This is a genomic window from Rheinheimera sp. D18 (assembly GCF_004345025.1).
Classification (GTDB): domain Bacteria; phylum Pseudomonadota; class Gammaproteobacteria; order Enterobacterales; family Alteromonadaceae; genus Alishewanella; species Alishewanella metallidurans.
Map to the genome: position 1 here is coordinate 807,402 of NZ_CP037745.1, position 56,970 is coordinate 864,371.

Consider the following 56,970-nt stretch of genomic DNA (forward strand, 5'->3'; position numbering starts at 1 on the left):
GGCAATCGCAATTAGAATACGAGACACAGCGCGCGGCTCGTTACCAACACCCGGTATCTTTATTATTATTTGATCTTGATAAGTTTAAGCAATTGAATGATCGCTATGGCCATCAAGGTGGCGATGCCGTGCTTATTGAGCTGTCAGCAATGATTACTGAGTTATTACGTGATACTGATTTGCTGGGTCGCTATGGCGGTGAAGAGTTTGGTATTATTTTACCAGAAACTAATTTGGCGTGCGCGCAATTGGTTGCAAATCGAATTTGCGCCGCCGTTGCTGCGCAAAAAATACTGTTTAATGGCCAATCTATCGCGGTTACTATCAGTATTGGCGTTGCCAGTTATACCAACCAAACTGCCGATGAGTTAATACAGCAAGCTGATATGGCACTGTATAATGCAAAGCGATTAGGGCGTAACCAAGTTGCAGTTTGGACAGCGGATTAAAACTGGCATTCATAATTCTTAAAATATAGTCGCTATTAATTATTGACAGAAGTGTTTTAGTCTGTGCATATTAATGACGATGAAAATAACAACGATAGCACTCACCACTATTACCACCACCAACCCTTCGGGGTAGGAGGTCAGCGGTGTGTCGTCTTTAAAAAAGACCCGTGACCTCAAATGTCACGGGTCTTTTTTTGCTTAACTATTAGCGGCTATTGCTAAGTAATCCAACAATCACGCTAACTGATAATAACTGTAAGTTATGCACAAGGAGTTAAAACATGAAGGTGCTTAAATTTGGCGGGTCGTCGCTAGCGTCGATACAACGTTTTGCGGAGGTGGTAAAAATTGTGCAACAGCAGGCTAGCGTTGAACGTCTATGTTTGGTGTTATCCGCCCCACAAGGTGTTACCAATACTTTGGTTGAGTTAACCGATTTAGCTTATTTGGGGGCAGACTTTAAACCATTATTGCAGCAACTGCAGCAGCGTTATCAGCAACTGGCCACCGATGCGGTAACTTTGCATCCGCATATAAATTTAGAGCAAGTGCAACAAGTAATAACGTTGCAGCTGGCACAATTAGAGCGACAGCTTAGCGGTATGCAACTGTTGCTGCATTGCCCTGATCATATTAAAGCGCAGATTTTAGGGTTAGGTGAGCAGTTTAGTGTCGCATTAACCACCGCCTTGCTAAGTGCAAATCACATTTCAGCGTTGGCGTTAAATGCTATAGAGTTACTAAAAAGTAGTGGCGACTATTTGAATGCGACGGCTGATATTGCTGCGTCTGAGCTTACGCTTTCGTCAGTAATTACCCAAGAAAATGTGCAAGTGTTAGTTATTGCTGGCTTCGTTTCCAGTAATGCACAGGGTGAAATTTGCTTACTTGGTCGCAATGGTTCTGACTATTCTGGTGCCGTTGTTGCCGCTAGTATTCGCGCCTCAGCCTATGAAATATGGACTGACGTTGACGGGGTTTATAGTGCCGATCCACGTCAGGTGAAAAACGCCAAGTTAATTGACCGATTATCCTATGATGAAGCTATGGAGCTATCGTATTTTGGCGCAAAAGTTTTGCACCCTAAAACTATTGGTCCACTAGCTCGTTACAACATTCCTTGTTATATAAAAAATACCACTAATCCTTCAGCTCCCGGCACCTGTATTGATAATAGCGGTGAGGGCAATGCGTTGGTTAAAGGTATTTCTAGCCTTGAGCATTTAGCCTTAATTACGGTGTCAGGCCCCGGTTTAAAAGGCGTAGTAGGTATGGCAAGCCGAGTGTTTGCTTCTATGGCTCGCGCGCAAATATCGGTTAGCTTAATTACACAGTCATCGTCTGAGTTTAGTATCAGTTTTTGTGTGCCGCAGCTGCATTTGTCTGCTGCGAAAAAGGCCCTACAACAAGAATTTGAGCTTGAGTTACAAGCAGGTTTGTTACGACCATTGTGTATTTTGTCAGACATGGCCATTGTCAGCTTAGTTGGTGATGGCATGCGCCAGCATCGTGGTGTTGCAGCGAAGTTTTTTGCCTCTTTAGCCCAAGCGAGAGTTAACGTAGTGGCAATAGCACAAGACAGCAATGAGCGCTCTATTTCAGCTGTTATTGAACAAGCTGCCTGCAAAAACGCGGTTAAGGTATGCCACGAAAACTTCTTTAGTCACATTCCTAGTATCGATGTGTTTTTAGTCGGTTGCGGCGTAGTGGGCACAGAGTTGCTAGCGCAAATACAGCGTCAACAGGCGTTTTTACACAGCCGGCAGGTTAAAGTCACGGTATATGGTATCGCCAACAGTAAAAAATTACTGCTCAATGGCGAGGGTATAGCTTTACCACAATGGCAGCAGCGACTCGCTGCTAGCTCTTTAGAATTTTCATTAGCAACGCTTAGCCAGTTTGCGCAGCAGCAAAATTTAACTAATCCGGTATTAGTTGATTGCACTAGCTCTGAACAGGTTGCTGCACAGTATGTTGATTTTATGGCTGCGGGCTTTCATGTCGTAACGCCGAACAAAAAAGCTAATACGGCATCGTATGCTTATTATCAGCAACTACGCCAATTAGCGCAGCGGCATCGGCGCCGATTTTTATACGAGACTACCGTTGGTGCTGGCTTACCGGTTATTGATACCTTGCAAGGTTTGCTGAATGCGGGTGATGAACTACTGGCGTTTGAAGGCATTTTATCCGGCTCGTTATCATATATATTTGGTGAATTAGAAGCGGGTGTTGCTTTATCAACCGTAACACAAAAAGCCAAAGCTATAGGTTTTACTGAACCCGATCCGCGAGATGATTTATCCGGCATGGACGTGGCACGTAAGCTACTTATTTTAGCGCGTGAAGCGGGTTTGGAGTTAGAGCTAAGTGATGTAGAGGTAGAGTCGGTATTGCCACAAGGGTTTGCTGCTGGTGCTAGCACCGAGGAATTTTTAGCCAAATTACCAGAATTAGATGCCAAATTTGCTCAGCGTATTGCCGATGCAAATGCACAAGGTAAGGTGCTGCGTTACATTGGCGAAATAGTCGATGGTAAATGTAAAGTAGCAATTAAGGCTTTGGCGCTAGATCACCCGTTAGCAAAAGTAAAAGACGGTGAAAATGCATTGGCAATACATAGCCGTTATTATCAGCCTATTCCTTTTGTGCTTCGAGGCTATGGCGCAGGCGCGGCAGTCACTTCAGCTGGGGTGTTTAGCGATATTATGCGCACCCTTGGCTGGCAGCAGCAGGTGTAATAATGCAAACCTTAAATATGGCCTATATAAAGCGTTATTATGCGCCGGCTTCAACCGGTAATTTGTCTGTAGGTTTTGACCTGCTAGGTGCCGCATTTGAGCCAGTAAGTGGCGAATTGTTTGGTGACGTACTGGATATTTGCGCCGAGCAAGCTGAAATGACGCTAGCTATAGTAGGGCGCTATGTACACCAATTACCGGCTGATCACAGTGATAATTTGGTGTTAAGCTGCTTCTATGCCTTTGAACGCAAAGTCGGTCAAGCTTTACCTAGATTAGCGCTGCGGCTGCATAAAAATCTGCCAGTAGGCAGTGGGCTTGGCTCTAGTGCTTGCTCTATTGTAGTTGCCTGTTACGCGTTTAACGATTACTTTAATAAACCACTGTCTAATGTTGAATTGCTGCAGCTAATGGCTGAAGCTGAAGGCGGTGTAAGTGGCAGTGTGCATTATGATAATGTTGCGCCCTCATACTTGGGTGGGCTGCAACTGATGCTGCCACAAAGTGAACATATTTGTCGCAGGTTGCCGTGGTTTGAGCATTGGCGAGTGGTACTTAGTTATCCCGGCACAGTACTCTCAACTAAAGCCGCCCGCGCGGTTTTGCCAACAGAGTTAAGTTTAAGTCACAGTATTGAGTTTGCGGGCATGTTAAGCCGCTTTGTTAGTGCACTTTATATTAAAGACGAAACCGATGCCGCAGCCGCACTACAAGATTTAGTTGCAGAGCAGGCACGTATTGCCTTATTGCCTGAGTTGCCGCAATTGCGAGCTGCTTTATGCGCGCAGGGTATATTGCATCTGGGTATTTCTGGTGCAGGGCCTACTTTGTTCGCGCTATGTCAAAACGACAGCCAAGCCGAATTTGCGGCTCATTATTTATCGCGGCATTATGAAAAGAATCAGGACGCGACAACGCAAATTTGTCGCTTGTCATTATCCGGCGCTAGAGCGCTGTAGGAACGAGACATGCAGTTAACCAATCTTAAAGTATCGAATGAACAGGTAAATTTTTTACAAGCAGTGCGTCAGGGGTTAGGCCAACAGCAAGGGCTGTTTTTTCCTACCCATTGGCCTAAGTTAGATATTAATGGCCTGTTGGCCATGCCTCTGGTAGAACGCAGCAGTGCAATATTACACGCGCTTATTGGTGACGAATTAACTGCAGCTGAAATTAAACAAATGGTAACTACGGCGTTTACTTTTATTGCGCCCTTAGTACCGGTAAGTGATGATATTAGCTGTTTAGAACTTTTTCATGGCCCAACCTTAGCCTTTAAGGATTTTGGCGCGCGCTTTATGGCGCAAGCTTTGGTTAAAGCGCAATCGGGCAAAAAGACCACTATTGTTACCGCAACTTCTGGCGATACCGGTGCTGCGGTGGCGCATGCGTTTTATAAACAACCCGGCGTGCAAGTGGTGATTTTATTTCCTAAAGGAAAAATTAGTCCGCTGCAGGAAAAACTATTTACTACCTTAGGTGAAAATATTACTACGCTGGCGGTCGAGGGAGATTTTGATCAATGCCAAGCGTTAGTAAAACAGGTGTTTGATCATAAAGCATTAGTGGAAAAACTGAGTATTACCTCAGCAAACTCAATTAATATTAGTCGGTTGTTCGCGCAAATTTGCTATTACTTTGAGGCGATGGCGCAAGTGCCTGTAGCAAAACGCGAGCAGGTGGTTATTGCCGTACCTAGTGGTAATTTCGGTAATCTTACCGCCGGTTTAATTGCCAAAGCACTTGGCCTGCCGATTAAACGTATGGTTGCAGCAACTAATGCTAACGACACTGTACCGCGCTATTGGCGCAGTGGCCAGTGGCTAGCAAAGCCTACTGTAGCAACACTATCTAACGCTATGGATGTAGCCGCACCTAATAATTGGCCGCGAGTAGAAGCACTGTTAACACAAGGCGTGATAGCGCGTAGTGACATTGAGACGATGAAAGTAGATGAAGATGATACCGTGCTTAGCGTTCGCCAGTTATCGCAATTGGGTTATCTTAGCGAACCTCATGCCGGTGTTGCTTATAAGGCACTAAAACGCAGTTTGCAGCCAGGAGAATACGGTATTTTTCTTGGTACTGCGCACCCAGCTAAGTTTAAAGAACAGGTTGAAAATATCCTCGGTACACTTATTGGCTTACCTGAAACACTAGCGCGCTGCGCTTCAGAACAAGGTTTAAGCAAAGATATTCCTGCCAACTTTTTTGCGCTAGAGCAAGAGTTATTAAAGTTGGAGCAAGTTTAATGTCTTGGCAGCTCTTGCTAGGAGACGAAAAGCAACAGCCATATTTTATTGATCTGTTAGCCAAGGTAGAGCAAGCAAGATTAGCTGGGCAGGTAATATATCCGCCCCAAACTGACATGTTTAATGCATTTAAACTAACCGAGCTTGATAAGCTAAAAGTGGTTATTTTAGGCCAAGATCCTTACCATGGGCCGAATCAAGCACACGGTTTAGCATTTTCAGTGCGTAAAGGGGTAAGAGTACCGCCGTCGTTACAAAATATGTATAAAGAGTTAGCGTTAGAATACCCAGATTTTCAGGTGCCAACGCATGGCCATTTAGCAAGCTGGGCCGAACAAGGTGTATTGTTATTAAATACGGTTTTAACGGTAGTAGCTACTTTGCCTAATTCACATAGTAAGCTTGGTTGGCAGCGCTTTACCGATAAGGTTATTGAGCAAATTAATGCAGAATGTCATGGTGTGGTGTTTTTATTGTGGGGCGCGCATGCGCAGAAAAAAGGCCGTATTATTGACCGGCAACGGCATTATGTATTAGAAGCCCCACATCCGTCGCCGCTGTCGGCACATCGCGGTTTTCTTGGTTGCAATCATTTTAAACAAACCAACGAGCTGCTAGTTGCCCAAGGAAAACCGCCAATTAATTGGCAAATTTAGCCTAGTTATAATAAAAAACGCCCGTAATAACGGGCGTTTTGCTATAACTCAATATCTTCTAATTCGGGCTCAATCGCCCAGTCTATATCGCTAAGCTCTTTTTTTAAGCGGTGTCGTTCTTTAAGTTGTTCTATTTCGCGCCATTTACGCTTTACTGCACGAGGTTTGGCAGCAGGGCGTTCCAACATATTCAGTAAGTCTTCGAAGCTTTCCATAATTTGGCCTCTCTGATTGTTGTTATTATTGTTATCAACAAATTAATTACCACAATTTGCCTAATAATAAAACAACTAAGTGACACAAATATGACAAACTACGCGTTATTATTGTTGATTTGGTGTAAAAACAGCTTAATTAATGCTTGGGTTGAGCTATCTAGTGTTTCGGTTCTGTTACCGCTTAATGCCTGATAAATTGGTCCAGATAGCTGCTTACCTAGCTCAACTCCCCATTGGTCAAAGGAGTTAATGTGCCACAGCACACCTTGACAAAATACTTTGTGCTCGTACATAGCGATTAAGGCACCAAGGTAATACGGTGATAATTCTGGCAGTAATAACGTATTGCTAGGTTTATTGCCTGGCGATACCTTATGCGGTGCCAGCATGGCAGCATCGGTGTCAGTCATACCGTCAGCTAGGCATTCGTTCATTGCTTCGTCTAAGGTTTTACCCTGCATTAAAGCTTGCGTTTGCGCAAAGCAATGTGCTGCTAAGCGCTGCTGCTGATCGCCTAAGTTATGGGCCGGTTTTATGGGTAATATAAAATCAGCCGGTACCACTAAACGGCTTTGATGCAACAGTTGATGGTAAGCATGTTGGCCATTTGTGCCGGCATCGCCCCAAATAACAGGTGCTGTTGCCTCTGTTAATATGCGGCCATTTACGTCAACACTTTTGCCATTTGATTCCATGTCCAGCTGTTGTACATAAGAGGGTAACAGCCGCAAGTAGTGGCTGTACGGCAGCAGAGCCTGCGCCTGACAGCCATAGGCATTGATATACCATACGCCCAGCAATGCCAATGTTACTGGTAAGTTTTCGCTAAAAGGTGTGTGAATAAAGTGCTGATCCATAGCCTCGGCACCGGCCAATAACTGGGCAAATTGTTCAGTACCAATCATCAAGGCCACCGGTAAGCCGATGGCTGACCACAACGAGTATCGGCCACCAACCCAGTCCCACATAGGTAAGATATGTTGTTCGATAATACCAAACTCAGCGGCAGCACTAATGTTAGATGAGGCAGCCCAAAAATGTTGAGCAATAGCTGCGCTATCTGCACCATACTGCTTAAACCACTGGCGAATAGTTAACGCATTTTGAATGGTTTCTTCGGTGCCAAAAGATTTTGAAGCAACTATTGTTAGCGTAGTTTCGGGGTTAAGGTGCTTGATAATGTCAGACACTACTGCACCATCAATATTGCCAGCAAAATGTAATTTCACTGGGCTGCAATGATAAGGCGTTAATGCTTCAACTGCCATCTGTGGGCCAAGTAACGAGCCGCCAATACCTACCCAAATTAAATCCGTTATTGGCTTGCCGCTGTAGCCTAAATATTGGCCTTGGTGCAACTGGTTAATGAGCGCGGTCACTTGTGCGCGACAGGCAAGGATCTGGGCACCCACATCTTCGTCGCCAAGTGTAAGGTCATTAACATCGGCTTTACGTAGCATCATGTGCCAGGCGGCACGGTGTTCGGTATTATTAATGCACTCACCGTTAAGCATGGCATTAAGTGTCGGCTTAATTTGGCTTTGTGCGGCCAGTTGTTGTAAAGCTGACCAACTTTGCGTGTTAATGAGGTTTTTTGAGTAGTCTAGTGTAATACCGCAGGCTGACGCAGAAAAACGAGCGGCACGTACAGGGTCGTTATCAAATGCTTGGCGCAATGAGTCTTGCTGAGCAGCCAACGTTTTTAACGCCGGCCATGGCGAAACTGACATACTCTATTTTCTCCATAAAACGTATTATTTAAAGTGCGAGCTGGATCATCTGCTCTAATTTGCGCTGGTCAACAGCAAATTTACGAATGCCTTCAGCAAGTTTTTCCGTTGCCATGGCATCTTCATTTAATGCCCAACGAAATTCGGCTTCGGTTAGTGTCGCTAAAGCGGGTGCTGCGGCACCTTTATCTTGTAAATGCACAACCAGCTTACCTTGGCGTTGGCTAAGCTCGGCTAACAATGCTGGGCTAATAGTTAGGCGATCGCAGCCGGCTAACGCGAGCACTTCTTCCGCATTACGAAAACTGGCGCCCATAACCACAGTTTTAAAACCATGGTGTTTATAAAAGCGGTAAATTTCTTGTACTGACAGTACGCCTGGGTCGGTTTCTGCGCTGTACTCTAACCCAGTATTGGCTTTATACCAGTCTAAAATTCGGCCCACAAAGGGTGAAATTAAATAAACACCCGCTTCCGCACAAGCGCGGGCTTGTGCCATATGAAATAACAGCGTTAGATTACATTGAATACCTTGCTGCTCTAATAATTTAGCGGCTTGGATACCTTCCCACGTTGACGCTATTTTTACTAAGATCCGATCTTTGCTAACGCCGTTTTCTTGATACAACGCGATGATTTGCAGCGCTTTGGCAACCGTAGCGTCAGTGTTAAATGATAAGCGAGCATCGACTTCAGTTGATACCCGCCCAGGCACTAACTTACTAATTGCTGTGCCAACATCCACCGCAAATTTTACTGATGCTAGGCTAAGTTGTTCGGCCGCTTGTGTCGCTTTGCTTTTAGCATAGCTAACCGCACTGTTTAACATAGGCTTAGCAAAGTCGAGTTGGCTAGCATTCAACAGTAGGCTAGGGTTGGTTGTTGCATCTACTGGGCGAAACTGCTCAATGGCGGTAATGTCGCCACTATCAACCACAACAGTAGTAACGGCTTTAAGCTGGCTAAGTAAGTCACTCATATTGTTCTATTACCCTATTTTTGGTTACATTCTAGTGAGGCTAAAATTAATAAGCAATTAATGTGGCAGGCATAATGGCAAAAACCATTTTTATCGTGATATCACCACAATAGCGTTGCGCATAGGAAGTACGTTACTATGCCAACGGGTTAGTGCTGGGAGTATTTCCCTGCTTAGTAAGTAATATAAATTAACACAGGATCTTGATGATTTTTCAAACCAGTTTCTATAAAAGCAAAAATCTTCTGTTAATTGAAGATTGTGAGCCCGTGCGAGCGTCAATTAAAGGTATGTTGCAACAAATTGGCTTTGACAATATTACCACTGTTAGTGATGCCGCGCAGGCAATGCAACTGGCAAATAAAGATAACTTTGACTTTATTTTGGCTGATTTTGATTTAGGTGCGGGTAAGAACGCTCTGCAATTTTTTACCGAGTTAAGCCAACAAGCTTTATTACGTATAGGCTGTTGTGTCCTGTTAACCAGTGCTGAACCGCGCCGCTTGCCGGTGTTGGGTGTTATTCACGGCGCGCCTGACGCCTTTATACTAAAACCCTTTTCTTATGTAGAGCTAGAAAAACGTTTAGCCAAAGCATGGAGTAACCGCGTTAAATTCCGTAAGGTTTATCAGGCATTACGCCAGCATAACTATAAAACCGCGCAGCTAGAGCTAGACCCTATTATTAACGCGAAGAACTCAACTTCGTTATTGGCGCTGCGTTTAATGGCCGAAGTGCTCGTGGCTGAAGGCAGTTACAGTGCGGCATTAAAATTATATGAACAGGTAATACAACAGCGCGATTTTAGCTGGGCCAGATTAGGTCAAGCCGTGGCAACCTTACAAATAGAAGATTTTGCCGCTGCCGAGTTATTGTTGATCCCGTTACTTGAGTTAGATGATATTCGCCCAGAAGCGCTAGAGTGGTTAGCTTGTCTGTATTTACGCCAAAATAACATTGAATTGGCAATAAAACAGTTAGTCGAGCTACTTAAATTAGATAATTCGCATTTAGCTGCGCATAGCGTTATAGCAAGCAGTTGGTTGTGGCAGGGCCAGCCTGATGAAAGCAGTAAATATTGGCAAAAATTAATTCAACAATACCGGTTTTCTGCTTTTGATCAGCCCGATTATTATTTTGCCTTAACTCGTATTCAGCTTGAACAAACACTGCGTAGCAAACAAAGTGATTTTTTGACCATGCTTAAAAAAACGGTTGATGCACTGGCGATGATGCCGCAAAAGTTAATTAACGAACAGACTGAGCCAGTTACTGCCGTGCTTCGCGCTCGGCTTATGTTATTGCAAGGTAATATTGCTCAAGCTAAACAACAGTTTTTACAGCTGTCTGCAGAAAAAGTGGTGGCAGAGCCGGCGGCAATATTAGATATGGCGAGGTTGGCCTTTGCACTGGGTGATATAAAAAATTCAGAAGCCTACCTTAGCCAATTAAAACAATTTACCCCACAAAAGCCTGATCTAACGGGTGAGTATCAACGTTTATCTGCAGAGTTTTTGGTAAAACAAGAGCTGCAACTTCGCACCGAGATCCGCCAGTGGAATCAAGCAGGCATGGAACAGGCACAAGCAGGTAATATACCGCAGGCGATTAGCCAATTACGCCAAGCTTTTATGTTTATGCCTTGTAATACGGCTTTGATCCTTAATTTTCTGCAGACGATAAGCCAGCTTCCGGCCGATAGAACACTAAAAGCACTAGCTAAGTTAGCAATGGTCGCACTTGAATTTAGTAATAAAACCGCGGCTAACCAACAACGTTTAGAGCAGTTATTACCGCAGTTGCCAGAAATGTATTTTGATTAATTACCAATGAGGACGCCTGATTTATGTTGATGTTAGTATCACCGGCCAAAGATCTTGATTTTGAACCTAGCGCCAAGACATTAGCGGTAACCCAGCCTGATATGTTAGCGCAAAGCCAGCAGTTGATTGCTATTTGTAAAACACTGACACCTGCTGATTTATCCTCCTTAATGCATATTAGCGACAAGCTAGCGGGCTTAAACGTTGCTCGGTTTAGCCAGTGGCAAACGCCTTTTACCGAAGATAATGCCAAGGCCGCGCTATTTGCTTTTAATGGCGACGTGTATCAAGGGCTTGATGCCAATAGCTTAAACGACGACGATATTAGCTTTGCCCAACAACATTTGCGTATTTTAAGCGGGCTTTATGGCGTATTACGCCCTCTAGATTTAATGCAGCCGTACCGATTAGAAATGGGCACTAAATTAGCCAATGATAATGGTAAAGATCTCTATGCGTTTTGGCAGGGCAGTATTACAGAGCAGTTAAACCAACAACTGGCAGTATTAAAATCTGATGTGGTTGTTAACCTGGCTTCACAAGAATATTTTAAAGCGGTAAAAACTAAGCAATTAAATGCGCGCTTAATCACGCCGGTATTTAAAGACTTTAAAAATGGCCAATATAAAATTATCAGCTTTTTTGCAAAAAAGGCTCGAGGTTTAATGGCTCGCTATATTATTCAGCAACGTATAACCAGTGCCGGTCAACTAAAAACCTTTGATAGTGCCGGCTACGTGTATAGTGCAGAGCAATCTAGTGCACAAGAGTTAGTGTTTTTACGTCATAGCGCAGAATAAGCGCTGCGCTGGCGCAGGCTTTTTTGTTACAATGCCGCTCTTTGCTCGTAGCGGCTTTGCACTGGTGTAATAGATGAAATTTCCCGGCCTGCGTAAAATTAAACATTACTTCCCCGTATCTCAGCCAAAACCTCAGCTACCAAGCTTTGAAGTACGGCCAGAGCTTGATACCTATATCGTAGGTTTAGACCAAACTATTGTTGACGTTGTCGCAAGCGTGAGTGATGAGTTTTTAACTAAGCACGCTATTCCTAAAGGTTTATCTAATTTGGTTGCGCATGACAAAGCCAATATTATTTACCAAGAACTGATCAACAATCAGGCAATTTCAGATCACTTTGCTGGTGGCACTATCGGCAATACTATTCATAATTATTCAGTACTGGCCGATGACAAATCGGTATTACTTGGTGTTATGTCGGCCAATATCGCTTTAGGCTCACCAGCCTATCATTATGTGCGTCATACCAGCTCTAAAGTGGATATGAATCATCTGCAAGGCGTATCTGGTGATATAGGTCGTGGTATTACCATGATTACGCCAGACGGTGAGCGCACCTTTGTTATTGACCCCAGCGATATGGATGAGCTTTGCCCCGACTATATTCCAAACGATATTATCGCCGGTGCTGCAGCCTTTGTTGTTAGTGCGTACCCACTGCGCGCCACTGATAAACCTATTCAGCAAGCGATGTTAACGGCATTAGAAACAGCGAAGGCGCACAATGTGCCTATTGTTATGAGCTTGGGTACCCGGCATTTGGTAGAAGAAAATCGCGAACTTATTTTATCGACAATAAAAAAATACGTAAACGTAGTGGCAATGAATGAGCTAGAAGCTGAAGCGCTAACGGGGTTGGTTGACCCGCTGCAATCGGCGGCGGCTATTTTAGATTACACCGATATGGTACTTATTACCGCTGGGCCAGAAGGCCTGTATTTATGCGGCCATACTGACGAAAGCGCAAAACGTGAAAGCAGTAACCCGATTAAATCAGCCAGTTTAGCTGATTTTAATCAGTACGAGTTTAGTCGGCCGATGTTGCGCCGTGAATGCACTAATCCGTTAAAAGTATTCTCGCACATTAGCCCCTACTTAGGTGGGCCAGAGCGGATTAAAAACACCAATGGTGCTGGCGATGGCGCGTTATCGGCCATTTTGCATGATATGGCGGCAAACCATTTTCACAAGCAAGTGCAGCCGTTATCGGGCAAACATGAGCAGCCGTATTTAGCTTATTCCTCATTTGCACAAATTTGTAAATATGCAAACCGTGTTAGCTATGAAATTCTTGTCGAAAATGCGTCCAGGTTGTCTAAAGGTTTACCTGAACGCGAAGATGTTTTAGAAGAGGCATATTGGGAGCGCTAAGCGGTTAAATAACCGCTTTTAAACCCTGCTCGGTTTCTGTGATATAGCGCTGTGGCATAAAGCTTTCGGCGCTAGCTTCTTGCATAGCCTGAGCAAATTTGCTTGGTTTATCTTCCTGCAATAAGCAGCCAGGTAGTAAATTAGAGTAAATTTCATCAAAGCGACGTACTTCTGTTTCACTAACCCGACGGTAAATGTGCGAGCGATTTAGCTCTGCGGTGTGGGTTAAGCCGGCAGAGGCGATAATTTCCATTGCCGCGTGTACGGTGCCTTTATGAAAGCGAGCCACACGGTTGCCCTTATCTGGAACATCTAAACCCTTGCTTAGCTTAGGATCTTGCGTGGCCACTCCGGTTGGGCATTTGTTGGTGTTACATACCAGTGATTGCACGCACCCTAAGGCGATCATCATGCCGCGCGCGCTATTGCATATGTCAGCGCCAAGCGCGAGATTTTTCACAATATGAAAACCGTTAAATACCTTGCCGCTAGCAATAACGCGAATATGTTTTTTTAAGTCAAAGCCAACTAATATATCGCAAACAAAAGCTAAGGCTTCGCGCAGTGGCATACCGACTGAGTTGGAATATTCCAAAGGCGCAGCACCGGTGCCGCCTTCGCCGCCATCAACGGTAATAAAGTCAGGGTAAATACCGGTATTTACCATGGCTTTACATAGTGCAACAAATTCACTGGTGCGGCCAATAGCAAATTTAAAGCCCACGGGTTTGCCCTCTGCTAGCTGGCGCAATTGGGCGATAAAATGCATCATCTCCAGCGGCGTACTAAAAGCGCTATGTCCTGGCGGTGAATCTACTTCAGTACCTACTTCCACTAAACGAATGCGGGCAATTTCAGCCGTGTTTTTATCTGCCGGCAAAATACCACCGTGGCCGGGTTTAGCACCTTGTGATAGTTTAATTTCAATCATTTTAATGCTGGGCAGGGTGGCAACTTTGGCAAAAGATACCGGATCAAACTTACCTTGTTGATTACGACAACCAAAATAACCGGTACCAATTTGCCACACTAAATCGCCACCGTGTTCTAGGTGGTAATCACTTACGCTACCTTCACCGGTGTTATGGTAAAAGCCGCCAATTGCAGCACCTTTATTCAGTGCTCTAATCGCATTATTGCTTAGCGCACCAAAGCTCATGGCTGAGACATTAAAAATACTCGCCATATAAGGCTGGGTGCATTGCGGTCCGCCAACTCGAACTCTGGCTTCTGGGTCACTCGCTTTATGATGCAGTGCGGCAATTGAATGGCCAATCCATTCATAGCCAACGCGCTGTGTGTCTAATTTGGTGCCATAGGGGGTAGAGTCGCGGCTGCCTTTAGCGCGTTGATAAATAACGTCACGGTGCATCCGGTTAATGGGCGTGCCGTCGGTGTCCGATTCAAAAAAATACTGGCGTAAAAATGGCCGAAAATATTCCATTGTCCAGCGGGCATGACCCACTACTGGAAAATTACGCAGTAAGGTATGCCGTTTTTGCATAATATCGGCAATACCACGAGCAATAATGGGTACGAGTATTATGAGCAGCCACGGTGCCGCTGGCCAAATTAAGCTAAGTAAATAAACCGCAAGTAATGAAAACACGGCAAATAAGGCAAAGGTTAAGCGCATACTAATTCCACAAACAAATTATACTTGCGCTTACCTTAGCATATTTAGCTGCTATCAGCTTGGCTGGAATGCCTGTTCCAGCATACGGAAACTACCAGCAGTCGCATCAAGTTCAACCTTAGCGCCAACCGGTAAAATAAATTGCTGTTTAATATGGCCAATCATTGCACCACGGTATGCCGGAATATTAAGTGGTTTAATATGGTCATCAAATATTTGGTCCATAGTTAACCAGCCATAGCCACCGCTTGGCCGACAATCAGTACATTCACCAAAAATAAAGCCCGCTATTTTATCTAGTGCACCCATCAGTTTTAGTGTGCTTAACATGCGATCAACGCGATAGGGCGCTTCTTCAACGTCTTCAATAAATAAAATTTTACCAGTAAAATCAGGCAAGTACGGCGAGCCCGCTAGTGAGGTTAGTACGGTTAAATTACCGCCAACCAGTTCGCCTTGAACTTTGCCTGGGGTAATAGTAATGGTACGGTTTTGCCTGGGTGCTAGCTCATCTTTAGCATCGAGCACGTTTTGATACTGCATTAGCTCACGTTCGAAAAACACCCGTCTAAATTGGTCAGCGTTAAAGCTATTCCAGCTTCCCGTGCCGTTAGGGCCATGAAAGGTAACTAAACCAGTTTGTGCACCAATAGCGTTATGCAGCGCGGTAATGTCAGAGTAACCGAGTAAAATTTTCGGGTTATTACGAATTAATGGATAATCGAGTAAGGGTAAAACGCGAGCCGCACCAGAACCACCACGTAAGCAAATTATCGCTTTAACCTCTTTATCGGCAAACATAGCATTGATGTCGCTAGCGCGTTCAGCATCGGTGCCGGCTAAATGGCCGCGGCGTGATGCTAAATGTTTACCGGTTTTTACCTTTAAGCCTAAGGCTTGCATGACTTCAGTAGCAATTTGCAGATCAAGCATGTTGTCAGTAGCTTTAGACGGGCTAACCAGGGCAACGGTGTCGCCGGGATTAAGTTGCACTGGTAAAATACGATTAGTTAATTTGCTGGCAGGGGCAGCAATGACACTCGCGCAGCTGGCTAAAGGGATTAAGGTAGCAGCAAGGGCGCAGTTTTTTATAAATTGTCTTTTATCCATTACGCAACTCCAGTTGGCTAATAATTTATTCAGCTTATCAATAGCAGCTTTACTAAATAATTCCAACTGTGTCTGGCATAAATGCGATAACTGCCACAGTTTTTAGGGGTGGCAGTTATAATAATAAGAGTTTATTTTTTGGTTTTTTTGGCTAATTTTTTGGCCGCTGCTTTAGTTGGCTTTTTCTTTTTTACCGGCACGTTGGCTTCTTTGTTTTTTGCTCTTAAACCTTCTATGTTACGGCGTTTCAGTTTCTGTTCATGATAACGCTCAACTTTAGCCAGAATTCCCATATCGTGTGCTTCTACTAACGAAATTGCCGTGCCTTTTTTGCCCGCACGACCGGTACGACCAATGCGATGTACGTATACATCGGCGGTACGCGGCATATCAAAGTTAATAACGTGGCTAATATCGTCAATATCTAAACCGCGGGCGGCAATGTCGGTAGCTAATAAAATATTAACCCGACCCGAACTAAAACGCTCTACCGCTTGCATGCGTTTATCTTGCGGCATTTCGCCTTGCAACCAACCGCAGCGTAAACCAGCAGTTTCTAGCTGGCCAGTTAAGCTGGCTAAACGTTCACGGGTTTTAATAAACACAATAGCTTTGGTAACATCTTCTTGTTTTAGCAAATGAATTAAAAGTGCCAGTTTATGCTGGGCATCATCAGCTAAGTGCACCCACTGCAGAATTTTCGCTTTTTCTTTACGTGACGGAATAGCTTCGACTCGTTCCGGTTCTTTTAGCGCTTTTTCAGCAAAACGCTCTAAATTATTGCCTTCTAACGTAGCAGAAAACAAAAATGTTTGCCGGCGGCGGCGTGCTTCTAGCACGATACGGTTCATTTCGCCAATAAAGCCCATATCTAGCATGCGGTCGGCTTCGTCTAAAATAAGCACTTCGATTTCATCTGCTTGAAAGCTTTCTTCGTCTAAATATTCGGTTAAACGGCCGGGGGTGGCGACTAAAATATCGTTGTTTTTCTCTAAAGTGTCTTTATGGCTGCCGTAGTTAATGCCACCAGTAATTACACCCACGTTTAAATTGGTGTGCTGGCTAAAAAACTTAAACTCGTCATATACCTGATAGGCCAATTCACGCGTTGGTAGCATAACCAACACTCTAGCGAACCCTGGGTCTTTACGGCCAAAATCCAGTAAGTACTGAATAGCAGGTAGCACAAAGGCTAGGGTTTTACCGGTACCGGTAGGCGCGCTGGCCAAGATGTCTTTGCCTTCTAGCGCTAATGGGATCGCCATTTCCTGGATCAGTGTGGGTTCGACATAACCACGAGCACTAATTGCGCGGTTAATATCGTCGTCCAGTTGAAAATCTGCGAATGTTGTCATCTTGTCCTCAGCATTATTGCCTAACCGGTGACACTGCGTCTGCTTCGCCGTAAACTAGCGGCAGGAGGTGCTAATGTCAGCTGGTTTTCAATGTAAAAAATTCTATGTTGCTCATGACCAATGTGCGATGAAAGTCGGCACTGATGGTTTATTGCTTGGCGCTTTTGCGCCGTTGCCGCAGCCAGGCCGCCCTATTTTGGATATTGGCACTGGTTCTGGCTTAATCAGTTTGATGTTAGCTCAACGTAGCTGCGGTGCAAATGCTATTGATGCTATCGAGTTAGACAACACTGCCGCCTTGCAAGCTGCCACTAACATAGCCAATAGTCCTTGGCCAACAGCTGTGCAACTGATAAAGGGCGACATTCTAACCTATCAGAGCAATAAACGTTACAGCTTAATTGTGTCTAATCCGCCGTTCTTTCAACAAGCATTGCCTGCAACTGATGCCAGACGACATCAGGCCAGACATACCGATAGTTTACCCTTTGCTCGCTTGCTAGAAAAAGCCAAAGCATTGTTAGTAGAAGAGGGGGTTTTTGCGGTAGTACTACCCCTGGTTAGTGCTGAAATATTTTGTGCGTTAGCCCAGCAGCAGGGCTGGTTTGTTTCGCGCTATTGCGCGGTTAAAGCTACACCCAATAAACCGATACTACGGGCATTGCTGTGTTTACGCTTACAGCCCAGTACGAAAACCGAGTATCAGCTAATTATTACCGCCGCCGATGGTAGCTACAGCCAAGACTATAAAGCGTTATTAAAAGATTTTTATTTGAAGTTCTAATACGCCTATAGCTGCTGCGCTATTTCTTGCAAAATTTGGCTAACCCAGTCGTTTAGTCGCTCATCGGTAAGGTCGTATTGGTTTTCATCATCGAGCGCTAAACCATAAAATAATTCGCCATCCTCGGTTAAGGCTTTAGAGGCAATAAAGTCGTAACCGGCGCTAGGCCAAAAACCAATACGGCTGCATTGTTGCGGCGCTATTACATCGTGCAGCATACCGACGGCATCGATAAACCATTCGGCATAGCCAATTTGATCGCCCATACCATAAATGGCAATAATTTTACCGTTAAGATCAACGCTGCTGATATCATCCCAATGCGCTTCCCAGTCTTCTTGAATTTCGCCAAAATCCCAAGTTGATAAGCCGAAAATTAACGTATCGTAATCGGCCATTTTGCTTAGCGGTATGTGTTTAATATTGTTCAGCTCTACAGTATCAGCACCAATTAATGCTTGAATTTTTTCTGCCACTATTTCGGTGTAACAGGTGGTTGAACCATAGAATAAACCAATTTTCATAGCGCGCTCGCAACAGCAGATAAAACAAGTACAGGGGCGCGCAGTGTAGCAGATTAGCCGGCTGAGAAAAATCCTCTCTTTGCCCAATGCTTAGGCTTGCGCTACCATGGCGGCAGTTTTTTAGGTGGGTGACCATGGCAGAGCAAGTAGCACAACCCCAAGCGGCCGATCTTTCGCTAATTACCGAGTTTCTTGATCAGTTGTGGTTAGATAAAGGTGTAAGTGAGCATACACGTAGCGCTTATGGCACAGATTTAAAGAAATTCGCACTATTTATTGCCACACAGCAGCATACTTTAATTAATGTAGATAGTTTATTAGTTAATCAGTATTTGGCGCACCGGGTAGATAAGGCCTTTAGCCCGCGCAGCACGTCACGAGCGTTAAGTAGCTTGCGACAATTTTATGCCTATGCCCATCAAACGGGTAAAATAACCAGCAACCCGCTAACCCAGTTACTTAACCCTAAAATAGGCCGTAGCTTACCTAAATCGCTATCTGAGCAAGATGTGGATACCTTGCTAAATGCGCCTGACTTAACCGACCCAATACAGTTTCGCGATAAAGCCATGCTTGAGCTGTTATATGCCAGTGGCCTTAGGGTGTCGGAATTAGTTGGTCTTAGCATGCAACAAATTAACCTGCAACACGGTCTAGTAAGAGTGTTAGGTAAAGGGCAGAAAGAGCGGTTAGTGCCAATGGGCGAAGAGGCTGCGCACTGGTTAATGCGTTATTTGCGTGAAGTACGGGTGGTTTTACTTGGCGGACAACAGCTAGATGTGGTGTTTCCTAGTAGCCGAGCGCAGCAAATGACGCGGCAAACGTTCTGGCACAGGGTTAAGTTTTATGCCAAAGTAGCGCACATTCAGGCTGAGCTATCACCGCATACATTGCGCCACGCTTTTGCTACCCATTTATTAAACCATGGCGCCGATTTACGCGTTGTACAAATGTTGCTAGGTCATAGTGATTTATCAACAACACAAATTTATACCCATGTTGCGCAGGCTAGGTTACAAAGCTTGCATCAGCAACATCACCCGCGCCCCTAGGCGTTGAATAGGAAATAATATGAATAAGTTTGTAATAGCCTTGTGTGGTATTGGATTAATGGCCTCAGTGCAGGCGCAAGTTAAGGCTCCTACAGCAGAGTATGACCAAGTTCGTCAACAATTTAGCCAGCTGAATTTAAAAGTGAATTCGGTTGCTGATGCGCCCATGGCGGGTTTGTTGCAGGTGTTTACTGACCGTGGATTATTTTTCACGACAAAAGATGGCCAATATTTTATTGAAGGCAATATTTATGACTTAACTAACAAAGTGTTGGTTAACGACGCGCAAATGCGGCCTTACATTCAGCAAAAGGTAGCGGAGAGTAAAAACGACGTTATTGAATATACCGCTAAAAATGAAAAGTATGTTATTAACGTATTTACTGACCCTACCTGTGGTTACTGCCGTAAGCTACATAACGAAATGCAAGAATATAATGACGCGGGTATTACCGTGCGTTATTTGGCGTTTCCACGCGGTGGTTTAGACTCTGAAACCTACTTACAGATGCAACATATTTGGTGCGCTAAAGATAGCCGTAGTGCTTTGTCAGCTGCTAAAGAAGGTAAGTCAGTTAAGCCCGCGATGTGTAATAACCCAGTAAAGGCGCAGTATGAATTGGGTCAGTCATTTGGTGTTAGTGGTACACCGGCGATAATTTTACCCAGTGGTCGGTTAATCCCAGGCTACCAGCCGGTAAAAGCATTATTGGCGCAATTAAAAGCAGAATCTTAAATAGTTATGACAACGATCAATCGTTTTATTCAGCGCCGGGTTTTGCCCGGCGTTTTTACAGAGTTAGCGGCTGTTTCTCATCCAGTATTAGCGCGCTTATATGCTAGCCGAGGCATTAGCGCTATGGCACAGTTAGAGCGTGGTGCTGGCGCTTTGTTACCGTTTAGCGCATTAAAAGGTATTGATGATGCGGTTAAATTGCTAATTGACGCCTTACAACAGCAGCAGCGGATTGTGGTAGTCGGTGATTTTGATGCCGATGGCGCAACCAGCACTGCAGTATTGCTCAGTGGCCTAGCCGCATTAGGTTTTAAGTATGTTGAATACTTAGTACCTAACCGCTTTGAATATGGCTATGGCTTAACCCCGCCGATGGCTGAATTAGCGGTAGCGCAAGGGGCAGAGCTTATAGTTACCGTCGACAATGGTATTTCTGCCATTGATGGCATAGCGCTAGCCAAAAAGGCTGGAGTGAAGGTGTTGGTTACCGACCATCACCTAGCGGGGCACGAGTTGCCCAATGCCGATGCCATTGTTAACCCTAATCAGCCAGGTTGTACCTTTCCTAGTAAAGCGTTGGCCGGTGTCGGCGTGGCGTTTTATCTATTAATGGCGCTACGGGCAAAACTACGCGAGCAAAACTATTTTACTGAAAACCGCCTAGCTGAACCTAATTTAGCCGAACTGCTCGACTTAGTGGCATTGGGCACCGTAGCCGACGTCGTGCCGCTGGATACCAATAATCGTATTTTGGTGTATCAAGGTTTAATGCGTATTCGCAGCGGTAAATGTCGCCCAGGTATTCAGGCTTTGATAGACGTAGCAAATCGCAATACGGCAAAGTTAACCGCCAGTGATTTTGGTTTTGCGCTGGCGCCACGCTTAAACGCCGCCGGCCGGTTAGATGATATGTCGTTGGGTATAAGTTGTTTGCTAGCTAAAGATTTAGGTCTAGCGCGCCAGTATGCTGCCGAGCTAGATAGTTTAAACGTCGAGCGGCGTGCGATAGAGCAAAGCATGCAAGTTGAAGCTCAAGCATTTTTAAGCCAGTTGTCGTTTGATGGGGCAGAACTACCGGAATGCTTGTGTTTATATCGACACGATTGGCACCAAGGGGTTATTGGTATTTTGGCCGGGCGCATTAAAGAGCAATTTCATCGGCCAACTATCGTGTTTGCCCAAGGTGATGACGGCGAGCTAAAAGGCTCGGCGCGGTCAATTAATGGCTTACATATTCGTGACTTATTAGATGAAATTTCTACTCAGTATCCAGGCTTAATTAAAAAGTTTGGTGGCCATGCTATGGCAGCAGGATTAACCATTGATGAGGACCGGCTAGACACGTTTAAATTAGCGCTAAATTTAACGGCGAAAAAGCACCTCACGCCTGAGCAATTAACTGCGGTTATTTACACCGATGGCGAATTGCCGGCTGACTGTTTTGCGCTTGATTTTGCCCAGTTATTGCAGAACTCTGGTCCTTGGGGGCAAGCCTTTCCAGAGCCGGTATTTGATGGTGAGTTTCAGCTGGTTAGTCAAAAAATGCTCGCCGACAGGCATTTAAAAATGATGCTACAAACCGGTGATGGCAAGCTAGTCGATGCAATTTGGTTTAATGCAGATAACAAAGCTTGGCCGAATGTTAACGTGCAAAAAGTGCAGCTAGCCTATCAGTTAGACATTAACGAGTATCGCGACAAACAAAACTTGCAATTAATTATAAGACATATGGTGAGTATTGATGCTTAGTAGGTGCACTGCGAGTAATAAATTTGCTACAATCGCCGCCTATTTTTTATCCCATGATTCAAGGTTACAAACAACAGCATGTTAGAAGTTAATCCGGCATATATCAGCATTAAAGACCTAACTGAACGTACTAACGTGCTTCGGGGGTATCTTTGACTACGATAGCAAAAAAGAGCGCTTAGAAGAGGTTTCTCGCGAGTTAGAAAGCTCGGCTATTTGGAACACTCCAGATAAAGCCCAAGCGCTAGGTAAAGAGCGTTCTAGCTTAGAGCAAATTGTCGGCACTATCGACACGTTAGATCGCGGCCTTGAAGATGTGGAAGGCCTAATTGAACTTGCGGTTGAAGCTCAAGATGAAGAAACCTTTGAAGAAGCCAAAGCTGAATTAGCTGATTTAGACAAGCAACTCAGCTTGCTAGAATTTCGCCGTATGTTTTCCGGCAACCATGATCAGAATGACTGTTACCTTGATATTCAGTCAGGCTCAGGTGGCACTGAGGCACAAGACTGGGCCAGCATACTGATGCGGATGTATTTACGCTGGGGTGAAGATAAAGGCTTTAAACCCGAGTTATATGAAGTTACCGATGGCGACGTAGCCGGCATTAAAGGCTGCACTATTAAGTTTTCTGGCGAGTATGCTTATGGCTGGTTACGCACCGAAACTGGTGTACACCGTTTAGTGCGAAAAAGCCCGTTTGACAGCGGTAATCGCCGCCATACCTCGTTTGCATCGGTATTTGTCTCACCTGAGATTGACGATGATATTGAAATTGAAATCAACCCGTCAGATTTACGTATCGATACCTATCGCGCCTCGGGTGCCGGTGGTCAGCACGTAAACCGAACCGATTCAGCGGTACGTATTACCCACGTGCCCACTAATATTGTGGTGCAGTGTCAAAACGACCGTTCTCAGCATAAAAACCGTGACAACGCTTACAAGCAATTGCGTGCCAAGCTATATGAGTATGAATTGCAAAAGCAAAATGCGGAAAAGCAGGCATTAGAAGATACCAAGTCTGATATCGGTTGGGGCAGCCAAATTCGCTCTTACGTACTAGATGATGCGCGGATTAAAGATTTACGCACCGGCATTGAAACGCGTAACACCCAAGCGGTGTTAGATGGCGATTTAGATAAATTTATTGAAGCTAGCTTAAAGGCTGGCTTGTAGTTGTTAACGATCGAAACTTTCGATCTCAATCAGGAAAAGCACTATGTCTGACCAACCACAACAGCAAGAAGAAATACAGGACGTAAACAAACTGATTGCTGAGCGAAAACATAAGCTGGCTGCGCTGCGTGCTGATGGCTTTATGTTCCCGAATGATTTTCGCCGTGACAGCATATCAAGTGATCTTATTGCCAAATATGATCACTTAAGTAAAGAAGAATTAGAGCAAGAAAAAGTAACGGTTAGCCTAGGCGGTCGTATTCTTACTCGCCGTATTATGGGTAAAGCCAGCTTTACAACTATCTCCGATATGGGCGGCAAAATTCAGTTATATGTAGCACGCGACAGCCTGCCTGAAGGTGTATATAACGACCAGTTTAAAAAGTGGGATTTAGGCGACATTATTGGTGCAACTGGGCATTTATTTAAAACTCAAACTGGCGAGCTAACAGTATGGTTAAGTGACATTCGCCTGCTAACCAAAGCGCTGCGGCCACTACCCGATAAGTTTCATGGCTTAACCGATAACGAAGCGCGTTACCGCCAGCGTTACCTCGATTTAATTTCGAATGAGCAATCACGTAATACCTTTTTAGTGCGTAGCAAAACCGTAGCCTATATTCGCCGTTTCTTTACTGACGAAGGCTTTTTAGAAGTAGAAACGCCAATGCTGCAAGCTATTCCTGGTGGTGCTTCGGCACGCCCATTTGAAACCCACCACAACGCGCTAGATATGCAGATGTTTTTGCGTATTGCTCCTGAGCTGTATTTAAAGCGTTTAGTGGTTGGCGGCTTTGAAAAGGTGTTTGAGCTTAACCGTAATTTCCGTAACGAAGGCGTATCTACTCGACATAATCCAGAATTTACCATGTTAGAGTTTTACTGGGCCTATGCCGATTACAACGACTTAATGGACCTAACTGAAAAGTTATTCCGTGGTTTAGCGCTGCACGTTTTAGGTAGTACTGAAGTGCCGTATCAAGGCGAAGTGTTCGACTTTGGTAAGCCCTTTGCACGCATGTCGGTAACCGAATCTATTTTGCACTACAACCCAACAGTTACAGCAGAACAACTTGCTACTCGCGAGTCGGTAGCTGAGCTGGCAAAAAGTTTAGGCATTGAAGTTAAAGCTAACTATGGCCATGGTCGTATTTTAATGGAAGTATTTGATGAATTGGTAGAAACCAAGTTACGTCATCCTACTTTTATTACCGAATACCCAGCTGAAGTATCACCGCTGGCGCGGCGTAACGACCATAACCCAGCTATTACCGACCGCTTTGAGTTCTTTATTGGTGGTCGAGAGCTAGGTAACGGTTTTAGCGAATTAAACGACGCTGAAGATCAAGCTGAACGTTTTCGCGAGCAGGTGGCACAAAAAGATGCCGGCGACGATGAAGCGATGTTTTATGATGAAGACTTCGTTACCGCATTAGAGCACGGTTTACCGCCAACAGCTGGCCAAGGTATAGGTATTGACCGCTTGGTTATGTTGCTTGCTGACGCGGCATCAATTCGTGACGTTATTCTGTTTCCGCATATGCGTTTACAGCACGAAAAATAACTATTTCTACCAAAGCTAGAGCTATAATTAAAGCCAGACTGTACAGTCTGGCTTTTTTGCTTTCTTACTCGGTAAAGCTTACTGTAAGTAAGTAATTTCTACCGCTAATAGTCAGCCGCCGTTAATATCTAAAATGTTATTTTTATAGTTAAGCTACTGTTTTGGCAATGTTTTAAATTAATGGTATAGCCATTGCAGTAGTTAAGATGTATTTCACAGCATAGTGCTGAATTTTTTAGCCTTAATCAAGGAGACATCTTATGGCTACTTCACAACCTACATTAGCGCAAAGTAATAGTTCATTAAATGCACCCGTAACTGAACGTGCCAGCCAAGCTGCGCATCATGCGGTAGATAACGTAGCAACAAAAGCCTCAGCGGCTGAAGACACGCTACGTAAAACTGCCGCTGAATCAGCCGAGGCTATTGCGCAAAAGCAAGAGGCGATTAAGCAACAACTGCAAAGTTCATACAGCAAAACGCGTGAACTTGCAGCACAAAACCCATTAGCTACTGCCGGTATTGCCTTTGCCGCGGGTGTGCTATTTACTGCTTTACTACGTCGTCGCTAGGCCAAGCTTATGCAAAGCCGACATTCTGCAGAGGCGCCAGAGCAGGCGCCTGCTGCTGATAACCAAGCTGCTCAGCCAAAGAACATGGCTGAGCAAGCCTTTGAACAACTTACTGAACTGGCCGCCATTAGCTGGTCAGTTACGGCTAATTATACTGAGCAAGTAAAGCTTACCGGCCAAACAGCCAATGCCGAATGGCAGTTATCTAGCCGTAGTTTAGTTATTGCTGCCGCACTTATTGTATTCTTTGGTGCCGGTCTTATTCTGCTTTGGGGCAGTATTCTATTACTACTGGGTTATTTGCTATTTCAAGCCACTATGTCATTGGCAATAACTGCGGTGGCACTATTTGTCCTGCAATTTGGCGCATTACTTTGGTGTTGGCGCAGCCTTGCCTATGTCTTAAAACAGGTTGGTTTTAAGCAAACTTGGCGGCATATTCGCAGAATGTTGCGGGTTAAAGACAAGGATCCAGGCCATGCTGATTGATAAACTACTAGTACGACGGCGCATTAAGGTAGCGCGGCTGGCAGAAAAAAGCCGCAAGCAGCAACAGTGCATTCAGCTAGAAAGCCAGTTACTAAAACAACGCGCTAGCGAATTTATTGGTACACCACCAGGGTTAATGCTCAGCTTTAGCGCTGGCTGCTTATTTCAACTACGCCATAACAGCGCCGTTAAAACCATGCGCCGTTTGGTTGGGGTTCAATGGTTACGCTGGTTTTAATACGCTAGCACCGCCACCGCAATACAACTCTGAATTACACTCCAACTTTTCGTAAAAATTATAACATTAACAACTATTTGTATAATTAGCACACAGCTGTTTTGTGCTGTGCTATCAATTAACCAGCGTTTATTGATCATGTTTTATATTAGAGAAATTCTAAGGGTGAGCAATGCAACAAGACATTATTGAGTTTTGGTTTACAAAACCAAATAATTCGAAATGGTTTCGCAAAAGCAAAACCTTTGATCGGGAAATTAGCGTTAAGTTTTCGCCGGTTCATGCTCAGGCGGTACAGTGCGAGTTAGCTAGCTGGCGCTCAAGTGCGTTAGGTAGCCTAGCTGAAATTATCGTTTTAGATCAGTTTTCTAGAAATATGTTTAGAGGTACGGCTGAAGCATTTCGTTATGATGCCTTAGCCTTGGCGTTGGCACAAAACGCGATTGCCAAGGGTTTAGATACAGAATTAACTACCGAGCAAAAAGCCTTTATGTATATGCCTTTTATGCATAGCGAGTCGTTGTATATTCACCAACACGCCGTTGAGTTATTTGCGCAGCTGGGTAAAAAAAATAGTTTAAATATTGAATTAAGACATCAAGCAATAATTATGCAGTTTGGCCGCTATCCACATAGAAATGCTATTTTAGGCCGTACTTCAACTGCCGAAGAAATTGAGTTTTTAGCCACGCCCGGCTCGAGTTTTTAAATCACTAGGGCAATTTTCATAAATTTTAACGTATTAATATCGGCTGTTGTTGTTTGCCGTCAAAAGTAGCTTTGGGTTGATAAACAACTCACTTAACGATAGGTTAGTGCTCTCATTACGCTACGGAATTAATCTGATCATGGCATTTAAATATAAGCCTATAGTATGTTCATTTGTTGTTAGTGCTTTGTTTGCTTTTTCACCCTCTTTATTCGCAACGACAGTCGTTACTGATAAAAATATCAATGCTGATAATACCGCCACTATGTGGCCAGGTAGCCAATATAATGCGGCTATTCCCACGTTTAAAAGCGTGTTAGGCTACGACGTAGGTGAGCGTATTACTAGCCATAGCGATATGCTTCGCTACTTTGACGCCTTGCAACAGGCTGAGCCACAGCGAATAAAAGTGGTTGAATATGGCCGCACATGGGAAGGTCGAAAGCTTATTTATGCTGCTATAGGTAATGCGAAGCATATTGCCGATCTTGATGGTTTTGCCAAAAATATGCAGCAGTTATCGGACCCACGTAAAACCAACAAAAATACAGCTAAAGAACTCATTGGCCAATTACCCTCTTCAGTATGGTTAGAATATAGCGTACACGGTAATGAAATTAGCAGTACCGATGCGGCTATGATGATGGCTTATCATTTACTTGCTGCGCCTAATGAGGCAACTAACCAAAAGATTTTAAACAACACCATCGTTTTTATTGACCCGTTACAAAACCCCGACGGCCGTTCACGCTTTATTAGCCGCTATTACGCCACAGTTGGTTTGCAGCATAGTGGTGATAGGTTAAGTGCCGAGCATAATGAGCCTTGGCCCAATGGCCGGTCTAATCATTACCTGTTTGATATGAATCGAGATTGGTTAGCGATAACTCAGCCAGAAACGGCGGGTAGAATTAAAGCCATGAACCATTACCGGCCGTTAGTCGTGATCGACTTGCATGAAATGGGTGGCGATCAAAGTTACTATTTTTCGCCTTCAGCCCAGCCGTTTAACCCGCATATGACCAAAACTCAAATTAACAATATGAATACCATTGGTAAAAACAACGGTAAGCACTTCGATCGCTTTGGCTTTGACTTTTTTACCCGTGAAGTTTTTGATGCGTTTTACCCTGGCTACGGCGATAGCTGGCCAACCTTTTACGGCGCGTCGGCGTCTACTTATGAAGTGTCATCTTCTCGTGGTGAGCTGTTTAAAAAGCACAGTGGCGAAAATTTAACGTATTTGAATACGGTGCAACGCCATTTTGTTGCCTCGGTGTCGACCGCTGAAGCCGTAGCCGATAATCATGAAAAATTATTAAACGATTATTACCAATACCAAGTAACTGCCATTGAAGCTGGTAAAAACAACAAAAATGGCCGGGTTTTTATTATTCCCAATGAGCGAAACAAAGCCGGATCGCACCGCCTTGCTACCTTGATGGCGCAGCATGATGTTGATGTATTTAAGGCCACAGAAGCGTTCTCAAGTTGTGGCAAGCAATATCAAGCGGGGGCTTACTTTATTGATACAGCTCAGCCTAAAGGCCGGTTTGTTACTACAACCTTTAGCAAGCAGGTTGATATGGACAGCCAGTTTATTAAAGAACAAGAACGTCGGCGTAGTCGTAAATTACATGACGAAATCTATGACATAACCGGTTGGTCATTACCGTTAATGTTTGACGTTGACGTAGAGCAATGCGCTAAGCCCGTAACCGTTGCCAGTGAAGTGGTGAATAGCGATGACAAACTGCTTGGCAATGTTAGCAATATCGACGCTACGGTCGGGTTTATTGTGCCTTGGGGTGATATGGCGGCAGGCCGGTTTTTAACCGCTGCGTTGTTGCAAAATATAGTGATTAAAAGTGCCGATAAAGCTTTTGTTTTAGATGACAAGCAACAATTTGCAGCAGGCTCGTTAATTATCGAAAAACGCAGCAATGATGCTGACTTGGCAGCGAAAATTGCAAAAATAGCCGAACAAACCGGTGCGCAAGTGGTGGGTGTAAACACCAGCTGGGTTACCGAAGGCCCCAGTTTTGGTAGTGACAATACCGTTAATATGATTGCACCGAACATTGCTATGGCGTGGGATGAACCCACCAGTTCGCTTAGCGCCGGTAACTCGCGCTTTGTTATCGAGCGCCAATTTAACTATCCGGTTACGGCGATACGCACAGCTATGCTCAAATCGGCTGATCTTGCTAATTATCAGGTGCTTATTTTACCTTCTGGTGACTACAAAGCGGTACTGGGTGAACGTGGCGCCGCCAATATTAAGCAATGGGTAGAGCGCGGTGGTGTGTTAATTACCTTAGGCGATGCCACTAAATTTGCCGCTGAACCTGAAGTGGGTTTGCTAGATGTTAAAAGAGAACGCGCGTTTAAAAATACAGCCGCAACTGACACGCAAGCCGCGAAGCACGCAGACGATGAGGCTATGGTTGATGGTCAATTAATAACCTCAAAAGATAGCTTGATTAAAGCTAGCGAAAACCTGCAAGAAAGCCCAGATTTTGTCGCCGGTGTACTGGCTAATATCGAAGTTGATCAAGAGCATTGGCTTACCGCTGGCGTACATAAAAACTTGGTAGCTATAGCTTATGGCAATGATATTTATACACCAATAAAGCTGGCGTCAGGTAAAAACGTAGCATGGTTTGCTGGTGCCGATAATGTTTTAGCCAGCGGTTATCTGTGGCAAGAAAACAAACAGCAGCTTGCGTATAAACCTTATTTAATTCATCAGCCTATGGCCAAGGGTATGGTAATTGGCTTTACCCAAGAGCCAACGGCAAGAGCTTATCTGGATGGTTTAAACGTAATGTTATTGAATACTATTTTTAGAGCATCAGCTCATGCTTCGCCATTAAGGTAAAATGATGAATTATCGCTTTGGTTGTCTACCACGGTGCTAAATGTATAATAAAAAACGCTAACGCGCATGCGTTAGCGTTTTTTGCTTAGTTTTTGACAGAAAATAGCAGATATTGGCGGTTATATTCTACTCATCCATGTAGAATGCGTTTTTAAAAGCTGGTTCAGCTTTTTACTCATTAGTGCAGATCTGTAGGAATTTCGATGAAAAAAACATTCGCCTTAACTCACCCTAAGCTGAACCCAGCTCGGTTGGTGGATTCAATTAAATATGATATTAAAAAATACCTAAACCGTGAGCGTCGCAAGGCCTTGCCTGATGGTATGGATTACTGGACGTTTGATTGTCGCTTTGGTGCGTCGGTAGATGTTGCTGAAAAAATATTTACTGCTGAAATCAATAAACATATTGATACCTCCGTTGCGCAAGAACTACCAGGATTCTATATTGAAATTCTTGCCAAAGCCTGTAAACACAAGCCGAACACCACAACTGCTGATTAATTTTTACCCCATTCTTGACTGTAGCAATTCTACAGAGGATCTCTTATGCAATTTTCATCTTTAGATTTGGCTCCAGATTTACAACGCGCCGTTGTTGAATGTGGCTACAGTACTATGACACCAGTGCAAGAGCAGGCGATTGTGCCTGCGCGTCGCGGTAAAGATTTACAAGTAACTGCGCAAACGGGTACGGGTAAAACAGCGGCTTTTGCTATTCCTATATTACAGCGCATGCTGGACAAACCTAAAGCCACCGCTGAAAAACGGCCGCGTGCGTTAATTTTAACGCCAACCCGTGAATTAGCTGAGCAGTTAGCCAATACTATTGCTGCCTATGCCCAGTTTGTGCCTATTAGCGTTACGGCATTATATGGTGGCGTTAAAATGGGTGGGCAGGCGAATAAATTAAAAGCCGGTGTTGATATTGTTATTAGTACACCAGGGCGTTTAATTGAACATATGACCTTGGGCAACGTAATATTAACTGACGTTGAGTTTGTCGTGCTAGATGAAGCCGACCGTATGTTAGATATGGGCTTTAGTACTGATGTGCTGAAATTGATGCAAATGACCGCGACCACACGGCAAACCTTGCTGTTTTCGGCAACAACCTCACCGGCGGTGAATGAGTTATCGCATAAAATTTTAAATAATCATCAGCAAATACGTGTAACTAAAATAAACAGTACAGCTGATACCGTAAACCATGTGGTGTATCCGGTAGAAGAAAACCGTAAAATTGACTTGTTTGAGCAACTATTAGCTGAAAACAACTGGTTTCAGGTGTTGGTGTTTACGAGTACTAAAGAGCAAGCAGACCGCTTATTAGCTGGCTTACAAAAAAGTAAAATTAACGCTGATGTTTGCCATGGTGATAAAAGCCAAGGCGCAAGACGCCGCGCTATCGCTGATTTTAAATCGGCTAAATTGCAGGTTTTAATAGCCACCGAAGTTGCTGCCCGTGGTTTAGATATTCAAGGCCTTGATTACGTCGTTAACTTTAACTTGCCTTATTTACCAGAAGATTACGTGCATCGTATCGGCCGCACCGGTCGTGCAGGCGCGAAAGGCGACGCTATTTCATTTGTTAGCCGTGAAGAAGAGCAAACCTTAGAGCGCATTCAAAAGCTGATTGGCGCTGATATCAAACGCATTGTTAAACCAGGTTTTGAAGTAAGCAACCGTGGCTCATTGTTAAAAAGTATTTCACGTAAGGTGTTATCCGGCCGCTCAAACAAAGCCAGCGAAACCACCATTAATCTAGATGCTGCTAATAAACCTAAAGCTAAACCTCGCGTTAAAAAGTAAGCCTATACCTTCATTCCACAAAACAGTGCCACCTAAACTAATTGTTACTAGGTGGCACTGGCTTTATCTCGACACGCTTCGTCAGCAAACTCTAATTCTATCGTGGTATGGGCAAAATTGAACTCGGCAAGCTGTTGTTGCAGTTGCTGTTTTAGGTTTTTTATCGCTACTAATGTTATTTCAGTTTTCAGCACTAAATGCACCGTCATTACACTATGCTCACCGTCTAGTGACCAAATATGAAAGTGGTGCAGTTCCGCCACTTCGCCTTTAGACAGTAATAGGGCACGTACCTGTTTCATCAACTTTTTATCTGGCGTGCCTTGTAAAAATAGCAGTATGGTTTCTTTTGTCACCGGTAATGTAAAACTGACCCACTAACGACAATTTAAAATTGACCCACCTGAGGCAAAATTACCGCCGACATTAATTGAATTAAGGCGGTGTAATTTTAATGCTGACTCAGGAGTTATTAGTGGAAATCCATGTGTTGCACCGACAAGGCCAAAGCATTCGTGCTATCGCCAAAACATTACATGTATCACGCAATACTGTTCGTAAGTATCTGCGGGATATTGCTAAAACGCCAGCCTATAGCGAACGTGCTGATCGGGCTTCAAAACTTGACCCATTCAAGACATATCTGATGGAGCGGATCGCTGCGGCTAAGCCGGATTGGATACCGGCAACGGTGCTGTTCCGTGAAATTCAGGCCAAAGGATTTACCGGCAAAGAAGGCATTCTGAAGAACTATATCCGGCCTTTTAAACCGCAGCAGCATGAACCGGTGAGGCGCTTTGAAACCGCCCCAGGCCAACAGCTGCAAATCGACTTTACGACCATTCGCCGCGGGCGTTATAAGCTAAAAGGCTTTGTTGCCACGCTGGGTTTTAGCCGCGCTACCTATGTCCGGTTCAGTGAATATGAGCGCCAGGAAGACTGGTTGCTGGGTATTGAAGCCGCGCTGGATTACTTCTCTGGCGTCCCTAAAGAGCTGCTGTTTGATAATGCCAAATGCATCATGATTGAGCGCGATGCTTATGGTGAGGGTGCTCATCGCTGGAATGCCAAACTGCTTGAGATGGCCAAAGACTATGGCTTTAAACTTAAAGCCTGCCGCCCTTACCGGGCAAAAACCAAGGGCAAGGTTGAGCGCTTCAATGGCTATTTAAAAGGCAGCTTTATCACGCCACTGGCTGCCAGCTTAAAACAGGCTGGCCTTGTGCTCGATGTCGACACAGCGAATGCGCATATCGGCCCCTGGCTTCATGATGTGGCCAATCAGCGCATCCATGGCACGACTGGCGAGAAGCCTGCGGTGTTACTAGCTAAAGAGCGCTTGAGCTTACAACCGCTACCCAGCGGTATAAAACCGCGCCAGTCTGACATCCGGCAAATCACGCGCTATACGATGCCAAGGGAAAGCTTACAACACCCCTTATCGGTGTATGACCAATTGTTGGAGGTGCGGCCATGAACCTGCAACTTCAACGAATACAGCATGCCTGTGAGGTATTGAAACTGCCGGCAATAGCAACAGAATGGTCGGCCATGGCTGACCACAGTGCCGCACAAGGTAAAAGCTTCGCCGACTTCCTCGAAAGCCTGCTGCAAGCAGAACTGGATGCCAGATTGCAGCGCACGCGGGAGATGTTGCTCAAGACTGCCGGGTTACCAGCGGTAAAACACTTTGATGACTATGACTTCCGCTTCGCCACCGGCGCACCGCGCAAACAGCTATTGGAGCTCACCAGCCTGGCCTTTATTGAGCGTCAGGAGAATATTGTACTGCTCGGCCCAAGTGGCGTAGGTAAAAGTCATCTGGCGATAGCACTGGCGTACAGCGCCATTATGCGTGGCATAAAAGTGCGCTTTATCACTGCGGCAGATTTAATGCTGCAACTGGCCACGGCAAAGAAACAGGGCCGCCTGGAGGCATACTTAAAACGCAGTGTATTATCGCCAAAACTGTTGGTAATAGATGAAATAGGTTACTTACCGTTTGGCCGGGATGAAGCCAACCTGTTCTTTAACGTGATAGCGAAACGTTATGAACAAGGCAGTGTTATTGTGACCAGCAACCTGCCATTCTCACAATGGTCAACGGCGTTTACTGATGATCAAACCTTAACTGCGGCACTCTTAGACAGGTTATTACACCATGCTCATATCGTGCAGATCAGCGGTAATAGCTACAGGTTAAAAGGTAAAAGAACAGCGGGTGTGATACCGGCAGCAGAGAGTACGTTAAGTTGATAAAAGCCTGGGGTGGGTCAAATTTAGATTACCGTTTTAAGCGGTAAGTGGGTCAAAATTGGATTGCCGTTGACATTTAAGGTTACGGCCAACATTAAACAAAATAAACAGCGTAAAACCAATCGATAAAATAGGGTCTAAAATTGGCCACGGTTTAAACATCAAAACAATAGACACAATTAGTACTGCTACCCAGCCGAGTACATCTTCCAGTAAATGCCAATTAAGCACGCGCTCGTTTAGTGATTTGCCGCCGCTAAGCTTGTAAGCCGCAAAACCATTTACCGCAATACCAAATATTGCCAGCAGCAGCATACCCTCAGCTTGAGGCATAACAGGGTTAAATAGTCTGGGGATAGACTCTAATAAAATCCAGATTGAGCCAATAGTTAGCACTATGCCGTTAATTAAAGCGCCCAGTAATGAAAAACGTTTATAGCCATAAGAGAAAATCGCATTCGATTTTTTATCACTAAGCTTATTCAGCCCCCAAGCGGTACCAATAGACAAGCTATCGCCCAAGTCGTGCACCGCATCGGCCATAATTGCTGTGCTGTTGGTTAACCAACCGCCAATAAACTCAATAATAGTGAAGCAAAAATTTAGGCAGAACGCCCAACCAATTCTGTTGGATGCAGTGTCAGCACTAGAGTGATGATGCTTGTGGTTATGGCTATGGCCGTGATTATGGTTATGCATTTATTCAGTTCAACTTACTTCATACGGCAATAACTATAACCTAACCGATAAGTAGCAATAAAAATAGTTTTGCTTTTTTACTGTGCGTCGCCTAGTATTATACTGTGTTATGCACAGTATGTGGCGTACAGTATATGCCGAGAAGCAATAGGAATGAAAAATGACCACTGCACAACTTGATAAAATGCGCTTTGAGCTGCGCCGAGGTGTATTAGTGCTGGCGGTATTAGCCTCGCTAAAGCAGCCGCATTACGGCTACTCACTGCGAAAGCAACTGCAAGACGGCGGCGTTGACATAGATGAAGGTACCTTGTATCCGCTGATCCGCCGTTTGGCCGATCAAGAGTTACTCACCAGCGAGTGGCGACAAGGTGAAGGCCGCGAGCGCCGTTATTATCAGTTATCTGAGCTCGGTAGCCAGCTATTAGCGCAACTTACGGATGAATGGCAAAACCTTAATAACGCAATAGGTAAATTGTTATTAGCTAACAGTGGGGAGATAGAATAATGGATTTAGTTAAACGTTATGTGGCGGCCGTACAGCGCGAACTGCCAGACAATAAGCGTGAAGAAATTGGCCGCGAATTAGAAGCCAATATTATGGATCAGCTAGATGCACAAGCGGAGCAAAACGGGCCATTAACCGATAATGCTATTGCTTCGGTGTTAAAAGCTATGGGCCATCCGCGCCAAGTTGCACAGCAGTTTGCGCCTATCGCACCGTTAATTGCTAGCGAACATATGCAAATTTACCGTTATACGCTGTTTATGGTGCTGGGTATTTTGTTGGTGTTGCAAGTATTTAATAGCACGGCCAACTGGCTAGAGCACGACTTTGGTTTGCTGCTATTTGTAAAAAGTATACTAAGCGGCTTTATTGAAGATGCGAGCTTTGCTTTTACCACTATAACGCTAGGTTTTATCGTGATATCCAGAGCTAAACCACAGTATTTACAACAAGCTAAAGAATGGCAGGTAGAGCAATTACCTTCGTTGCAGGCCAGCAAACAGCATATTTCACTGCAAGATATTGTTACCGATTTAATAACAGATACTTTTTTACTGGCGGTTATTAGCTATTTGCTACTGTTGTCACCAGAAGACTTGGCCGGTAAAACGGTATGGCTAACAGCACACACACAACAGGTGTTGCTATTGGGCTTACCGCTATTAGTTGTGGGTGTATTGCTTAGTTTATGGCAGCTAAGTGCTAGGCAATGGAACAAGGGCATGCAACTGCTGAATATTGTGCTGAATATCGGCTTTGTAGTAATAATGCTGTATTTAGCTTTCAACGGCCCACTATTACAAATTGACCAGCAGAATTGGCCACAGATCTATGGCTGGGAAAGATTACAGCACGCTGCTACATGGGCATTACTTATTGGCGCTTGTTGGCCAGCTTACGAAGTAATACGCGACGTAATACGATTACGCCGGCTAAGCCTAAGCAAAATAGGCTAAACACAGTAATAGGTGCCCAAGCACCTTGGGTTAACTCATATGCCGCCGTTAATAGTAAGCCAAACAGCAATACCCAAATAACACTGCCATTGCGCAGCGCTATTAGTTGCTTCTGGAGGCTACACCTGGCACTCCTGAAGGTGACGAATTTGATGACTTAGTACAACTGATTAAGGAGTATGAGGATATTCACTACCCGATGCCCTAAAAGCAAACTGTAAAACCAGTACTTAATATTTCATTAGTGCAAAACTACAATATCAAGTAGCCCACCTAAATGGGACATTGCATCTTTGAAGTCAGCACATGGCAGGCCAACCTGATACCACTTATTACAGACATAGCCCGGTAGCATTAGTAATATTGTCTTACTGGCATCATCAGTTTTAAATTTTGCCAAGGTCGTTAAATTGTGACCTGGACCTTTAAAAAGCAGCACACTCTTTCCTAAAGCGTAGTAATAAAACCGAGTAGCGCCGTTGTCAGTCCGCAGGTATAATTTTCTCGAGGGCTTTGGAACATCACTGCAACTGCAGACCACCAGAGACGAACGAGTAACCTAGGCGAAAGCTTGGGTTTTTCATTTATTGCTTAACAGAAGTTATATAGCTGCTCTGTGCCAAAAGCGGAAATTCACTGAGATTCGACAAAATCGGCGCTTTTCACTGATAGCGGACGTTTAGCGAGAAGTGTTAGAAGTGCTTTTTTTGGGTCACAGAAAAACAAGGAATTAGACTTTGAAAACTCTGATGCAGGAAGGCTAACCTTTTCTTGGTTCATTTCTCTTTCTGTCAGCATAAATTTAGTATTATGCAGTCCAAGTGCCTGTTCCAATTATCTTAGAGTTTGTGAAGCGTTATGACGACAAAGAAAAAAGGACGTCCAAAAGCGAGTGATGCGGGAGTGTTTGAAGAAAAGCTCTTAGCCTGTGCCACAGATCTGTTCATGAGACAGGGCTACGGTGGAACTTCGATTAGTCAGATCCTGAGTGTTTCAGATTGCGGTAAATCTGCTTTCTACCTGAGGTTTGGTGACAAAGAGAGTTTATTTTCTGCTGTGGTTCAACGATCAATTCGGACAATTTTCATTGAGTTAGGTGAGCTCCCCACATGCGACAGCCTTAACGATTGTCTTCAAGACGTTGGTGAGAGACTTGCTCTAGGTATGCTTGCAGAGCGGTGTATCGCGTTTATTAGAATTACTGCGGCTGAAGCTCTTAATTTTCCGCTGTTGGCTCAAAAGGCCTACCAATCGAGCCTCGCTGGTTCGGTAGATTACGTGGCGTCAGCACTCAAAACTTTCTTAGAAAGCCACAATGATGAACGTCTCAGAGAAATTGCAATAAGGTTTTGTGAGTTAGTAATTCAACCTTTATGCTTTCAAGCCGCTTTTGGCTGTATCCCTGAAAACCCAAAAGAGTATATCCGGGACCATGTGTCAGATGTAATTATTCTCCTAAATGCAAAAGGTCTGACAAATTGTCTCTGAAGTTGAATTGACAAAATCTGCAACTAACGACAAAATGGACTGAATGGTCCATTTATTCGGAGGCTTTGTGAACAAGTTGAATCAACAAGGGTTAGCATCAAGTAATGAAATTGCTCAAATTTATGAAATACTGAGTCAAACCTACCCTACATTCGAGAACACAGATGATCCTTGGATGACCAACGGCCTCTCAAGTACCCCATTTAAGAGCTTAGTTTCTGTGTGCCTGTCAACTATGACCATCACAAAGCGGGTGGTAAATGCCTGTGTTCCCTTATATCAGAGGGTTTCGAATTTCGAAGAACTGCTAGCGCTCGATGATGAAGAATTAAGGCAAATCATAAAGCCTGTAGCTCATTACAACAGAAAAACAGTGAATCTAAAGTTGATGGCTCGACAGATCATTGAGCTTCACAATGGTAACATCCCGGAAACTAGAGAAGAGTTGATGAAGCTTCAGGGTGTGGGCCGTAAGGTCACGGATATTATGCTTAATTTTGTATTCTCTAAAGACACGATAGCCGTCGATACCCATGTACTTAGGGTGTTGAACCGTTTAAAAATAATTGCGACTGATTCGGCCGAAGATGCGGCGGTAAAGATTAATCTTATCACGCCAACATTTTACAAAAAACATGCGCATGAATGGCTAATACAGCACGGAATGAAAGTCTGTACGGCCAGAAAGCCAAAATGTTCTGAGTGTTGTGTTAATCAATTTTGCAGTCAGTTCGATTCTTAAGCTTAAGCCATGGTTTTTCAAAGCAGCAACCAGCAAAGTGCTGGCTGCTGACGACTAGAAAAATCAACGGTAGATTGTTTTTTAACCAGCGTCTTGCCAATTTCCCGCTGTATACTTTCTCTGCACTTGTCTAGCGCTACACGGATCGACTCAGCGTTTATTCTTCCTCTTGTAGACGGTGCAACCACGGCAATGGAATAGTTTCCAAGATAAGTATCAAGTGGAACTGCAAAGGTACACAGTCCTTCAATGAACTCATCAAAATCTGAAGCGAACTCACTTACTCTAATCTCTTGTAATTGAGTTAATAATGAGCGCTTATCCAGAGAGAATTTAGTGTGCTTCTCTAAAACGTCAGGCAGTGTTTTAGATAATGCCTCAGTTAAACAGCATTAAATGCCAAATCGTTCATTAAATAGACAAATATCTGATAAATTTGGTAATTGTCGAAAATTCATCTCGAATTCATTCTATTCAGATATAATTTGTTACATTTTCAATCGTACAGAGACTGCGATGTTCAACAAAAAAATCAAACAGGAAAACGAAAGGCTGAGTACAGCTTTGTCAGAGGCTACCTCGGTGATTGCCGCAATCAGAGGCAGTGTTGCATTTATACAATTCTCCCCTGATGGTCATATTCAGGATGCAAACGATTTATTTCTGCACACTGTTGGGTATTCACTATCGGAAATTGTTGGCAAGCATCATTCAATTTTTTGTGATCCCAAATATTCCGCAAGCTATGAGTACAAGAACTTTTGGTCTGAGCTTGCCTCAGGTAGAGCGAAGCATGGCTCATTCAACAGAAAAACAAAGCTTGGAAAATCTATTTGGTTAGAGGCGACTTATTTTCCCGTTCATAGTGGCACAGGGAAAGTATCAAGCGTGATCAAAATTGCCTCAGACGTAACTGAGCAGACATTAAAGTTAACGGACCAAAACGCGATATATCACGCCCTAGATCAAGCTATGGCTATTATTGAATTCACTCCTGGTGGTGAGATCGTTAATGCAAATAAAAACTTCCTTCAAGCTATGGGATATCAACTGTCGGAGATCGTAGGCAGACACCATAAGATGTTTTGTGATGACAGTTTTTATAGAGAAAATCCAGAGTTCTGGAAAGACCTGGCTGTGGGTAAACTCAGCTCTGGTAAGTTTAAGCGATATGATGCCAGAGGTAATGATATATGGTTAGAGGCGAGTTATAACCCTGTAAAAGATAATGACGGCAAAGTCATCAAAGTTATCAAATTTGCGACTGCAATTACAGATCGTGTTATGCAGGCAATGAGGGCAAAACAAGCTGCCCAGGTTGCTCACGAAACAGCGCTTCAAACCTTTAATATCGCTGAACAAGGGAAGAGTCATATTGAATCCTCTTTAGATTTAGCAAGCGAGATATCCGAAACAGTTTTAACTACTAATCAAGTTATTCAACGATTAAGTGACCAAGCAAAAGAAATCTCTAGTATGGTCAATATCATTCGTAGCGTAGCAGAGCAGACCAACTTGCTTGCTCTAAATGCAGCTATCGAAGCAGCTCGTGCTGGCGAGGCTGGACGTGGATTTGCTGTTGTCGCAGATGAAGTCCGATCGCTGGCTTCAAGAACAAGCTCAGCGACTGATGAGATATCAAGTGTTGTTGCAAGAAATCTGGAAGTAACTAGTCAGGTTATGCAAGCCATTAATTCTATCGATGGGCTCAGCGGTCAAAATGGTGAGAAAATTGCTCTCCTTTCCAGCATAATTTTGGATATAGAAAAAGGTGCACAAGAGGTTGTACAGTCTGTGTCTGCGATCCATTGAGTAAGTAAAGTGTAGTGCCACACTGAAATTGGCCCCCTGATTAGAGGATACGCTCTGGGTTCACGAAAAATCGAATGTCCGCAAATAAGGCAAAGCAGAGATTCGTTTTTCACGAGCGGCCTGATCTGAATAGCTGCTTTTCGCTCAAAGCGGAATTAATGTTTAACCCTAAGCTATGAATGGACACCGAACTCGAGCCGGGTAATTAGATTTAAGACGGCTAAGGTGTCTGCGGTTGTTTCGAGCATTTCAATCGGTTTCTTTTGTCCGAGCGCTGGTATCGATGTTTGCATCCATTGACCCGCAGATTTTCTATCACCTTCAAAAAGACTAGTTACGCGGTCTGTAACCTGGATAAGACAAAAGATACGGCCACTCTCTTCACTGTTGAAGAGTCCATGTTTTCGTCGGCGTGCCAGTGTCTTACTGGGAATACCGATTGATCGTGCTACTAAAGCCAACCTGAAACCAATAATGTTAGCTATATTGGTCAGTAAATCAACACTAAAACCTGTCCTTACCATCGCACGAACCTTTGCATCTTCACTTGGCAGTTTAAGTTCTGTCCAAATATTATTTGGAGGGCATTCTGGTGCGTATTTGCGGGATTCCGTCATGCTGATCCTCTATAGGTAATTCTCAAACATACGGTTCAATATACCGACCTAAGATGTGAGAATAGCAAGTTTTGTGCATTACCCAAGCGAAGTCTTGGGCGTCTTTAAGCATTACGTGCGTTTCAATAAACTTAAATTTGCAACTTGTGTTACTTGTGACACTTTCGTCAAAGCTAAAAATTCGAGCGATTTACAGATTTTTTGAAGATCCAATTAGGATCTTATTTAGGCGTCAGGGCAGCATGAATCGGGCAGCACTCCGGGTCAACTGCTAGCATCTTAGGTGTCGGTTTTGCTAAATGTTATGTATAGGAGCAATCTAATCGTGTACAAAGGAGTCTTCAATGGAATACCTTCATTTCTTCGATGATGAACGACAAATCAGCATTGCAGCTAGCACAGCCTGTTGGACAATGATTCAAAAGTTAGCAAACGAAACTGCTAAATCAGAGGGGGCTGGGCGGTAAGGGCGGCGAGACAGGGATTATCTAAACATCTGGATAATTCAGAGATTGTCACAGCGCCCGGAAGGCACAGATATAAATGAGTGGATTGCACAAGCTATTTCATAATCACATCTAACGAAGCATGACAATTCATAGTTATGGACTGCCGATGCTAACCAACAGATGTCAGCTATGGTAATCGTTACCCCAGCTTTTTATTCAAAGAAGTCATTAAACCATATCCCCAAACTGCATTTCTTGCAGCACCTGAAAAAGCTCCGCACACTTATCATCCGACGCAAGCATGCTGCGAGGACTTTGTCCGTCTAGCCTCGGTATTGGCGTATCCAGCCACTCATTTATCTTGGCGGTGTCATTACCAAAGATGGCATTTAGCTCCTGCTCGAGCTGTGCTTTTGAACAAGCTTGATTGTGCTGCATGCGCTTACCTTAAACACGTTTGGCAAATGGCTAGTTTGAAAGGCATAAATCCGGGTGGCCTTTTTATCCCGCTCACAGGCTGGGGGAACGTTGCTCCGGCATCACTACTCCAGTTTCCTGGTCCCGGTCTGTAATGACAATTTAATTATAAGTTTAAATGAGCATGGCTTCACAGTTGAATACCCTCGAGGGTCAGCTCCAAGTGTTAATGCTTGATCTGGCACTCTTAATTGCAACCCCGTCGAATTCGACGGAGTTAGTAAGTAGGGGCAATTTTAAATAGCTTTCTTTAACACTGGCGCCGAGGATAGAATAAGCCGAGCAAGTCTACTTGCTACAAATAATTAAACGGAGAGCCAATAATGCGTTTGACCTTAATAGCGCTAATAGCCATGTCGGCTTTTCCGGCTTTAGCTGCGCCGCAATATAGCCAATCGGAGTGTCAAAAGCTTAATGCTAAGCGCTTGGAGGTGCAAAAACAGTTGCGGCAGCCTTATACGGCTGAGCAGGGTAAGCAGTTGCAGAAGCAGCAACGCGAGTTGCTAAAGCTGTTACAACTGCATTGCAAGCTGCCAATAAAAGATCCGCCGCCAGTTATTGCGGTTGCGTTATTACGGCCGGCGTTACGGTAAAGCGGGTTAAGCCAATAAGCTGTTCTGATTCGGTAACAACTTGTACTTGCCATTTGCCTTCGGCGTTAGCCGGAAAGTTTTGTTTGTGAGTCCACGCGCGGTAGCCTTGCTCTCTGCCTCCGGTAATATCTAATACTATGCGATCGACTTCTTTACCGTTTTGTAGCCACACATGGTAAATTTTTTCGTTTAACCCGCGCGGGGCTTTTACCGCAGTAAAGCTAAACAAACCTTGCTGATGCAGCGCTGCGGCGTCAAGCCGATGAATGCTTGGGCCGGGTTTACGTTGCGCATAATCTATTTCGTGAGACAAGGTAATAGCCGTTAAGCGCAGCGCGGCGGGTGGTACAAAGCTGCGTAACTGCCATAAGCCGGCACTAAGTACAGCTAATAACAGTATTACTAGCGGAAAGCGCCACCAGTGACCGGTGGGCATTAAGGTGCTTAAACTGGGTAAGCTAAGCACACCAGCAATAGCCAGTGCGGCGCCAAGGCTTTGGCTAGTGGTAAGTTGAAACAAGGTGGGCAAAATAACCAACAACACCACAAATAAGGCAAACGCATGAAATACGACAAATAGTGTACGCCGAGGTGCTAATTTTTTGTAATACAGCGGGTCTATTAACGAGATTAAAGCGCAAAGCATAATTAATGCGGTAAATGCGGCTTGGCCGTGGTTCCAGCTGGTAACAGCAAGAAAAAACGGTAGCGCAAAAAACAAACTTTCTTGGTGTACCATTTGTAAGGTAAAGCGCACTAACGTTGGCGGTATGGCAACACCAAAGCGTTGTTCAATGCGTTTACGCAGCCAGTTGTCAGATAACAGCCATAGCCAGCTTAGCAGCAGAAATACGGCAATAAATTGTGCTAATGACTCTTTGCGTTCAACCAGAATATAGCTGGCGATACCGGAGGTAAATGCCAGTACCGCCATTAAACCGGGATAGCGCTGTAGCTGCTCAACTAATTGCAATAACAGTCTTTTTAACGATTTCATCCCGATAAGGTTCCATAAGCGTTGAGCAGGGCGGTAACACAGCATACAGCTATTAGCTTAACCAGCCCTGTTTACGGTGTATATTATCGGTGTTTTTTTAGGTTAACTGCAATAAATTAGCGTTTAAACACTGACTAAAGCGCATTAACTAAACCACGGCTTGCCATTAGTTGCTCAATTTCTGGCAAACTGGCTGGGTCGTCAATAGTTGATGGCACAACGTACTCGCTGCCATCGGCTATTTGCCGTAATAGTTTGCGTAAAATTTTACCCGAGCGAGTTTTTGGTAAACGTTTAACAATTATCGCTTTTTTAAAGCAGGCCAGCGCGCCTATTTCTTGGCGTACCATAGCCACCAACTCAGCTTCTAAAATAGTTTCGTCTACCGTTATGCCATTTTTTATCAGCACTAGAGCTAAAGGTTGCTGGCCTTTAATTGGTTCGTTAATGCCAATAACACAACATTCAGCAATAGCAGGGTGGTTAGCGACAATTTGCTCCATTTCTCCGGTTGATAAACGATGCCCCGCAACGTTAATAACGTCGTCGGTGCGGCCCATAACAAATAAATAGCCATCGTCGTCAAGGTAACCACCATCGCCGCTGGCGTAATAGCCAGGAAAGGTATCTAAATATCCGGCAATGAAACGCTCGTCGTTACGCCAAATGGTGGTTAAGCAGCCTGGTGGCAATGGTAACTGTAAGGCAATATAGCCTTGTTCGTTTGGGCGCACGGCTATACCGCTGTCATTAAGGATACGTATGTTAAACCCAGGTACGGGTACGGTTGACGAACCTGGTTTGGTGGGTAGCAAGGTTAAACCTGCTAGGTTTGCCGCTACCGGCCAGCCGGTTTCAGTTTGCCACCAGTGATCAATTACCGGTTTGCCTAGCTTGTCGCTAACCCATTGATAGGTTGCTGGGTCTAAACGCTCGCCAGCCATAAAAATACTGCGCAGTGCGCTTAAATCATATTGTTGCAATGTCGCCTCTGGGTCTTCTTTTCTAATGGCACGAAAAGCGGTGGGTGCGGCGAATAAAATATTCACTTTATACTCGGCACATACCCGCCAGAATGCGCCTGCGTTGGGGGTGAAAACTGGCTTACCTTCGTATAATACGGTAGTACAACCGGCGATAAGTGGGCCATATACAATGTAAGAGTGGCCCACAACCCAGCCGACATCAGATGCTGCCCAAAATACGTCACCAGGGCGCGCATCGTACACCGCTTGCATGCTGTAATTAAGCGCCACAGCATGGCCACCGTTATCGCGCACTACGCCTTTAGGTTTGCCAGTAGTACCTGAGGTATATAGCACGTACAGCGGGTCGGTAGCCTTTACCGGCACGCAACCGTTGCTTTGCGCTTTGCTCATAGCCTGTTGCCAATCAATATCACGGCCAGCTTGCATCTGGGAGTGTAGCTGTGGCCGTTGAAAAATAATGCAGCGCTCGGGCTTATGTTCGGCTTTAGCGATGGCGTCATCAAGTAACGGTTTGTAGGCAATCAGTTTACTAATTTCAACACCACATGAGGCACTTACTACCACTTTGGGTTGGGCGTCATCAATACGCATTGCCAATTCGTGCGCTGAAAAGCCACCAAATACCACTGAGTGAATAGCGCCTAAGCGCGCCACTGCCAGCATAGCAATAGCGGCCTGTGGGATCATCGGCATATAAATAACAACGCTATCGCCTGGGTTTACGTCTAAGGCTTTAAGGACACCCGCAAAACGTGCCACTTCATCGCGCAGTTCGTTATAACTGAAACGTTGCTTAGTATTGGTAACCGGAGAGTCATAAATTAATGCCGTTTGGTCGCCTCGGCCTTGCTCAATATGATGATCGAGTGCTAGGTAGGCGGTATTAAGCACGCCATCGGCAAACCATTGATAATGCGCGCCATCTAATTGCTGTAGTATGTTGCGAGGTGTTTTATACCAGCTAAGTTTTTCTGCCTGCTGTTGCCAAAACTCGACAGGTGATTGCACAGAATGCTGATATTCAAGCTGATAACGGTTTGCAGAAGTAGTAGCCATAATGGTGTCCTCACGGCGTCGATAGAAGGTCAACGACAATAGCTCTACTGTAGCTAATTTTTTGCTGAAGCGAACTTAGACTTAAGCCGCATAGACTTTAGCCGTGCCATAACAGGCGATAAACTTGTATGACACTCTTGGTTATGGTCTGATCGGGTTATCGTCGTGGCAACAAGGAAATGATATGGCAATTGAGATTTCAACTAGCGTTCAGTTAGCTGACAACGAGCTAGAATGGCAGTTTATTCGAGCTAGTGGCGCGGGCGGCCAGCATGTAAATAAAGTATCGACGGCGGCGCAGCTTATTTTTGATATTAATGCTTCTAGTTTGCCGCAGTTTTATAAAGATAAGCTGTTGGCCAAGTCAGACCATCGTATTACCCAAAGCGGCAAAGTAATTATTAAATGCCAACAAAGCCGTAGCCAAGAAATGAACCGTGAAATGGCACTGGCACAGTTTATCGAGTTGGTGCAATCGGTAGCGCGGGTAGCAAAAAAACGTATTGCCACTAAAGCAACTTATGGCAGCCAGCAGCGGCGGTTAGAGCATAAAAAGCAGCGCGGTGCCACTAAAGCACTGCGCCAAGGTAAACCCGATACTTAGATAGTAAGCTTAGCTAAGTGCGCGGGCGCGAATAGATTTACCTTTAATTTTACCCTGTTGGATAAGCTGTAGTGCTAGGCGTAGCGCACTGCGTTTTACCGCAACAAAGCTCCAAATGTCATGCAGTTGAATTTTACCTAAATCGTCATTGCTTAGCTGCTTGCTGGCGGTTAACGCACCAACAATATCACCAGCGCGAATTTTATGTTTTTTCCCGCCATCTAATTGCAAAGTCGCCATTAATGGCTTGGCCGGTAATTGCTGCCCAGTAACTTCGGGTAGCTCTGCCGGCTCAATTTTCATGCCTAAGCCATCTTCTAGGCTAACTAATTTTCCCGCGTCGCTGGCAGTAAATAAGCTTAGCGCCATACCGCTTTGCCCTGCGCGTCCGGTACGACCAATGCGGTGGGTGTGAGTGTCGGCGTCGTGCGCTAGCTGGTAATTAAATATCGCGTCTACGCTGCTAATATCCAAACCACGGGCAGCAACATCGGTGGCAACCAACACACAAGCGCTGCCATTGGCAAACTGAACTAGGGTTTGGTCACGGTCTTTTTGTTCCATATCACCATGGAGTGCTAGCACGCTAAAACCGTATTGTTTTAGGTCGTCGGCTACGTCTTGCGTTTCGCGTTTAGTATTACAAAACACAATGCTACTTTGGCCTTGATAATGCAGTAGCAAAGTGCGTAGTGCGTCAAAACGCTCATCGTTGCCGCTAACTTGAAAAAACTTTTGCTCAATACTGGTGGTGTTGTGCTGCTCAGTTACGGTAATGCGCACTGGCGATTTCAGTAAGCGTTCGCTCAGTTTAGCAATCGCATTTGGGTAGGTTGCACTAAATAACAGTGTTTGCCGATCGGCTGGTGCTTTGGCAATAACGTTATCTAAATCGGCTTGAAAACCCATGTCTAACATGCGGTCTGCTTCGTCTAGCACGAGAGTGGTTAAGTCATCTAAATTTAATCGACCTGCATCTAAGTGATCAATAACTCGGCCTGGGGTGCCAACAATAATGTGCGCGCCATGTTCTAGCGAGCCTATTTGTGGGCCTAGAGGCACACCACCACAAAGGGTGAGTATTTTAATATTATGAATACTACGGGCGAGTTTACGCAGCTCGGCGGCAACTTGGTCGGCCAGCTCGCGAGTTGGGCATAATACTAGCGTTTGCACGCGAAAATATTTGACGTCTAACTTGGCTAATAAGCCTAAACCAAAGGCTGCGGTTTTACCTGAGCCTGTTTTAGCTTGGGCGATAACATCTTGCCCAGCCAAAATTGCCGGTAAAGCTTGAGCTTGAATATCGGTCATGCTGGTATAGCCTAAGTCAGTTAAATTACTGACCAATGCTGTTGGTAGGGCTAAGCTAGAAAAAGAGGTGTTGCTCATGCTGGTACTCCGCAAAAAAACAAACTGCGGGCCTTGGCCTGCAAAAGGGGCGGCATTGTATCAGAATGTTGGGCCTTTGCGTCAGCTAGTTGTTGAAAATTTCGGCAAGGTAACTAAGGCTACCTTGCCGTCTATCTGCCAATGAATTAACGTCTAGTTTAGCGCTTTGGCATTAAATCTAATAAAGCGATAACTGTGGCCTCTACGCCGGTGGTTATGGCTGGTTTAGGGCTAATTTTAAATAATGGGCTGTGATGGCTTGGTACTGCTGGGCCACCGGCTTTCTCTGCTGCAAAGGCTTCAGGTGGTGTGCCACCTACGGCAAAGTAAGTGCTAGGAATGTAAGGTTTAGTAGTGAAAAATGGAAAGTCTTCTGCGCCCATGCCTAAGCGCTGATAGCTATTATCAAATATTTTGTCGCCCATATTGGCGGCCCACGCTTTTTTAAGCCGCTGCGTTAGCGGAATATTATTTACTGTTGGTGGTGTTGGCTCGTCAGAAATAGTCACTTCAGGCAGTTGGTCTTCAGGTAAACCTGCGGCTCGGCCTAGGTTTTCTGCTACGCGCTTAATAGCGGCCATTAAGTATTCGCGGGTTTCCCAGTTATCGTTACGCACAGTAAGTTGCAGTAGCGCTTGGTCAGAAATGATATTATTTTTGGTGCCGCTATGAAAGCTACCTACGGTAATTAGCGCTGCTTCTCTGGGCGCAATTTCACGGCTTACAATGGTTTGCAGTGCCATAACAATTTGTGCACCTAGCACGATAGGATCTTTACCGCGATGCGGGCTGGCGCCGTGTGCGCCCACGCCGTGAATAAGAATATCAACACTGTCGACACCTGAATAAGGCGAGCCTTCTTCGGCGACAATTTTGCCAGTTTCAATGTCAGACGACACGTGAAACGCTAAGGCATAATCGGGTTGACCGAAACGACCCCAAATATTGTCGTCCATCATGCCTTTAGCACCACCTACGCGCTCTTCGGCGGGTTGGCCAACTAGCATTAACGTGCCAGACCACTGATCTTTCATTGCGGCCATACGCCGAGCTGTACCTACCAAGCTAGTAATATGCACGTCATGGCCGCAAGCGTGCATTACGCCTACCTCATTACCGTCCCAGTCTTTTTGTACCACTTTAGACGCGTAAGCTAGCCCCGACTTTTCTGCCAACGGCAGACCATCCATATCCGCACGCATCATTACTAGTGGGCCAGCACCGTTTTTCATTATGGCGACGACACCGGTTTTACCCACACCTTCGGTAACGTCAAAGCCTGCTGCGCGTAGCTCTTTAGCTAAACGCTTAGCAGTTTGGGTTTCCATATGCGAAAGTTCAGGGTGTTGATGAAAATGAGTGAATAGGGCACCAAGGTGCTGTTTGTAGTCTTGTTGAATTTGTTCGGGTAGCGAGTTTGCCGCCATGAGCGAAAAACTGCTAAAACACACTAAACTGGCAAGAAGCGTTTTTTTCATTGTTATACTGCCTTAGGTTTAAATAGTGCATTTAACCTAAAGCAGGTAGAAACAAAACGCCAGTGTTTGCGACCAATCACACGTTGGTTGCGGTTTAATTTTTAGCCGTTTTATTTTCCAGCGACGGTTTAGCTTGGTCCTCGTTTTCTGCTTTAGGCAGGCTAATAACCTGATCAGAAGAGGTGGCCAAGGTTTTACCTAAGAAGCTACCACCGCGCTCGATGCTTAAATCATCACAGTGCACAACACCATGGGCTTTACCTTGCGGTAAAATTTCTACTGCGTTGGCGTAGCATTCGCCATCAAATATGCCATTAATAATAATTTTATCAGCAGTAACTTCGCCTTTTACGCGGCCTGAAGCGCTGATAATGAGTGATCGATCACAGACCACTTTGCCTTCAATATAACCGTCAACCTGCACATCACCGCTTAATCGGATATTGCCGTTAACTGTACATCCTTGTGCGATGACAGTTGTAACTGCGTGCTTACCTTGGTTTCCAGCATGCTTACTAAAGAATCCCATTTAATGCTCCTTTCCTTCTCAAACACCAGATCAAAATTTGCTGAGTCCCAATCCATAAAACTTTGTGGGTTCAGCGTTCGATCAAGGAAATGTACTTCGTAATGAAGATGTGGCGCGGTAGATAACCCAGTACTACCCGAGGTAGCAATTAGCTCGCCTCGATGCACAAAGTCACCGCTTTTTACTTTGAAACTATCAAGATGGGCGTAAAGCGTAGAAAAACCAAACGCATGGCGCATTTTAAGTAGATTGCCATAACCTTCTTTACTGGTACGTACAACCTCAATTACGCCATCGGCAGGCGCGTAAACCGGCGTGCCACGGCTGGCAGATAAATCGACACCTTTGTGGTGCTTTTGTGTACCCAAAATTGGATGTTGACGCAAGCCAAAACGGGATGAGCGTCGGTTAAACTCTAACGGAGAGCCATTAGGCACTACTTGCAACATAGCTTGGCGAGCTGCTGAGTTAATACTAGCGGTATCTAGCCGGCCTTCTAAATTCTGTGGATATTGTTGTTCTAAACCCAGCGCCAGCTCAATTTCACCGACCCGATTTATTACTTGTAGCATTTCATCTTTCTTCAGTGTCAGCTCTTGTTGCAGCTGTAACTTATTGTTTTGTAAGGTGTCTATTTCACTGCGCAAGGTATTGGCTTGAGACGCAAGTTGAACGCGTTGCGCTTTACTTTTATCTACGGTGCGCACTAAGTAATCAATAACTGCAGCCGTGATAATAAGACTGAACAGCAGCAGCCACATTGCGATAATCGCGTTGCGCTTAAATAATTTGCTGACATTAAAATGGCGAGTACCATTGATTGTCGACACAGAAATGATAATACGATCTTTCATTTAGGTAGCTTTCGCTCAATGGTTGATAAATACATAGGAAGGGGAAAATAAGTGTCTTTATAGGCTTTGTCAAGAACTTACTGGCTATTGCTAATAGAACGTTACCAGCGAGCAAAATGGTCTTCAGCTAAACCAGGCGTTTGATCTAAATAAAGTTTCTCACCGTTTTCTAACTGTATTTCACCGCAAAACACACCGCAATATTGACGAAAATTACTGGCTAATAAACCAAAATTTAGTCGTTCTTGCCTACAGTGTTGCGGTGTAAATTGTAAATTTACCTGTTGATCTGAACTGCTAAATTGCCAGGTTCGCTGCGGTAACTGGCGATTAAAATTGATATTTATTGGTGCTAATAGCTGCTTTTTACCATTGAGCCATAAACAGTTTTCTGTAGTGCCTGTTTCGTTAACGCCATTAGCTAAATTTAAACCAAAACAGCCTTGTGGCAGTTGTGCGCTAATACTACCCCAACGCCAACTGGTTTCACGACGCATATAGCCAGCAGAAAAGTCATAACCGGCTAAGGCGCTGCTTAAATCCAGAGCTTGGCCGCGATACTTAAGCTCACCTTGTAACCTAAGCGCATTGTGTTTTTGCGTATAGGTCCAGCCGTTGTATCCAGTGGGGGTGCATAAGGCTAGCGGCTGAGGTGCTACGCCGCCTTGCAGCTGTAGCTCGCCGGTTAATAGCTCACCCTTGAGTGACAGCTGCCAGTTGTAGCCGGTTGGGGTAATACGTATTTGCTGCTTACCGCGTACGCTTGCTGTGCCAGATACGGGTGAGGCGCTCATGACTACACCCAAACTGAGCGGTTTAAGTAGGCTAACTTCATCTAAGGTTTTGCTGTTGCGATCGTAAAAATAACAAAAAGCAGTAGTTGCATAACGAATGTCAGCGATAGCGATACCAATTTGCCAGTTAGCATGACTAATACTAATAAATTGAAACTGTTTAAAATGCAGATATTTCGCCAGGGCCGATGCCGGTTTGTCCATTAGATTAAAATAGGCAAAGCTGTCGATATTAAGCTGGGTTATAGGTGTAGCAAAATGACCAAACCGTGGTTGGCCATAGCAATTGAACAGAGGATTTTCGGTTAGTTGGTTTGGCATAATAAGCTATCAAGCTGGCCAATACGGGCCAGCATTATGATAAAAGCTTAATGATCAGCATGACCATCTAAGCCATGAACGTGGCCGTGATCTAGCTCTTCTTCGGTGGCATCGCGTACAAGTATTACTTCAACGTCAAAGCGCAAGTCTATGCCAGACAATGGATGGTTACCGTCTACTACAACTTCGTTTTCGGTTACTTCAAGCACAATAACCGACTGCTCGCGCCCATCAGGGCCGGCAGCGCGAAAACGCATGCCTACAGCAACATCCATATTATCGAACATTGATTTTGGTACAGCTTGAGTTAGTGCGTCATGGCGCTCACCGTAGGCTTCTACTGCGGCAATATCAGCGGTAAATTTATCACCTGCAGTTTTACCGACTAATGCTTGTTCTAAACCTGGTATCAGTGAACCGTGGCCATATATAAAGACTAAAGGCTCGCCGCCAGCGGAGGAGTCTAATTCGTTACCTTGATGATCGGTAACGGTATAATGCATGGCGACAACTTTGTCCTGAGAAATGGTCATGAAAACCTCTTTAATTTAACGAGTAAGGTAACGGCACTATGCTAAGCGCTGGTGCACTATCGCTGCTAAGCCGCAATGAGTCAGCCGGCGTTATATCGTTAGGCAACACAGCAATTAACCATAATTGGTTGTTAATATTCGCTGCGTTGACAACCTGGCCGCTTCGGCGCCAGTTTTCACCTAGTTGTATTTCAATATCTGTACCTGCGGCAGGCAAGTCGGCGCTATTTGCTTGCAGTATATAAGCAGCCCTTTTGTTACCACCACGGTATTTTAATCTAGCAACGGTTTCTTGGCCAATGTAACAGCCTTTAGTAAAGCTAATGGCGTCTAGCGCTTGTAAATTAAGCATTTGAGGCACCAGTGCGCCAATTAGTGGCTGCTCTAAATAGCTATAACCATAGCGAATATGCTGAGCCAACCAGACGTTTGGCGCCGCAAATGGCAATGGCTGTGCCATTAGCTGCTTAGCTGTATCTAATGGCGCAAGTAATAAGAAGTGTCCCTCGGCTAGGGCGAGCAATAGAGCGCCATTATATCGACTTACACTACCGATTGGCGGTACGGCAAAACCGAGCTCGCTAATTAGTGTTGCTATATTGTCTCCACCTAAGCCAAACACCGCGTATTGTTGTTGGCCACTACTAAAGCTCACTTTGGAAAATACACCAAACTTTTTCCACTGCGCGCTAGAGGCGGCCATCTCATCACGAAAGGCAATACTAATTAGTTGCTCATCTATGGTGGCTAAATAAAACTGTGACCACATTTTACCTTTGGCATCACAGTGAGCGCCATGTAAAAAGTTATCATTGGTTAATTGGTCAAGGTCGCAGGTAGTTTGGCCTTGCAAATACTTTCGATTATCAACGCCACCTATTAACAAGCTTTCAAAAGCGGGCAGAGGCGCAATAAATGCGCCTTGAACTTGACTAGATAAGCTAGCGTATTGTTCAGCGGTTAACCAAGATGTATGCATAATAATTTTGTACTCTATATCTGGCGGACAACGTATAAGCCTATGATTGGGGGAAACGCGTAAAAGCTCAACCCTGTTTAGGAATTTTTGTTAGAATTGGCAACAGTAATCTTACTCGGTCTGCAGTGGCAGAATGTTTTTCAAGGAAAATTATGACTGACTTAATGATTAAACCACGGCTGCGCTGGGCGTGTCGTCGCGGTATGCTCGAGCTAGATGTATTGTTGGCTCCGTTTGTTGAAGAGGGTTATGACGCACTGACGCTAGAGCAGAAGTACGATTTTGAACGTTTACTTGCTGCTGATGATCCCGATTTATTTTCTTGGTTTATGGGACATGCTAAATCATCAGACGCGGCGATACAGGCATTGATCCAGGTAATTTTGGATCGTGTCCGCGTATAATATTGTTATACGGCCATCGCGTTATGCGAAAGCGGCGCTGATCTTGCTGGCATTTATGCCAGCATTGGTGTTGGCGTTCTCGCCATTAACTGGATTTTGGCTGTATATAGTAGCTGTGGCGTCGTTTACCTATTATTGGCAATGGTTCGCGCAGTTTCAACGATTAACAGTAACTGCTACGTTGGCGTTAAACTTAGACGGCGGTTTACAGTGGTTTGGTAAAATTGCGGGTAGTGGCAACTTAAGCGCAGGTGGGCTTATTTGCCCTTACGCACTTAAGTTGTGCTGGCGCGATAATTTACATCACCGTCTGCATCAGCGTTGGGTTTTTGTCGATCAGTGCTCTGATGAGCAGTTCAGAGCACTGGCTCGGGCAATTAACCAGTGTAACTGGTCGGCTTTATCTACCCGCAGCGTTTAGTTATCGCTGCTCGCTGTATCCTTTGGTGTCAGTATTGACGGCTGGCTAACAGCTAGTTTGTCGGGGTAATCTAAATTGTAATGCAAACCGCGACTTTCATTGCGCTGCATGGCACAACGTATAATCAGCTCGGCAACTTGCACCAAATTGCGTAACTCTAGCAAGTTATGGCTAAGACGAAAGTGCCGGTAGTACTCGCGAATTTCACGCTGCAATAATTCAACCCGATGCAATGCGCGTTCTAAGCGCTTGTTGGTGCGGACTATACCAACGTAATCCCACATAAATAACCTTAGCTCATGCCAGTTGTGGGTAATAACCACTTCTTCATCCGAGTCGCTAACGCGGCTGTCGTCCCACGGCGGCAACAAGGGTAAATCGCTACTAGGGTCTAGCTGTGCCAAAATATGCTTAGCAGCTGCTCTAGCAAATACGACACACTCAAGTAATGAGTTACTTGCCATGCGGTTAGCACCATGTAAACCGGTGTAAGCGACTTCGCCCACTGCATATAAATTTTCAATATCGGTTTGACCATTAAGATTGGTCATAACGCCGCCACAAGTATAGTGAGCTGCTGGCACTACAGGTATCGGTTGACGGGTGATATCAATGCCTACACTTAAGCACTTGGCATAAATTGTCGGAAAGTGTTCAATAATAAAGTTTTTTGGTTTATGGCTAATATCTAAATACACGCAGTTTGCGCCAAGCCGCTTCATTTCGTAATCAATCGCGCGGGCGACAATATCACGAGGAGCTAATTCAGCGCGCTCATCAAATTCGGGCATAAAACGGCTGCCGTCAGGCCGTTTTAAATAGGCGCCTTCACCACGCATGGCTTCAGTAATTAAAAAGTTGGGTGCATCTGGATGATACAGACTAGTTGGGTGAAACTGGTTAAATTCCATATTAGCAACACGACAACCAGCACGCCACGCCATTGCAATGCCGTCGCCACTGGCAACATCAGGGTTACTCGTATAAAGGTATACTTTACTTGCGCCGCCGGTAGCTAAAGCTATAAAGCGCGCGCGAACTATTTCAACCTTGGCGGCATTTTTATTCCAAATATAGGCGCCATAGCAACGTTTAACATTTTGCTTAATTTTACTGCCGTTAATCAGATCTATCGCATTGTAGTTTTCTAGCAATTGAATATTCGGGTGTGCTTTTACTTTATCAACTAAGGCAATTTGTACAGCTTGCCCGGTCGCATCTGCAGCATGCAAAATACGGCGGTGGCTGTGGCCACCTTCACGGGTGAGGTGATATTTAAGCCCGCCATCTTCATCTTGATACTGGTCAAAGGGCACGCCTTGGGCAATAAGCCACTCCATCGCCGCTTTGGCATTACCGGCAGTAAACTGCACGGCAGTTTTATCGCATAAACCGGCACCAGCGATTAAGGTGTCGTTAACATGCGAGGCAATGCTGTCGTTTTCGTCAAATACTGCCGCAATACCGCCCTGAGCATAAAAGGTTGACCCTTCACGTAATGGGCCTTTACTTAGTACCAGTACTTTAGCGCTGTCGGCCAACTGCAAAGCCAGCGATAGCCCTGCGGCGCCACTGCCAATAATTAAAACGTCACAAAGATATTCTTTTGCTTGCGTCATGCGATACACTTGCTATCAGTTTATGTCTGGCCATTGTAACTATTTTGCCATATTTAACAGAACTATTTCTGCGTTGTACGGTCATACCAGCAAGCTAGACCAACGCCAGTTAGCATAACAGACAGTATTACAGGGGAAAGGCTCGAACATGAGCGAGCAAGAATTGGACTGGCAGATTGTCCAGCGCGTGCAGCAAGGCGATAAAGCTGCGTTTAATGTACTAGTAAAAAAATATCAGCACCGGATCGCGAACTTAATTTCGCGTTACGTCTCTAACCACGGAGACGTAGCAGATGTCGCTCAGGAAGCTTTTATTAAAGCGTACCGAGCTATGCCAGGTTTTCGCGGTGAAAGTGCATTTTATACTTGGCTGTATCGTATAGCGGTAAACAGTGCTAAGAATTATTTAGTTGCCAATGGCCGCAAGCCACCGGCAACAGATGTTGACGTAGAAGATGCCGAGTACTATGAAGGCAGCGATGCGTTAAAAGAACAAGGCTCACCAGAAAAGCTATTGTTGTCTGATGAGATACGTAATGTGGTGTTTGGCACCATTGAAAAATTACCAGACGAGCTACGCACAGCAATTACGTTGCGTGAACTTGAAGGGTTAAGTTACGAAGAGATCGCGGAAGTGATGGGGTGCCCAATAGGTACTGTTCGCAGTCGTATTTTCAGAGCGCGTGAAGCCATTGATTTGCAGCTTAAGCCGTTAATAAGCTAGCAGTCAGAGCAAAAACCAGTAATTAGGACAGGAAACATTATGTCGTCAGAAAATCAGGATTGGCTCTCTGCTGCCAGTGATAACAAGGCACTAACTAAGGTACAGCTTGATAGCTTGCTTGGTGATGCCCAGCTACAGCAAAAGTTACAGCGTTACCATCTGATAGGCTCGGCCATGCGTAGTGAAGTATCAAGTGCACTACCTGCTAACTTTGCTGATAATTTTATGGCACAACTGGCTGATGAACCGGTATATCAATTACAGTCTGACCGTAACTTAATGCAGCGTATTAAGGCGTATGTTGCTGTTGCAGCCAACGGCAGCTGGTTACAACCGGTGGCACAAGGCGGTATTGCCGCTGCAGTAGCGTTAATTGCCGTGTTTGGTGTTCAACAGTATCAACAGGGTGAAGAATACTTAACGCCGCAACCATTATTGCAAACGCAACCTATTGCCGGTTTTGCTACGCCAGTGAGCTTAAGCCAAACCACAGTAACCGATCGTTTTGCTGCGCAGGAACAACAGGCTATGCTTGAGCAACAAAAGCGGCTACAGGCTATGTTAAATGCCCATCGCCAACAATTGCGAGTAATGGAGCAAACGCAGCAGGCGAAGCAAAGTGCGACACCTCACAATGGGTCTGAACAAAACGAGCAATAATGATGCGATTCTCTGGCGTATGTAGTGCCATAGTGTTGATAGTAGTGTCAGGACTTGCCCAAGCTGAACAAGCAGGCTGGGCATTGTTCGATAAGGTTCAACACGCTGTTAAGCAATATAATTTTGATACCTCTTTTGTCGTGTTAAAAGGCGGTAAAGTAGATACTTATCGTTGGTTACATGGCCGCACTGAAAACCAAGAAATTGAACACCTTATTCCTTTAGATACCAGTGGCGTAGATATTTTACGCCGCGACGCTATTGTTTATTATTTATTAGCTGACCGGCCTGCTTTTGTTACGCAGAGCCATAGTATTCCAGAATTGCCCGCGTTATTTTTTGAATCTAAACAAGAAATTAGTAAATTATATAATGCTGTTGCAGGTAGCAGCTCGCTAATGTCAGGTCGCAGTGCTCAGCTACTTCGATTAACGGCAAAAAATGCTGGGCGCTATAACTACTGGTTATGGTTAGATGATGAATCCGGCTTTCCGCTTAGAATAGATACCTTATCTGATCAGCAAAATGCATTAGAGCGCTGGTTAGTTACTCATATGCAAATTAATCCAGAGATGCCTGACAGTTTACGCGCGTTAATGGAGGCCGAAT

57 protein-coding genes and 1 pseudogene (2 of these 58 running past the window's edge) are annotated in these 56,970 nt (G+C 44.8%); 36 read left to right on the top strand and 22 right to left on the bottom strand.

The window, feature by feature from the left end:
- From E0Z06_RS03870 to ung, 5 genes are all read left to right on the top strand, one after another.
- Positions 1-449, top strand: partial view of a GGDEF domain-containing protein gene (locus E0Z06_RS03870; RefSeq protein WP_132582069.1) — the end only. The gene continues 487 nt to the left of window position 1, outside the view; only the last 449 of its 936 coding nucleotides appear in the window; the start codon falls outside the window, past its left edge; the stop codon is at positions 447-449.
- A gap of 284 nt (positions 450-733) precedes the next feature.
- Positions 734-3,193: a bifunctional aspartate kinase/homoserine dehydrogenase I gene (gene thrA, locus E0Z06_RS03875; RefSeq protein WP_132582071.1), complete on the top strand. Its 2,460-nt coding sequence runs from the start codon at positions 734-736 to the stop codon at positions 3,191-3,193.
- A 2-nt stretch (positions 3,194-3,195) separates the two neighbouring features.
- Entirely contained in the window at positions 3,196-4,152 is a 957-nt protein-coding gene (thrB, locus tag E0Z06_RS03880) for a homoserine kinase (protein WP_243695555.1), read from the top strand.
- A gap of 9 nt (positions 4,153-4,161) precedes the next feature.
- Positions 4,162-5,445 (top strand): threonine synthase, encoded by a 1,284-nt coding sequence (gene thrC, locus E0Z06_RS03885; protein ID WP_132582073.1) that lies wholly within the window; start codon positions 4,162-4,164, stop codon positions 5,443-5,445.
- A complete protein-coding gene (gene ung, locus E0Z06_RS03890) occupies positions 5,445-6,101 on the top strand; it encodes a uracil-DNA glycosylase (RefSeq protein WP_132582075.1) in 657 nt (218 codons plus the stop codon). Before thrC ends, ung begins: the two co-directional genes overlap by 1 nt.
- Positions 6,102-6,142: 41 nt before the next feature.
- Here ung and E0Z06_RS03895 read toward each other — a convergent pair whose 3' ends face one another.
- The 3 genes from E0Z06_RS03895 to tal all read right to left on the bottom strand — a co-directional run bounded on the left by E0Z06_RS03895 (position 6,143) and on the right by tal (position 9,028).
- Complete coding sequence (locus E0Z06_RS03895) at positions 6,143-6,316, bottom strand: DUF3545 family protein (protein ID WP_132582077.1); 174 nt, start codon at positions 6,314-6,316, stop codon at positions 6,143-6,145.
- A 98-nt stretch (positions 6,317-6,414) separates the two neighbouring features.
- Positions 6,415-8,049, bottom strand: a complete 1,635-nt coding sequence (pgi, locus tag E0Z06_RS03900) for a glucose-6-phosphate isomerase (protein WP_132582079.1) — start codon at positions 8,047-8,049, stop codon at positions 6,415-6,417.
- A gap of 28 nt (positions 8,050-8,077) precedes the next feature.
- Positions 8,078-9,028, bottom strand: coding sequence for a transaldolase (gene tal / locus E0Z06_RS03905; protein WP_132582081.1), 951 nt, complete (start codon positions 9,026-9,028; stop codon positions 8,078-8,080).
- Positions 9,029-9,234: 206 nt separating this feature from the next.
- Between tal and E0Z06_RS03910 the strand changes: the two genes are divergently transcribed.
- From E0Z06_RS03910 to E0Z06_RS03920, 3 genes are all read left to right on the top strand, one after another.
- Positions 9,235-10,851, top strand: a complete 1,617-nt coding sequence (locus tag E0Z06_RS03910; RefSeq protein ID WP_132582083.1) for a response regulator — start codon at positions 9,235-9,237, stop codon at positions 10,849-10,851.
- Positions 10,852-10,874: 23 nt separating this feature from the next.
- Positions 10,875-11,651, top strand: a complete 777-nt coding sequence (gene yaaA, locus E0Z06_RS03915; RefSeq protein WP_132582085.1) for a peroxide stress protein YaaA — start codon at positions 10,875-10,877, stop codon at positions 11,649-11,651.
- A 73-nt stretch (positions 11,652-11,724) separates the two neighbouring features.
- Positions 11,725-13,023, top strand: a complete 1,299-nt coding sequence (locus E0Z06_RS03920; RefSeq protein WP_132582087.1) for an inosine/guanosine kinase — start codon at positions 11,725-11,727, stop codon at positions 13,021-13,023.
- Positions 13,024-13,027: 4 nt separating this feature from the next.
- Here the strand turns inward: E0Z06_RS03920 and E0Z06_RS03925 are convergent, their stop codons facing one another.
- From E0Z06_RS03925 to srmB, 3 genes are all read right to left on the bottom strand, one after another.
- Positions 13,028-14,659, bottom strand: coding sequence for an FMN-binding glutamate synthase family protein (locus tag E0Z06_RS03925; RefSeq protein ID WP_132582089.1), 1,632 nt, complete (start codon positions 14,657-14,659; stop codon positions 13,028-13,030).
- 54 nt (positions 14,660-14,713) lie between these two features.
- Entirely contained in the window at positions 14,714-15,769 is a 1,056-nt protein-coding gene (locus E0Z06_RS03930; RefSeq protein ID WP_132582091.1) for an LD-carboxypeptidase, read from the bottom strand.
- A 131-nt stretch (positions 15,770-15,900) separates the two neighbouring features.
- Positions 15,901-17,124 (bottom strand): ATP-dependent RNA helicase SrmB, encoded by a 1,224-nt coding sequence (gene srmB / locus E0Z06_RS03935; RefSeq protein ID WP_132582093.1) that lies wholly within the window; start codon positions 17,122-17,124, stop codon positions 15,901-15,903.
- A gap of 73 nt (positions 17,125-17,197) precedes the next feature.
- Here srmB and E0Z06_RS03940 point away from each other — a divergent pair, with 73 nt between their 5' ends.
- Positions 17,198-17,908, top strand: coding sequence for a methyltransferase (locus tag E0Z06_RS03940; RefSeq protein ID WP_132582095.1), 711 nt, complete (start codon positions 17,198-17,200; stop codon positions 17,906-17,908).
- A 5-nt stretch (positions 17,909-17,913) separates the two neighbouring features.
- On the opposite strand, the gene fldB is transcribed toward E0Z06_RS03940, so the two are convergent.
- Positions 17,914-18,432: a flavodoxin FldB gene (fldB, locus tag E0Z06_RS03945; RefSeq protein ID WP_132582097.1), complete on the bottom strand. Its 519-nt coding sequence runs from the start codon at positions 18,430-18,432 to the stop codon at positions 17,914-17,916.
- 134 nt (positions 18,433-18,566) lie between these two features.
- On the opposite strand from fldB, the gene xerD reads away from it, so the two are divergent.
- From xerD to E0Z06_RS04005, 12 genes are all read left to right on the top strand, one after another.
- On the top strand, positions 18,567-19,484 hold the full coding sequence (xerD, locus tag E0Z06_RS03950) for a site-specific tyrosine recombinase XerD (RefSeq protein ID WP_132582099.1): 918 nt from the start codon (positions 18,567-18,569) through the stop codon (positions 19,482-19,484).
- Between the two features lie 19 nt (positions 19,485-19,503).
- The gene (gene dsbC / locus E0Z06_RS03955) at positions 19,504-20,220 is read left to right on the top strand and encodes a bifunctional protein-disulfide isomerase/oxidoreductase DsbC (protein WP_132582101.1); all 717 of its coding nucleotides are present in this window, start codon (positions 19,504-19,506) and stop codon (positions 20,218-20,220) included.
- 6 nt (positions 20,221-20,226) lie between these two features.
- Complete coding sequence (gene recJ, locus E0Z06_RS03960) at positions 20,227-21,969, top strand: single-stranded-DNA-specific exonuclease RecJ (protein WP_132582103.1); 1,743 nt, start codon at positions 20,227-20,229, stop codon at positions 21,967-21,969.
- A 78-nt stretch (positions 21,970-22,047) separates the two neighbouring features.
- Positions 22,048-23,146 (top strand): peptide chain release factor 2 gene (prfB, locus tag E0Z06_RS03965; RefSeq protein WP_165907371.1). Its coding sequence is split into 2 segments (ribosomal slippage): positions 22,048-22,122 and positions 22,124-23,146, totalling 1,098 coding nucleotides; the frame shifts between segments, so codons are not numbered across the junction.
- A gap of 43 nt (positions 23,147-23,189) precedes the next feature.
- Positions 23,190-24,710 (top strand): lysine--tRNA ligase, encoded by a 1,521-nt coding sequence (lysS, locus tag E0Z06_RS03970; RefSeq protein ID WP_132582107.1) that lies wholly within the window; start codon positions 23,190-23,192, stop codon positions 24,708-24,710.
- Between the two features lie 260 nt (positions 24,711-24,970).
- Positions 24,971-25,282 (top strand): DUF883 domain-containing protein, encoded by a 312-nt coding sequence (locus E0Z06_RS03975; RefSeq protein ID WP_132582109.1) that lies wholly within the window; start codon positions 24,971-24,973, stop codon positions 25,280-25,282.
- A 9-nt stretch (positions 25,283-25,291) separates the two neighbouring features.
- Complete coding sequence (locus E0Z06_RS03980; RefSeq protein WP_132582111.1) at positions 25,292-25,771, top strand: hypothetical protein; 480 nt, start codon at positions 25,292-25,294, stop codon at positions 25,769-25,771.
- The gene (locus E0Z06_RS03985; RefSeq protein WP_132582113.1) at positions 25,761-26,009 is read left to right on the top strand and encodes a hypothetical protein; all 249 of its coding nucleotides are present in this window, start codon (positions 25,761-25,763) and stop codon (positions 26,007-26,009) included. Before E0Z06_RS03980 ends, E0Z06_RS03985 begins: the two co-directional genes overlap by 11 nt.
- A gap of 172 nt (positions 26,010-26,181) precedes the next feature.
- The gene (locus E0Z06_RS03990; protein WP_132582115.1) at positions 26,182-26,718 is read left to right on the top strand and encodes a DUF924 family protein; all 537 of its coding nucleotides are present in this window, start codon (positions 26,182-26,184) and stop codon (positions 26,716-26,718) included.
- Between the two features lie 139 nt (positions 26,719-26,857).
- The gene (locus E0Z06_RS03995) at positions 26,858-29,599 is read left to right on the top strand and encodes a M14 family metallopeptidase (protein ID WP_132582117.1); all 2,742 of its coding nucleotides are present in this window, start codon (positions 26,858-26,860) and stop codon (positions 29,597-29,599) included.
- Positions 29,600-29,802: 203 nt separating this feature from the next.
- A complete protein-coding gene (locus E0Z06_RS04000; RefSeq protein WP_132582119.1) occupies positions 29,803-30,102 on the top strand; it encodes a DUF6172 family protein in 300 nt (99 codons plus the stop codon).
- 45 nt (positions 30,103-30,147) lie between these two features.
- Positions 30,148-31,410, top strand: coding sequence for a DEAD/DEAH box helicase (locus E0Z06_RS04005; protein WP_132582121.1), 1,263 nt, complete (start codon positions 30,148-30,150; stop codon positions 31,408-31,410).
- A 47-nt stretch (positions 31,411-31,457) separates the two neighbouring features.
- Here E0Z06_RS04005 and E0Z06_RS04010 read toward each other — a convergent pair whose 3' ends face one another.
- The gene (locus E0Z06_RS04010) at positions 31,458-31,766 is read right to left on the bottom strand and encodes a cation transporter (protein ID WP_207903139.1); all 309 of its coding nucleotides are present in this window, start codon (positions 31,764-31,766) and stop codon (positions 31,458-31,460) included.
- A 98-nt stretch (positions 31,767-31,864) separates the two neighbouring features.
- On the opposite strand from E0Z06_RS04010, the gene istA reads away from it, so the two are divergent.
- Positions 31,865-32,887 (top strand): IS21 family transposase, encoded by a 1,023-nt coding sequence (gene istA / locus E0Z06_RS04015; protein WP_132581482.1) that lies wholly within the window; start codon positions 31,865-31,867, stop codon positions 32,885-32,887.
- Positions 32,884-33,666 carry an IS21-like element helper ATPase IstB gene (istB, locus tag E0Z06_RS04020; RefSeq protein WP_132581484.1) on the top strand — a complete coding sequence of 261 codons (783 nt, stop codon included), beginning with the start codon at positions 32,884-32,886 and terminating at the stop codon, positions 33,664-33,666. The genes istA and istB overlap by 4 nt, the downstream gene beginning before the upstream one ends.
- Before the next feature lie 75 nt (positions 33,667-33,741).
- Here the strand turns inward: istB and E0Z06_RS04025 are convergent.
- Positions 33,742-34,365, bottom strand: a pseudogene (locus tag E0Z06_RS04025) (cation diffusion facilitator family transporter); the annotation flags it as partial.
- A gap of 160 nt (positions 34,366-34,525) precedes the next feature.
- Between E0Z06_RS04025 and E0Z06_RS04030 the strand changes: the two are divergent.
- Together E0Z06_RS04030 and E0Z06_RS04035 are read left to right on the top strand one after the other, a co-directional pair.
- A complete protein-coding gene (locus E0Z06_RS04030; protein ID WP_132582123.1) occupies positions 34,526-34,873 on the top strand; it encodes a PadR family transcriptional regulator in 348 nt (115 codons plus the stop codon).
- The gene (locus tag E0Z06_RS04035; RefSeq protein WP_132582125.1) at positions 34,873-35,829 is read left to right on the top strand and encodes a hypothetical protein; all 957 of its coding nucleotides are present in this window, start codon (positions 34,873-34,875) and stop codon (positions 35,827-35,829) included. The genes E0Z06_RS04030 and E0Z06_RS04035 overlap by 1 nt, the downstream gene beginning before the upstream one ends.
- 241 nt (positions 35,830-36,070) lie before the next feature.
- Here the strand turns inward: E0Z06_RS04035 and E0Z06_RS04045 are convergent, their stop codons facing one another.
- Entirely contained in the window at positions 36,071-36,268 is a 198-nt protein-coding gene (locus tag E0Z06_RS04045) for a hypothetical protein (protein ID WP_132582127.1), read from the bottom strand.
- A 419-nt stretch (positions 36,269-36,687) separates the two neighbouring features.
- On the opposite strand from E0Z06_RS04045, the gene E0Z06_RS04050 reads away from it, so the two are divergent.
- From E0Z06_RS04050 to E0Z06_RS15850, 3 genes are all read left to right on the top strand, one after another.
- Positions 36,688-37,317, top strand: a complete 630-nt coding sequence (locus E0Z06_RS04050) for a TetR/AcrR family transcriptional regulator (RefSeq protein WP_132582129.1) — start codon at positions 36,688-36,690, stop codon at positions 37,315-37,317.
- A 67-nt stretch (positions 37,318-37,384) separates the two neighbouring features.
- Positions 37,385-38,059 (top strand): endonuclease III, encoded by a 675-nt coding sequence (gene nth / locus E0Z06_RS04055; protein ID WP_207903140.1) that lies wholly within the window; start codon positions 37,385-37,387, stop codon positions 38,057-38,059.
- Between the two features lie 396 nt (positions 38,060-38,455).
- A complete protein-coding gene (locus tag E0Z06_RS15850) occupies positions 38,456-39,871 on the top strand; it encodes a PAS domain-containing methyl-accepting chemotaxis protein (protein WP_207903141.1) in 1,416 nt (471 codons plus the stop codon).
- A gap of 173 nt (positions 39,872-40,044) precedes the next feature.
- On the opposite strand, the gene E0Z06_RS04070 is transcribed toward E0Z06_RS15850, so the two are convergent.
- Positions 40,045-40,488 carry an antitoxin Xre/MbcA/ParS toxin-binding domain-containing protein gene (locus tag E0Z06_RS04070; protein WP_132582133.1) on the bottom strand — a complete coding sequence of 148 codons (444 nt, stop codon included), beginning with the start codon at positions 40,486-40,488 and terminating at the stop codon, positions 40,045-40,047.
- A gap of 344 nt (positions 40,489-40,832) precedes the next feature.
- Here E0Z06_RS04070 and E0Z06_RS15855 point away from each other — a divergent pair, with 344 nt between their 5' ends.
- Positions 40,833-40,955 (top strand): hypothetical protein, encoded by a 123-nt coding sequence (locus E0Z06_RS15855; RefSeq protein WP_279432806.1) that lies wholly within the window; start codon positions 40,833-40,835, stop codon positions 40,953-40,955.
- 210 nt (positions 40,956-41,165) lie between these two features.
- Here E0Z06_RS15855 and E0Z06_RS04075 read toward each other — a convergent pair whose 3' ends face one another.
- Positions 41,166-41,375, bottom strand: coding sequence for an MbcA/ParS/Xre antitoxin family protein (locus E0Z06_RS04075; RefSeq protein WP_132582135.1), 210 nt, complete (start codon positions 41,373-41,375; stop codon positions 41,166-41,168).
- Between the two features lie 362 nt (positions 41,376-41,737).
- On the opposite strand from E0Z06_RS04075, the gene E0Z06_RS04080 reads away from it, so the two are divergent.
- Positions 41,738-42,007, top strand: a complete 270-nt coding sequence (locus E0Z06_RS04080; RefSeq protein ID WP_132582137.1) for a hypothetical protein — start codon at positions 41,738-41,740, stop codon at positions 42,005-42,007.
- Here E0Z06_RS04080 and E0Z06_RS04085 read toward each other — a convergent pair.
- Together E0Z06_RS04085 and E0Z06_RS04090 are read right to left on the bottom strand one after the other, a co-directional pair.
- A complete protein-coding gene (locus tag E0Z06_RS04085) occupies positions 41,970-43,004 on the bottom strand; it encodes a DUF5924 family protein (protein WP_132582139.1) in 1,035 nt (344 codons plus the stop codon). The genes E0Z06_RS04080 and E0Z06_RS04085 overlap by 38 nt on opposite strands.
- Before the next feature lie 134 nt (positions 43,005-43,138).
- Positions 43,139-45,049: a propionyl-CoA synthetase gene (locus E0Z06_RS04090; protein ID WP_132582141.1), complete on the bottom strand. Its 1,911-nt coding sequence runs from the start codon at positions 45,047-45,049 to the stop codon at positions 43,139-43,141.
- A 184-nt stretch (positions 45,050-45,233) separates the two neighbouring features.
- On the opposite strand from E0Z06_RS04090, the gene arfB reads away from it, so the two are divergent.
- Positions 45,234-45,653, top strand: coding sequence for an alternative ribosome rescue aminoacyl-tRNA hydrolase ArfB (gene arfB / locus E0Z06_RS04095; RefSeq protein WP_132582143.1), 420 nt, complete (start codon positions 45,234-45,236; stop codon positions 45,651-45,653).
- Positions 45,654-45,662: 9 nt separating this feature from the next.
- On the opposite strand, the gene dbpA is transcribed toward arfB, so the two are convergent.
- The 7 genes from dbpA to ygfZ all read right to left on the bottom strand — a co-directional run bounded on the left by dbpA (position 45,663) and on the right by ygfZ (position 52,533).
- Positions 45,663-47,045 (bottom strand): ATP-dependent RNA helicase DbpA, encoded by a 1,383-nt coding sequence (gene dbpA / locus E0Z06_RS04100; RefSeq protein WP_132582145.1) that lies wholly within the window; start codon positions 47,043-47,045, stop codon positions 45,663-45,665.
- 158 nt (positions 47,046-47,203) lie between these two features.
- Positions 47,204-48,523, bottom strand: a complete 1,320-nt coding sequence (locus tag E0Z06_RS04105) for an amidohydrolase (RefSeq protein WP_132582147.1) — start codon at positions 48,521-48,523, stop codon at positions 47,204-47,206.
- A 94-nt stretch (positions 48,524-48,617) separates the two neighbouring features.
- Positions 48,618-48,947, bottom strand: coding sequence for a polymer-forming cytoskeletal protein (locus E0Z06_RS04110; protein WP_243695557.1), 330 nt, complete (start codon positions 48,945-48,947; stop codon positions 48,618-48,620).
- An 8-nt stretch (positions 48,948-48,955) separates the two neighbouring features.
- Positions 48,956-49,906, bottom strand: a complete 951-nt coding sequence (locus E0Z06_RS04115; RefSeq protein ID WP_132582151.1) for a M23 family metallopeptidase — start codon at positions 49,904-49,906, stop codon at positions 48,956-48,958.
- A 101-nt stretch (positions 49,907-50,007) separates the two neighbouring features.
- Complete coding sequence (locus tag E0Z06_RS04120; protein WP_132582153.1) at positions 50,008-51,021, bottom strand: DUF2804 domain-containing protein; 1,014 nt, start codon at positions 51,019-51,021, stop codon at positions 50,008-50,010.
- A gap of 47 nt (positions 51,022-51,068) precedes the next feature.
- A complete protein-coding gene (locus E0Z06_RS04125) occupies positions 51,069-51,554 on the bottom strand; it encodes a peptidylprolyl isomerase (RefSeq protein ID WP_132582155.1) in 486 nt (161 codons plus the stop codon).
- Between the two features lie 10 nt (positions 51,555-51,564).
- On the bottom strand, positions 51,565-52,533 hold the full coding sequence (ygfZ, locus tag E0Z06_RS04130; RefSeq protein ID WP_132582157.1) for a tRNA-modifying protein YgfZ: 969 nt from the start codon (positions 52,531-52,533) through the stop codon (positions 51,565-51,567).
- Positions 52,534-52,685: 152 nt separating this feature from the next.
- On the opposite strand from ygfZ, the gene E0Z06_RS04135 reads away from it, so the two are divergent.
- On the top strand, positions 52,686-52,937 hold the full coding sequence (locus E0Z06_RS04135; protein ID WP_132582159.1) for a succinate dehydrogenase assembly factor 2: 252 nt from the start codon (positions 52,686-52,688) through the stop codon (positions 52,935-52,937).
- Entirely contained in the window at positions 52,924-53,358 is a 435-nt protein-coding gene (locus tag E0Z06_RS04140; protein ID WP_132582161.1) for a protein YgfX, read from the top strand. The genes E0Z06_RS04135 and E0Z06_RS04140 overlap by 14 nt, the downstream gene beginning before the upstream one ends.
- Here the strand turns inward: E0Z06_RS04140 and nadB are convergent.
- The gene (nadB, locus tag E0Z06_RS04145; protein ID WP_132582163.1) at positions 53,355-54,977 is read right to left on the bottom strand and encodes an L-aspartate oxidase; all 1,623 of its coding nucleotides are present in this window, start codon (positions 54,975-54,977) and stop codon (positions 53,355-53,357) included. The two genes, E0Z06_RS04140 and nadB, sit on opposite strands and share 4 nt — an antisense overlap.
- A gap of 148 nt (positions 54,978-55,125) precedes the next feature.
- Between nadB and rpoE the strand changes: the two genes are divergently transcribed.
- The 3 genes in view from rpoE to E0Z06_RS04160 are tightly spaced (at most 39 nt apart) and all read left to right on the top strand, a layout consistent with a single transcriptional unit that may run on beyond the window.
- Positions 55,126-55,701, top strand: a complete 576-nt coding sequence (gene rpoE, locus E0Z06_RS04150) for an RNA polymerase sigma factor RpoE (protein WP_132582165.1) — start codon at positions 55,126-55,128, stop codon at positions 55,699-55,701.
- Positions 55,702-55,740: 39 nt separating this feature from the next.
- Positions 55,741-56,361 carry an RseA family anti-sigma factor gene (locus tag E0Z06_RS04155; protein WP_132582167.1) on the top strand — a complete coding sequence of 207 codons (621 nt, stop codon included), beginning with the start codon at positions 55,741-55,743 and terminating at the stop codon, positions 56,359-56,361.
- Positions 56,361-56,970 carry the 5' portion of a MucB/RseB C-terminal domain-containing protein gene (locus E0Z06_RS04160; protein WP_243695558.1) on the top strand. It continues 320 nt past the right edge of the window, so the window shows 610 of its 930 coding nt (coding positions 1-610); it begins with the start codon at positions 56,361-56,363; its stop codon lies off the right edge, out of view. The genes E0Z06_RS04155 and E0Z06_RS04160 overlap by 1 nt, the downstream gene beginning before the upstream one ends.

Bases quoted from the DNA above. Each gene is read 5' to 3' on its own strand.
- E0Z06_RS04120 (WP_132582153.1), bottom strand. From the start codon at position 51,021: ATGCCAAACCAACTAACCGAAAATCCTCTGTTCAATTGCTATGGCCAA.
- xerD (WP_132582099.1), top strand. From the start codon at position 18,567: ATGGCAGAGCAAGTAGCACAACCCCAAGCGGCCGATCTTTCGCTAATT.
- E0Z06_RS15855 (WP_279432806.1), top strand. From the start codon at position 40,833: ATGGAATACCTTCATTTCTTCGATGATGAACGACAAATCAGCATTGCA.
- E0Z06_RS03980 (WP_132582111.1), top strand. From the start codon at position 25,292: ATGCAAAGCCGACATTCTGCAGAGGCGCCAGAGCAGGCGCCTGCTGCT.
- rpoE (WP_132582165.1), top strand. From the start codon at position 55,126: ATGAGCGAGCAAGAATTGGACTGGCAGATTGTCCAGCGCGTGCAGCAA.
- E0Z06_RS03895 (WP_132582077.1), bottom strand. From the start codon at position 6,316: ATGGAAAGCTTCGAAGACTTACTGAATATGTTGGAACGCCCTGCTGCC.
- E0Z06_RS03985 (WP_132582113.1), top strand. From the start codon at position 25,761: ATGCTGATTGATAAACTACTAGTACGACGGCGCATTAAGGTAGCGCGG.
- istB (WP_132581484.1), top strand. From the start codon at position 32,884: ATGAACCTGCAACTTCAACGAATACAGCATGCCTGTGAGGTATTGAAA.
- thrA (WP_132582071.1), top strand. From the start codon at position 734: ATGAAGGTGCTTAAATTTGGCGGGTCGTCGCTAGCGTCGATACAACGT.
- E0Z06_RS04125 (WP_132582155.1), bottom strand. From the start codon at position 51,554: ATGACCATTTCTCAGGACAAAGTTGTCGCCATGCATTATACCGTTACC.
- E0Z06_RS03920 (WP_132582087.1), top strand. From the start codon at position 11,725: ATGAAATTTCCCGGCCTGCGTAAAATTAAACATTACTTCCCCGTATCT.
- nadB (WP_132582163.1), bottom strand. From the start codon at position 54,977: ATGACGCAAGCAAAAGAATATCTTTGTGACGTTTTAATTATTGGCAGT.
- istA (WP_132581482.1), top strand. From the start codon at position 31,865: ATGCTGACTCAGGAGTTATTAGTGGAAATCCATGTGTTGCACCGACAA.
- dsbC (WP_132582101.1), top strand. From the start codon at position 19,504: ATGAATAAGTTTGTAATAGCCTTGTGTGGTATTGGATTAATGGCCTCA.
- E0Z06_RS03995 (WP_132582117.1), top strand. From the start codon at position 26,858: ATGGCATTTAAATATAAGCCTATAGTATGTTCATTTGTTGTTAGTGCT.
- E0Z06_RS04135 (WP_132582159.1), top strand. From the start codon at position 52,686: ATGACTGACTTAATGATTAAACCACGGCTGCGCTGGGCGTGTCGTCGC.
- E0Z06_RS04155 (WP_132582167.1), top strand. From the start codon at position 55,741: ATGTCGTCAGAAAATCAGGATTGGCTCTCTGCTGCCAGTGATAACAAG.
- E0Z06_RS03930 (WP_132582091.1), bottom strand. From the start codon at position 15,769: ATGGATAAAAGACAATTTATAAAAAACTGCGCCCTTGCTGCTACCTTA.
- E0Z06_RS04070 (WP_132582133.1), bottom strand. From the start codon at position 40,488: ATGACGGAATCCCGCAAATACGCACCAGAATGCCCTCCAAATAATATT.
- E0Z06_RS04105 (WP_132582147.1), bottom strand. From the start codon at position 48,523: ATGAAAAAAACGCTTCTTGCCAGTTTAGTGTGTTTTAGCAGTTTTTCG.
- arfB (WP_132582143.1), top strand. From the start codon at position 45,234: ATGGCAATTGAGATTTCAACTAGCGTTCAGTTAGCTGACAACGAGCTA.
- dbpA (WP_132582145.1), bottom strand. From the start codon at position 47,045: ATGAGCAACACCTCTTTTTCTAGCTTAGCCCTACCAACAGCATTGGTC.
- E0Z06_RS04005 (WP_132582121.1), top strand. From the start codon at position 30,148: ATGCAATTTTCATCTTTAGATTTGGCTCCAGATTTACAACGCGCCGTT.
- tal (WP_132582081.1), bottom strand. From the start codon at position 9,028: ATGAGTGACTTACTTAGCCAGCTTAAAGCCGTTACTACTGTTGTGGTT.
- fldB (WP_132582097.1), bottom strand. From the start codon at position 18,432: ATGAAAATTGGTTTATTCTATGGTTCAACCACCTGTTACACCGAAATA.
- E0Z06_RS04075 (WP_132582135.1), bottom strand. From the start codon at position 41,375: ATGCAGCACAATCAAGCTTGTTCAAAAGCACAGCTCGAGCAGGAGCTA.
- E0Z06_RS15850 (WP_207903141.1), top strand. From the start codon at position 38,456: ATGCCAAATCGTTCATTAAATAGACAAATATCTGATAAATTTGGTAAT.
- E0Z06_RS03990 (WP_132582115.1), top strand. From the start codon at position 26,182: ATGCAACAAGACATTATTGAGTTTTGGTTTACAAAACCAAATAATTCG.
- E0Z06_RS04080 (WP_132582137.1), top strand. From the start codon at position 41,738: ATGCGTTTGACCTTAATAGCGCTAATAGCCATGTCGGCTTTTCCGGCT.
- E0Z06_RS04035 (WP_132582125.1), top strand. From the start codon at position 34,873: ATGGATTTAGTTAAACGTTATGTGGCGGCCGTACAGCGCGAACTGCCA.
- E0Z06_RS04085 (WP_132582139.1), bottom strand. From the start codon at position 43,004: ATGAAATCGTTAAAAAGACTGTTATTGCAATTAGTTGAGCAGCTACAG.
- E0Z06_RS03975 (WP_132582109.1), top strand. From the start codon at position 24,971: ATGGCTACTTCACAACCTACATTAGCGCAAAGTAATAGTTCATTAAAT.
- srmB (WP_132582093.1), bottom strand. From the start codon at position 17,124: ATGACAACATTCGCAGATTTTCAACTGGACGACGATATTAACCGCGCA.
- E0Z06_RS03910 (WP_132582083.1), top strand. From the start codon at position 9,235: ATGATTTTTCAAACCAGTTTCTATAAAAGCAAAAATCTTCTGTTAATT.
- pgi (WP_132582079.1), bottom strand. From the start codon at position 8,049: ATGTCAGTTTCGCCATGGCCGGCGTTAAAAACGTTGGCTGCTCAGCAA.
- E0Z06_RS03940 (WP_132582095.1), top strand. From the start codon at position 17,198: ATGTCAGCTGGTTTTCAATGTAAAAAATTCTATGTTGCTCATGACCAA.
- E0Z06_RS04030 (WP_132582123.1), top strand. From the start codon at position 34,526: ATGACCACTGCACAACTTGATAAAATGCGCTTTGAGCTGCGCCGAGGT.
- thrB (WP_243695555.1), top strand. From the start codon at position 3,196: ATGCAAACCTTAAATATGGCCTATATAAAGCGTTATTATGCGCCGGCT.
- lysS (WP_132582107.1), top strand. From the start codon at position 23,190: ATGTCTGACCAACCACAACAGCAAGAAGAAATACAGGACGTAAACAAA.
- yaaA (WP_132582085.1), top strand. From the start codon at position 10,875: ATGTTGATGTTAGTATCACCGGCCAAAGATCTTGATTTTGAACCTAGC.
- E0Z06_RS04090 (WP_132582141.1), bottom strand. From the start codon at position 45,049: ATGGCTACTACTTCTGCAAACCGTTATCAGCTTGAATATCAGCATTCT.
- thrC (WP_132582073.1), top strand. From the start codon at position 4,162: ATGCAGTTAACCAATCTTAAAGTATCGAATGAACAGGTAAATTTTTTA.
- ygfZ (WP_132582157.1), bottom strand. From the start codon at position 52,533: ATGCATACATCTTGGTTAACCGCTGAACAATACGCTAGCTTATCTAGT.
- E0Z06_RS03925 (WP_132582089.1), bottom strand. From the start codon at position 14,659: ATGCGCTTAACCTTTGCCTTATTTGCCGTGTTTTCATTACTTGCGGTT.
- recJ (WP_132582103.1), top strand. From the start codon at position 20,227: ATGACAACGATCAATCGTTTTATTCAGCGCCGGGTTTTGCCCGGCGTT.
- ung (WP_132582075.1), top strand. From the start codon at position 5,445: ATGTCTTGGCAGCTCTTGCTAGGAGACGAAAAGCAACAGCCATATTTT.
- E0Z06_RS04115 (WP_132582151.1), bottom strand. From the start codon at position 49,906: ATGAAAGATCGTATTATCATTTCTGTGTCGACAATCAATGGTACTCGC.
- E0Z06_RS04000 (WP_132582119.1), top strand. From the start codon at position 29,803: ATGAAAAAAACATTCGCCTTAACTCACCCTAAGCTGAACCCAGCTCGG.
- E0Z06_RS04050 (WP_132582129.1), top strand. From the start codon at position 36,688: ATGACGACAAAGAAAAAAGGACGTCCAAAAGCGAGTGATGCGGGAGTG.